Raw genomic sequence first — 50,553 nt, 5'->3', positions numbered from 1 at the left:
TAGAATCTGTATTATTATCTTTATACAATATCCTACTCTCTTGACTCTTTCCATTCAACCAGGCTCGGTTGAACTTCCTTTTAACTTAACAGTCTCCCGACCGTTTCGCTACATGATTATCTATTTCTTATAAGAACTTATTCGCCTTTCTATCACAGTCCGGCTATATGTTTTAGCGATTTACATCGCCTTAACTTTTCAATGTTTATACTGAAAATCGCTTTCAGTATTTTTCGCTTTTCAGCGCCCCTTCGTTTTGGGACTGCAAAGGTGCGAACCTTTTTTCAATTTCGCAAATTTTATTTTTTATTTTTTATTTGCGTTTTTCGCCCGCCTTATCACTTTTCTCTCCTCGTTTGCGGGCTGCAAAGATGCAACTTCTTTTAATTTCTGTCAAGTGTTATTTTCACTTATTTTTCAGATTAAATTTCTGTTGCTGAATTTCAAATAACGCCCCCTCTTTTTCTCAAGCGGGCCGCAAAGATACGCAGGTTTTTAGTTTATCCAAACGATTATCAAAAATAATAAATTGTGTACTTGTAACACTTTGCAAATGAGGAAGAAAAAATGAGTGGGCAGTCGCGAAGATAATCAGGAGGCAGCAATTGCTGCTAAAGTTTAAAGCGTAACCTGTTTACTCCTTCTTAAAAAATTGCCTTTATATTTACAGGATTATATTCAATCGCATGGAAAGTTTAGCCGAAAACTATCTCGCAAGCATCAAAAAGCAATTCTGTTACTATAAATCTGTTGGCGACAAGGCTATTGAAAGAGTTAGTGAAGAACAACTGCATTGGAGTTACAATGACGACTCGAATAGTATCGCCGTTATTATAAAGCATATTGCAGGCAATTCTATTTCGCGCTGGACAGATTTTTTAACCAGCGACGGCGAGAAGTCATCCCGTAACCGCGACGATGAGTTTGAAGATACCGCAGTATCAAAAGAAGAATTAACAGCGCTATGGGATGAAGGCTGGGATTGCTTATTCAACGCCATTAACCCGCTTACTGCTGACGACCTGTTACGCACCATATATATCCGTAACGAAGCACATACGGTAGCCGAGGCGATCAACCGGCAATTAGCCCATATCCCCTATCACATAGGGCAGATCGTTTATATTGCAAAAATGGTTTCTACTGACGGATGGCAATCGCTCACCATCCCGAAAGGAAAATCGAAGGAGTTTAACGCGATGAAAAGGTCATAGTTGATGGTTCATAGTTCATAGCCGAAAAATTGCATCCGCCATGAACTATGAACCATCATCCACATGCTATTTAAGCTTAAATACAGTATCCATATTTTCGTTATCGTAGGCGCTCACCTTCATGTCAGTTATTATGCCGGTTTTCAGGCTGTAAACCCAACCGTGCACGCCTAACTTCTGCCCGTTCTTCCACGCATTTTGAACAATCGAGGTCTTGCAGAGATTATAAACGCTTTCAATTACATTCAATTCAACAAACCTGTTCCCCCGCTCAGTAGCATCGTCAATGGAATCCAGTTCCTCCTTGTGCAAACGGTAAACGTCCTTTATATGGCGCAGCCAGTTATCAATTAAGCCGACCTGTTGGTTACCCATTGCCGCTAAAACGCCGCCGCAACCATAATGTCCGGTCACCACCACATGTTTCACCTTCAATACGTTAACAGCATAGTCAAGCACCGAAAGCATATTCATGTCTGAGTGTACTACCATGTTGGCGATATTACGATGCACGAATATTTCGCCTGGGGGCATGTTGGTGATCTGGTTTGCGGGTACGCGGCTGTCTGCACAACCTATCCATAATACCGGCGGAGATTGCCCTGCCGCCAGTTTCTCGAAATACTGAGGGTCGGAGTCTAACGTATCCTTAACAAATTGCTTGTTGCCTTCGAGTAAGCTATGATAAAGCTCATCGGTTGCTTGCTGAAAATTATCTTCTGTTGGGCACATAATGTTTTATGGGTGATGTTAATGTTATTGCAAAAGTATAAAGTTATATCCAAACCGCTGCCGGCAGTCTTATTATCCTGTTAACAGCGGCTAACCGTTCATATTAAACAGTTTTGCCAGCCTGTGCAGCGCCACTTCGGAAATATCATAATATAGTATAGTCAGCAGAATAAGCGGCACAAAGTAAAATATAGTAAAACCTATCATATCAAATGCAAGTCCGCCCAGTACAGCTCCGCCGATATAAAAACCCAAAATAGTTAACCTGATGTATATTTTATTTTTAACCATTGTTGTTTTTTCTGATTTAGGGTGAAACCACTCGGCAATGTCTCCGCCCAGGTCGGTAAACAAACCGGTGAGGTGCGAAGTTTTGATAAGTCCGCCGGATATGATGGAAACCAGGCTGTTTTGCAGGCCCATCGAAAAAATTATGGCGCCGATAACTATTTCACGCTCCAGTTGTGTCTGATCATAAAAGTGATGCCCGTAGATGGCTACAAATAATAACACCACGATTTCGATGATAACCGGCGCCGCGTGCGCTTTGTAATTGCTGGTATGTTTTAGGGATTTTACTATAAAACTCGAAAGGAACGCTCCGAAAAAGAACAGCAGTAACCAAATGAGGAATACAATGATCTCGCGGTAGTTTTGTTCCACAATGTGTTTGGCCAGGTTCGCTACGTGCCCGGTTATATTGGTGGTAAACGCCAAAAAGGCTATCATACCAGCAATATTGGTAACGCCGGACACAAATGCGGTAGATGAAGCCAGCATGAGGTTCTCTTTTAATGTGCGCTCTTCTTTAGCTTGCCTTAACATGGCGGCAAGATAATGCAAACGCGCCTACTGCCCAAATGTTAAATAATGTTATTGCTTTCCGTTAAATATAGCTTTAAGGTATATTTACACATGCTAAAAAATCTATTAGGTATTTTTTTTTGTTTTTTGGGAATAGCGGCAGCCAGTGGCCAGACACTTTTCAGCGGGCGGGTATTGGAAGACAAAACACGTATAGTCTTACGTTCGGTAAGGATTGAAAACTTAAGCAGCAAGCTTAAGACCATAACCGACGACCGAGGCCAGTTTGCGATTGTAGCCAAACCCGGAGACTTATTGGTTTTCAACTCATTTTCTTACCTGCCGGATACCGTGCTGATAACCGATATGCATTCACGCGAAATATTTATGGTGCCAAAAAGTACCATGCTGAACCAGGTAAATGTTACAGAAAGCTCGGGTGCAAAGGTAAATCCAAATGCAGTTCAGTATTACGACCCGCAATTTCATGGGCAGCCGGTAGTTTACACCCGTGATAACAAAATGAATTATACCGGCGGCATTACTATAAGGCTTCATTATTGGTCGAAAGATGAAAAGCAGAAACGAAAGGCTGCCATGTCGGCAAAAGAACGAGAGATAAGCGAACATATCAGCGCTGTGTTTACACCGGCGAACATCAGTCAATACGTCCCTTTAAAAGGTACGGATATGGATGATTTCCTGTTGTTATATACGCCCGACGTAAAAGAATATACCGATAAGCGTTTTGAACTTGTGCCCTACCTGAGCGCCTGTTACCAAAACTGGCAAAGGCTAACTCCGGAACAAAAGAAGGCCGGGAATGTACCATTTGGGAAAGAGCCGGAAAGTAACTGATGGTTTAAAAAGTTGTAATAATTGTAAGGTTGTAGATGTTGTTGAATAGCTGATTTTAAAATCACCGCAACATTTACAATTGTTACAACCAATCACTTTCTTTTGGCGCTATCTGCTTTTGCCTTTGCCCTGTTTTTAAAAAAGCCCTTTAACAAGAAATTATGCTGAGCAGCCTCCAGGTCATCATTTAGTTTAATAGAGCTTTGTTGCAGATAATTCAGCGTACTGCGGATCTGGTCAGCAGCTTTGGGGTCGTTTAGCAAAACGCCTACTGCATTATCCTTGGCATTAAGGCGGCTGCTTGCTTTATTTAAGTTTTCGGTGAGGGTTGATGCACTTGCTGCGGCCTGCTGTAATTGAATGACCGAAGCCTTGATGCGGTTGAACACCACGGTATCCGTCAGCACCTGATCAGCAAAGCCCCCTTTGGTGTTCATCTTCTGGCTGAATGCATCCAGCTGAACCGCAAGATGTGCCGCACTTGACGTAGCCGCCTGCAGGTTAGCCATGGAGCGGCGCAATTGTTCTCCCATCAGGCTATCGGCCAGCAAGGTGCCTACGGTACCTTTACCCTGTAATATTTTATGGCTTAACAGCTTAAAATCACTGGTGATGGCCAGCAGGTTTTGATTGTTGCTCTGCAGGGTTTTCATAATATCGTCAGTCGAGGTAATTTTTTCCGCCTCTAAAACAGCTCCATTTTCAATTTGCGGCGCCTGTGGGTTACCCCCATCTATTACAATGAGTTTGTTGCCTATAAACCCGTCAGACCCGATACGAACGCCTGCATTGCGGTGGATATATTGCTGAACATTTTGGTCTATCTTCATCCGCACATCAACCTGCGAAGTACCAACGAAATGAATGTTGGTTATGGTACCCACTTTAACGCCCGAGAACCAAACATCATTCCCTTTTTTTAAGCCGGCCACATCATCAAATATGGCGCTTATGGTTATGCTCCTGGCAAAACTTTTCTGTTCGCCACCAAGGGTAAATACCCCGATCATAAATATAATGAGGCCCAGCGATAAAAATATCCCAACTATTATTGCCCTTCTGTTTTCTGTTGCAGCCATGATATGTGCGTAAAATCTATTGTATAAAGTTGTAGTCGTAAAATGGTTTTACCCGTTCGTCGTTCGTATCGAACACCTCATCGAAAGTGCCTACCCGCCTGAATTGTCCGTCGAGCAGCATTGCCACCCGATCGCCCGTTTCCTTTGCACAGGTAAGGTCGTGCGTAATGATGATAGATGAGGTATGATATTGCTGCTGTACCTGGTTAATCAGCTCGTTGATGTCGGTGCAGGTAATCGGATCGAGGCCCGCTGTAGGCTCGTCATACAGCATAATTTCGGGGTTCAGTATAAGCGTGCGTGCAATGCCTATACGTTTACGCTGCCCGCCCGACAGTTCAGACGGCATCTGGTTAATGGCCTGTAACAGCCCAACAGACTCCAATACCTCGTGGACAGCTTTATCTATTTCTTTCCTCGTGATGCCTTTGCGGTTGCGCACTAACGGAAATTCCAGATTCTTCCGCACGGTCATGCTATCATACAAAGCACTGTTCTGAAATGAAAAACCAATGCGGATACGAAGTTCCTGCAACTCTTTATCGCTTATTTCAGTAACCTCTTTTCCCAGTACATTTATAGTTCCGGCATCGGGTTTTAACAAACCCGAAACCAATTTTATCAAAACCGATTTACCGGTGCCCGAGCGGCCCAGCACCACCAGGTTTTCGCCCTGGAAAAGGTCGAGGTCGATACCCCGCAACACGGCATAGTCCTCAAAGGCTTTTTTTACCCCGCGTATTTTTATCACCGGGTTATTGTAGTCGATATGTGCTTTGGGTTTCTGCATAAAAATCAACGGAAATTACCGGTTATCTGCACTATTATTACTTCTTCTATAAATACCAGGAACATGGCTGTTACTACGGCGCCATTTGCAGCTTTGCCTACGCCTTCAGTTCCTTTATTTGAATAATACCCCTGGTAGCAACCTACAATACCTATAGTAAAGCCAAATACTATAGATTTAATGAGCGATGCGGTAAAATCCAGGAACTCCAGCGGCTTAAACACCTCCTGCATAAACGCACTCCAGCTGGTACCTTCGTTTTGCGCAACATTCAGGTAGCCGCCAAAAAGGGCGATAAAACCTGTATAGGTAGCAAGAATAGGGATAGTAATAGTGGTGGCCAGCACCCTGGTGCAAACCAAAAATTTAAATGGCTTGGTACCGGATACTTCCATCGCGTCTATTTGCTCAGTAACCCGCATGGAGCTTAATTCAGCACCGATGCTCGATCCAACTTTCCCCGAGGCTATTAATGCGGTAACCAATGGGGCCAATGCGCGCATTATAGCTATGGAAACCAACTTGGGTATCCATGATTGTGCGCCAAATTCGAGCAGCGACGGACGGGATTGCTTGGTAAATATAAACCCGACAATAAAACCTGTTACCGTTATCAGCGTAAACGAACGCACCCCAACTTCGTAACATTGCCTTACAATCTCCTTAAATTCAAACGGCGCAACAAAGGCCTCCCGAAAAAAACGGAGGATAAAAAGATGGATATTGTAGACGCTTTTAAAGAAATCGGAAAGTTTCCGGCTTAACTTCGAGCGTTTTTTTGTTACGGCGGGCGATGTGCTGTTGGCTTGCTCCATTAATTGCGATAGTAATAAATACCGTTTTTTCACTGACACTACAAACAACCGTGCAGGATGTTTGGTAATCAAAAATGACGGCCGGCTTTAAGAATTTTCAATCAATTTTATAAAGCCTGGAAGTCCCCGGCAAAATGTAATAAAGTATTACAGCTATTACCGGGTAAATTATTAAGTAAGTGTAAATTAAACCATTCAAAAATATGCAAGGGTTAAACTTAAATTAAGAAATGTAAAATAACGCCATACCCTACTTCTTAATTCAAATTACTTTTGACATACATTTTTTAATAACCAATTAGTTTTGCTAATAAAACAAACAGGCGCCGGCAAAGTTAAAACATTATTTCTTGTCATGTTTGCAGGCGAACAACCATCGTTCCATAGCTGTTGAAACCATGTTTCAATTTTGGGTGCAAACCTAAGGCTTAATTACTGCAAAAAGTATATTTCAGTTTGAAATTTACATCCATAAATTGTAAATTTTGCTACCGGCGCTGTTCATACACCTGTCTGGCAGGCTTTTCAAACACCCAAAACAATCGTTTCAATCACATCCTTTGGTATGGCAACGGGTTACTTCATAACTCATAACAGTCTTTAGCGGCTTCAATAATATTATACCCGGGGTTCACATTTCAGCATTTATTTGCTACCTTGCATTAGCCTATAATTAAATTCGGAACAATGGAATTTTTAAAGACAATATGGGATGAGATCACCGGATTTTTTAGCTTCGGTGGTTTATACGATATATTGAAATCTGGCAATTACGCCGATTTGTTAACCTATCATGGCGTAACCCAGATCCTCGCTCCTTTTATACCTGTAGTGCTCGTTCTCGAGATCATCAGGGCAGCGTTTTTTAAGCGCTTCAAGGTTATCGACTATAAAATTTCATTTTTCACTTATGTTTTAAATGCGTTTGCTGGCCGCGTTATTTCAATTGGGCTGGTAGTGTTTTGCATCAAATATTTTGGCAGGTTCGCCATCATGAAAACCGACTTTACATGGTATTGGTTTATTTATAGCTATATCATCTGGGAATTTTCGCATTTTATTTATCATTACCTGGCACATAAAGTACGTATCCTGTGGTGTCTCCATTCTACCCACCACGCGCCGGCAAACATGAACCTTTCGGTAACTTACGCGCACTTTTTCCTGGAAGGACCTTATGCTGATTTTATCCGTACTACCATCTGTATTTTGCTTGGGGTTAACCCGGCAGTGCTGTTTGTAATTATGTTTGTAGATGGTACCTGGGGCGGATTTATCCATATCGGTGAAAATATTTACAAGGATGGCCGCTTCGGTTTTCTTAATAATATCCTGCTTACCCCATCGCATCATAGGGTACATCATGCGAAAAATCCGTTGTATATGGATACCAACTTTTGCAACCTGCTGAACATTTGGGATAAAGTATTTAAAACCTATCAGCCCGAGGATAAAAGTATCGCTATAGAATACGGCATTACCCGCCCGATGAAACCACATAGCTTTCTGGATGCTTATTTCGGAGAAATCGTCGCTTTAGCAAAGGACGTTTACAGAGCTCCCGGCATTGTGAACAAGTTTCTTTACATCGTTATGCCTCCGGGCTGGAGCCATACCGGTGATCATAAGACCTCTGCTGTGGTTAGAAAGAAATATTTTGAGGAAGAAAACAAAGAGCAAATAAAACCTTCGGCCCAATTGGCGGAGGCATAGTAATTAACCTGCCTGCATTTTATACAGTTTCCTTATTATGCTGATCTGCCCCCGGTGATAGATCTCATCTTCGGCCATGTGGTATAACACCCAGGCAAGGTTGCAGCCCGTTTCTTCATCATAATCTTCTATACGACGGGTAAAGTCTTCGTGATTAAGTTTAGCCAGGGCGCTTAGCATTAGCTCCCTTGATTCGGTAAGTTGGTTGATATACACTTCGAATGGCTGTTTGTTAATCAGTTTGGGCAGGTGTATGCCCATATCAAGCGCCGGCAGCAACTGAGCGTTTTCCTCATCAGTTAGTTTTCTGCCTTCAACAAACTCTATCCTGAAATAGTTCTCGATAGCTATAATGTGAGCCAGCAAAGCGCCAATGGTATTCCAGCCATCCTGGTATTGCCAGTCCAGTTCAGGTACAGACAAGTTTTTAAGTGATAGAATGGTAGTTGTACGCGTGTCCTGCAGGATGCCGCATATATAATCCAGCGAGTGGTCTGCCAGTTGGCCGAATTTGATATGCAATGTTCTTTTTAGCATATTGATTTCTCTGGAGATGTATTGCTATGGCTGTAGAAAAAAGCGGCGGCCCGTGCAATTCCCTTACTTCGTAGGGTGGATGGAGGGGTTTCGCGAACTATTCATTCCAACCATCCAAGGTCAAAACCCTTAGGAAGCTTTATAGTGCTGTTATTTTTTATGATTTTCAGGTATCAAAACTTCAACTTACCTTAACACCTCCTGCATATGAGAAACCCCACTTTCTATTCCTTATACAATTTGGTTCAACACCAAAACCCCTGCCAGGCCGATAAGCGAGACCATAGTCTCCATCATTGTCCAGGAGCGGATGGTATCTTTGATAGATAAGTTAAAATATTCCTTAAACAGCCAGAAGCCGCCGTCATTAAGGTGTGAGCAGGCCAGGCTGCCCGCGCCTACGGCAAGCACCATCAGGTTTGGGTTAATTGTCGGGTCTTTCGTCACCATAGTTGAAACAATACCTGCTGCAGTTAAACCTGCCACTGTGGCCGAACCCAGGCTTATCCGAATAATAGCGGCAATCAACCAGCCTAAGATCAGCGGCTGCATGTGGAAACTCTTTAAAACGTCGGCTATCTGATTATTCGCGCCGCTGTCGGTAAGCACAGCCTTGAACGCGCCGGAGCCGCCTACTATCAGCAAAATAAGCGACACGTCTTTTATGGCATGACTGTATATACCGCCAAGCTCTTTCATGGTTTTGCCTTGTTTTAGCCCCAGCGTAAATGTTGCCACAATAAGCGATGTAAGCATTACAATCGGCGTTTCGCCAATGAAGGCAATAAGTTTGTGAATAGTATTTTCGCTATGGTCGATGTTGAGATATAATGTGGTTCCCATTATCAGCATAACCGGTAATAGTGCGGTAAAAAAACTGGTAAATGCACTGGGCAGCTTATCATCGGGAATTTCATCAGCCATAAAGGTTTTTAGCGGCTGTGAATCAATTTTTTTAAGTGTCCGGGCGAAAACTGGACCCGCCAGCGTGATAGCAGGAATGGCCAGTATAATACCATACATTAATGTTGTCCCCATATTAGCGTTAAACTTAAGAACAAGTGCAGATGGAGACGGGTGCGGCGGTAAAAAACCGTGCGTTACCGATAAGGCCGCGAGCATAGGCAAGCCAATAAATACCGGGTGCAGCTTGTATTTATAAACAACCGAAAATATGAGAGGTACCATTAACACGAAACCTGTTTCGTAAAACAATGGTATACCTATAATAAAACCTGCAACTACCAACGCCCATTGTATGTATTTTACACCGAAGCCATTCACCAGTACTTCGGCAATTTTTTGGGCTGCACCGCTGGCAGCTACCAGTTTGCCTATCATGGCGCCAACGCATATAATAACAGATATGGCGCCAAGCGTTTCGCCCAATCCGCGCTGTACAGATTTGGTAACCGAATTAAGCGGGATACCCAGCAACAGCCCCGCTGTAATTGAAACGATAAGAAAAGCTACGAAAGGGTTTACCTTTATCCAGCTAACTAATAAAACCAGCAGGATAATGCAGAAGAGAATAGTAAGTAAAATCATGGGTTCTCGCAGGTTTACAACAGCGTTAAAAATGCAGTTGCGGCTTATGCAACTAAAGTAGCAACATTATTCGGATTTGAAATTTTTGCGCGACAAAAACTTTGTACTTTCGCAATGCCATGACCCGCAAACGTTACATCTTTCTCGTACTGATATTAGGCTCGCTTACGGCCCTCGGGCCTTTTTCTATCGATATGTACTTGCCCGGTTTCCCGGCCATTGCAAAAACACTGCATACAACCACGGCACAGGTGTCCCTCACTCTGTCGGGTTACTTTATTGGTATTTCGGTGGGTCAGCTTTTATATGGGCCGCTGCTCGACAGGTTTGGGCGCAGAAACCCATTATACTTCGGCCTGGGCTTATATATCGTGGCATCCATATGCTGTTTTTTTGTACAGTCTATCGAACAACTTATTGTACTCCGGTTTTTTCAGGCAGTGGGTAGCTGTGCAGCGTCGGTTGCCGCGATCACTACCGTCCGCGATGTTTTCCCGGTGAAAGATAATGCACGGGTGTTTGCACTGCTGATATTGGTATTAAGCGTTTCGCCCATGCTGGCGCCAACTATCGGCGGCTATGTAACCACCTACTGGGGCTGGCGGTTTATATTTTTGATATTAACCTGTATAGCTGTGTTAATGCTGCTTATGGTAATTTTCTTTTTGCCCGAAAATTACCGGCCTGATAAATCCTATTCGCTAAAGCCCCTGCCGATTATCAATAGTTTTTGGTCGGTAATGAAGCAGCCGCAATTTTATACTTACGCTTTGTGCGGCGCCACGGCATTTTCTTGTTTGTATACCTACCTGGCCTCATCGCCAATCGTATTTATGGAACTGTACCATGTAAAAAGCCAGGTTTACGGCTGGATATTTGCACTGTTGGCTGCCGGATACATTGGCTCGAGCCAGCTTAATGGGGTACTTACCCGGAAGTATCAGAGCGAGCAAATCGTAAAATTCAGCCTGCCCGCATTGGCCGTGGTAACGCTTTCTTTTTTAGCCGGTTCAGCAGCTAACGTACTTGGCCTTTACGGAACCATCATCATGGTATTTTTGCTGCTGTGCATGGTAGGCATTACCTATCCCAACACCTCGGCATTATCGCTGGCGCCGTTCGCAAAAAATACCGGCACTGCGGCCTCGCTTATGGGGGCGCTGCAAATGTCGGCGGGTACACTGGTATCTGTATTGGTAAGCCTTTATAAAAGCCACAGTACCATCCCTATGTCCGGCCTTATGGCCACGGCCGCGCTGCTTGCCCTTCTTATCTTAACAGCCGGCCGGAAAAACATTACTAAGCCTGCCGGCACCAAAGCTGACGATAGTGCGGGAGTTCATTAATTCCCCTTTTAGGGGGTTAGGGGGCTTAACTTCCCAATACCTCGTCAATTATTCCAAACTCCTTCGCTTCCGAGGCGATCATCCAAAAGTCGCGGTCGGACACTTTATGGATAGTGTCATATTCCTGACCGGTGTGTTTTACGTAGATCTGGTATAGTTCCTTTTGCACTTTTAAAACTTGTTTAGCAGTTATTTCAATGTCGGATGCCGGGCCTTGTACGCCGCCGAGAGGTTGATGCATCATAATGCGCGAATGCGTTAAGGCAGCCCGTTTGCCCGCTGCACCCGCACACAGCAAAACCGAAGCCATAGAAGCGGCCATTCCAGTACAAATTGTCGCCACATCCGGGCCGATCAGCTGCATCGTATCGTAAATACCAAACCCGGCATACACCGAGCCGCCAGGTGAGTTAATATACATCTGTATATCTTTTTTTGCGTCGATAGATTGGAGGAACAATAGCTGTGCTTGTATGATGTTAGCAACATTATCATCAACAGCGCTGCCAAGGAATATGATGCGGTCCATCATCAGGCGCGAGAATACATCCATTTGCGATACGCGCAGCTCGCGCTCTTCCATAATATAAGGCGTTTGGGCTACAAGTACGCTACTGTTCTCGACGGCAGAAATGTAGTTATCAAGCGGCTGGGTTTTTACATAGCAGTGGCCCGCCGCGAATTTGCGGAATTCATTTTTATCGGTATTCATAAGATTATTGGGTTATCGTTTGCGGAAGATTCGCATTATTCTCTCACTAAAGCTTTTATGTTTAGCGGTGTTAAATAACGTTTGATGAACAGCTTCAATTTCCTGCCTTAATTGCTTTCGGCCATAACGCTTAACCATATCATAGGCGGTCTTTTGCCAATACAGCTTGTCGGCCAGCTCATCATCAAGTAATAACCTCGCCTCGAAAACCAGCGCATCTCCAGGCGAAGTTTGCTTCAGCAGGTGCGCCTCTATTTGTTCTGTTTCAGTTAAGGAAGTCCTCATAGGTCAATAATTTTTGTTTAATGTTTTCCCTAACCTTTTCCAGGCATTTATATTTCTGTACGGTTGCTGATCGCACGCCGGAGAAGCCAAACAATTTGGCAGCCTCGCTAAGCGGCGTTTGGTCGTAATAAAAGGACCTGAGCAGCTGCATGCATTTTGCCCCGGCAGTTTCCAAAAAGTGCATCAGGCGCGATTCAGAATAGTTATCTCCCGGCACGTCATCCGTCAGGTCGACGCCATCCAATGTAGCATGTAGGGCATTTTCCTTAAACCGGTGCAGCCACAAATGTTTGCTTATGCCAAGCAGGTAAGCTTTCTCGTTCGTGTTCAGCCTGGTCGCCCCCGCTTTGGCTTTTTCATAATAGATTACCAGCGCATCCTGGAAAATATCCTTTGCTTCATCAAATGTGCCCCCCATCTTGCTTACGTGTCGGGCCACAGCTGGAAAAGTGCTTTTATATAGCGTAATAAAAAGCTTTTCTCTTGCCTCGGGCGTGCTTATTGAAGTGTTATTATCAAACATTTATCCTGCTTTTTATTATCAAGTGCAGTTTTGGGGACAACTATCACCATTTATTTATAACAATATATCGAGACACTAAATATTCTTTTGCTTTAACAAATCTCTAAGCTCATCAACTTTTGGTAATGCTTTTTCCAGGGCCTTAGGAATCTTCTTCGTTAAATTATATTCAGCTACCCCAATAGGTTTATTAACTATTCGTAATGCATACTCCACTTCTAAATTATCTTTCTCCGCACATAGTAATATTCCAATTGAAGGATTTTCATTCGGTTGTTTAACGTTATTGTCTAAAATTTCCAAATAAAAATTTAACTGCGCGGCGTGTGAAGGTTCAAATTTTCCAACCTTCAATTCTACGGCGATCATGCATTGTAAAAACCTATGATAAAATAACAGGTCTATAAAATATTCATTGTCTCCTAACCGAATTTTATATTGATTTCCCATATAAGTAAAACCGTAACCCATCATCAGTAACGTATCTCTTACATGTTCGATCATTTTATTCTCTAGTTCCTTTTCTTTAACGGGGCCATTAACACCTAGAAACTCGAGATTATATTCGCTTTTCATGGCCTCTTCGGCTTGCTCAGCTAGATGTGCCGGAAGTGCCGATTTAAAATTGTGGGTTTTGCCTGCTGCTAAACTTGCTTTATAAGTATCGGCTTTGATGAAATTTAGTAAAACATTTCTACTCCAGCCATTTATCGATGTTTGTTTAATATAATACTCCGCTTCTTCTATCTGCTCAATCTTATTAAGTATCAGTAAATGATGCCCCCAGGGAATTTCTGCGACAAGCTGTCGCAGATTTACATGCGGAGAATATCGTTCATATAACCTACGCATGTCCCAAAGGTTTCTTGCGGAAAAGCCTTTATTACCGGGGAACGTGTTTTGTAAATCTTTTGCTAACTGTTGCACTATCGCTTTTCCCCAGCCATATTGATTTTGACGTTCAATGATTTTTTCACCAACTGTATAATAAAATTTAACTAATTCACGATTAACAGCGTGGGCTACATGAATTTTACGAAGTTCAAACTCCCGTTTTATTTCTATTAATAATTTCTGATAGTTTTCCTCCACGTCAATATTATAATTGGTTAATCAGGTTGGATAATATTAATTTCATCTACTCTTTCACCGCCGTCACCCTCGAACTCTCGCTGCCCTTCGTCTCAAACGTAATCTCCGTAGTACTTGCTTTGGTAATATAAAATGCATAGCTGCGCGCAGATCCGTCCGGTAATTTCTCATTCAGCTGAATTTTATCACCATCGGCAATAAACTTACCCTGAGATAATGGCTTGCCATCCCATGAAATTACAAAAGAGCTGTCCTTCGAAAACTCTACCGACGCACGATGCTGTTTCAGCTCTTCAGCCGCCATGTCCGGGCGGTCTCCGTTGGGGTGGTCAATTTTAAAATAATCCCATTTGCCGTAAAGACCGCCAGAATTTACCGATGGTTTGCAGCTTAAAATCAGGGAAACCGGAATAAAAATAACCGGTAATTTTATCTTCATCATATTGACAACTAAGTTAAAGTATTAAATAAAATTTCGTTTATTTGTTTTAAGTGTTATTTTTACAATTATTAAACCGATTATGTCATGAAGAAAATCTTTACCCTACTTCTCGCCTGTGCGTCGTTTGCGGCATATAGCCAGCAGGAAACCGCAAGTTTGGCTGTTAGCAACAATTCAAAGCTTATTGTAAGTAAATTTATCCAGGGCCAGTTTGCCGAACATTTGGGTCATGGTATTTATGGCGGGTTTTGGGTAGATAAAGATATGCCGGTTGAAAAACAGGACCGCATTCGCCTGGATATTGTCAATGCGCTTAAAAAAATAAAGATCCCGAGCCTGCGCTGGCCCGGGGGCTGCTTTGCAGATGAATACCACTGGCGCGATGGTATCGGCCCGCGTGAGCAGCGTCCTAAAATGGTAAATACCAACTGGGGCGGCACTACTGAAGACAACAGCTTTGGCACGCATGAATTTCTGCAACTGTGCAGCCTGCTGGGCACCGAACCTTACATAGCTGCCAACGTTGGCAGTGGCACTGTTGAGGAAATGAGCAAATGGATTGAGTACACCAACTCCAACAGCAGCAGCACTATCGCCGAATTGCGCAAGAAAAACGGCCACCCCGACCCATACAAGGTTACTTTTTGGGGCATCGGCAACGAAAGCTGGGGCTGCGGCGGCAACATGACCCCCGAATTTTACTCCGACCAGTACAAACGTTATGCCGCATTCGCAAAAAATTATCCGGGCGCACCGCTTAAAAAGATAGCCAGCGGGCCTAATTCCGACGATTATAACTGGACAGAGGTTATCATGAAAAATATTCCGGATTGGGATATGTGGGGCATATCGCTGCATTATTATACCGTTCCTACCGGAAACTGGGGCCATAAAGGCTCGGCAACCAGCTTTACGGAAGATGAGTATATGGAGACCATGATGAGATGCCTGAAAATGGAAGAACTGGTTACCAAACACTCGGCCATTATGGATAAATACGATCCCAAGAAGCATGTGGCGCTGGTGGTTGACGAATGGGGCGTATGGACCGACGTAGAGCCGGGCACCAATCCGGGCTTTTTATACCAGCAAAACAGCATGCGCGATGCGTTGATTGCTGCAACCAACCTGAATATTTTCAATAATCACTGCGACAGGGTAAGGGCTGCCGCGCTGGCACAAACCATCAATGTATTGCAGTCGCTTATTTTAACTGATAAAGAAAAAATGCTGCTTACGCCTACCTATCATGTTTTCGATATGTACAAGGTTCACCAGGATGCCAAATACCTGCCGGTTCAGTTAATTACACCTGATTATGTAATCGGCGATAAAAAAATACCGGCTGTAAATGTATCTGCCTCGCAGGATGCCGCCGGCAAAGTGCATATCTCATTCGCCAATCTCGATTTGCATAACGACATCAAAACCAGCATCAGCTTAAAAGATATTAAATGGAGCAAGGTAAGCGGGCAAGTACTTACGTCAGCCAATATTACCGATATCAATACTTTTGATAAACCAAACACCGTAAGCCTTAAAGATTTTAAAGGTGCAAAAAAGGACGGCGATAATTTGGTGGTTGTACTGCCGGCAAAATCTGTAGTGACGGTAGAGTTGGATTGATACCTGCACGCTGTAATAATTTGTCAATTGCGAGCGAAGCACGGCAACCTCGTCGTCATACATGTCGCACATACATAGGCAACGAGGTTGCTTCGTCGCGCCTCCCCGCAATGACAAAATTTTACGAACGATCAGTTAGACTTGCCCCAGGATAATTTTTCCCGCCCGTAATTATCCTAACTTTGCCCCCATGAAAACCAAGCTCGACATCAACTCCTGGGCGCGTAAAGAACATTTCAATTTTTTTAAAAACTTTAACGAACCCTTTTACGGCGTTTGCGTACGGGTTGATTGTACAGCAGCCTATAACGCCGCTAAAGAAAAAGGCGTGTCGTTTTACCTGTACACTCTTTATAAAGCGTTGAAGGCAGCCCAAATAGTGGAGCCGTTACGCTACAGAATTGAGGGTGAAGATGTGATTATTTATGACCATATTCATGCGGCATCAACCATTCCGCGCAGTAATGGTACGTTCGGCTTTTCATATATCTATTATAAGGATTCTTTTGACGATTTTATTGAATCTGCCAAACAGGAGGTTGAGCGCGTGCAGAATTCAAACACTTTAGATAAAGCCACACGATGGGATTTAATAAGGTTTTCCTCGCTGCCATGGATTGACTTCACCTCTATCTCCCACGCACGTATGTTTTCATTCGAAGACAGCGCGCCAAGCATTTCCTTCGGTAAGATGACAGAAATGGAGGGAAAACGAACCATGCCGATGTCGCTCCATGTACATCACGCCCTGGTTGACGGTTTACATTTAGGGCAGTATATAGATTGTTTCCAGGAGTTGATGAATAAACGCATCTGATAAATATGCCCGATAGACCCATATATTCCTGAAAATATCGTATTTAAAGATGAGCTTTCAGCATGATCAACCAATACTTTAATCAACCTTCCCTGCCCTTTTGCGCATCTTTTCCTCTGCCTGTTTCACTTCGTCTTTCTCGCTCAAAGGTAAGTCAGTTTTGAGTTCATTACGGCGGCTGGCATTTGTCAGTGATTCTTTCTTTTCGCCAGTTTTTTTGATGGGAGTTTTCATGGCTTTGTGTATTGATATGTATTAAATCAACCTGCGCATTTCAATAATTGTTTAGGATTGTTAAAATATTTATTTGACTGTGCGCTTAAAGGGTACTGGTAATTGCAGGGGTATTTAAAAATATATCATATTTTTTGTAACAACCCGCCACTGGTATACTCTAAATATCACTTAACAGCTAAGGAACGCAAGTTAATGCTGAAAGTTCTCGTAAAAGCCCGCACCTCAAGGGCCATGTTTTTTTAAAAATCTAAATTTTAATTCAAAAAATGAACCCAATGATTGTTTCATTATGGTGGGTATTGCCCGTCATAATTATTCTTGTAATGTACAAATTTGTTTTGCGCGTATTCTTCGGTATGATCATCGTACCCGACGACCGCATAGGCCTGGTGGTTAAAAAATATGCGCTCTCCGGCAGCAAACGCCTGCCCGACGGCCGCATTATCGCCACCAATGGCGAGGCAGGTATGCAGGCCAAAGCCCTCGCTCCCGGTTTGTATTGGGGTATGTGGCCATGGCAATATGCTATCACCATGGAGCAGTTTACCATTATCGAGCAGGGCAAACTGGGCCTGGTAAAGGCTAAAGACGGCGCCTCAATGGACACCGGCCGTGTGCTGGGTAAGCCGGTAGATTGCGATAAGTTCCAGGATACCATCGCATTCCTGGATAACAAGGGCCAAAAAGGTCCGCAGGCCGCTTTCTTAACGCCGGGCAGTTACCGTATAAATACTTTTATGTTCGAGGTTGTGGCCGTGCCGGTTACACAGATACACGAAAATAAAGTTGGCATTGTTACCACGCTGGATGGAGAGCCGCTTGAAAAAGGCGAGATAGCCGGAGAATCGGTAGCCGGGCATAAAAACTACCAGGACCCAATGGCGTTCATCACTGCAGGAGGCCGCAAGGGCTTGCAGGAAGATGTTATATTGGCCGGTACCTATTACCTTAACCCCTGGTTTGTAAAGGTTGAGGAGGTAGATATGCTATACATTCCTATTGGGTATGTAGGCGTGGTCAACTCATTTGTCGGCCCTGAAGGTAAAGACACCAGCGGCGAAAACTTTAAGCATGGTAACATAGTCAACCGGGGCGAAAAAGGTGTTTGGGAAGAACCGCTTGACCCTGGTAAGCACCCGGTAAACATTTATACCCATGCGGTGGAAGTGGTGCCAACAACCAATATCGTGCTGAACTGGGCCGATAGCCGCACGGAAGCGCACGAACTGGACAAAAACCTGTGTACTATTACTGTGCGTTCATCCGACGGTTTTACCTTTAATCTTGACGTGTCGCAGATCATCCACGTTCCCCGTAACGAAGCGCCAAAGGTTATCGCCCGTTTCGGGAAGATGAAGAACCTGATCTCGCAGGTGCTGGAGCCAACCATTGCCAACTACTTCCGTAACTCGGCACAAAAAAGCGACGTTATCGGCTTCCTGGGCAACCGTGTGCAAAGGCAGAATGACGCAAAGGATCATATCAGCCATGTGCTGAATACCTATAACGTTATCGGCGTAGATACACTGATAGGCGACATTGTGCCGCCAGCCGCGCTGATGAAAACCCTTACCGACCGTAAGCTGGCTGAAGAGGAAAAGGTTACTTACGAGATACAACGCCATGCGCAGATAGAACGTAAGGAATTTGAGAGCGCCAAAGCGGGCGCCGACATGCAGCCTGAGGTTGTTAAATCAACCCGCCAGGTAGAAATTAACACGCAGACAGCCGCATCAAGGGTTGCTATGTCAAAAGGCGAGGCTGAGGCTAAAACTATCAACGCTAAAGCTGATGCTGAAGTAAGGATCACCATAGCTAAGGCAGATGCCGAGGCCAAAACTATTAACGCCAAAGCGGATGCGAATGCAACCGAACTGAACGGTAATGCTGAAGCTGCTAAGATAAAGGCGATAGGTCTTTCTGAAGCTGAAGTTACCAAGCAGAAGACGGAAGCTATGGGTACTGAGCAATACGCGATAGTCCGTGTAGCTGAAGCTTTAGCTGCACACGGTATCAAATTGGTACCTGATATCCTGGTAAGCGGAAAAGATGGCGGAAATGGCGGGATGATTGATGCCTTAATCGGCTCTGAAATGTTCAAAAAACTACAGTTGAGCAATGAGGCTGAATTAACCAAACCTGCGGATATTAGATCTGCAAAACCTGAAGAAGGCAAATAATTATCTAAACTTTCAAACTTGCGAAGTTTCCCAAACTTCGCAAGTTTATAATTTCCCGTGGTCAATTCTACGAATCAATTCCAAACAAGCCCTGCTGTTATGGTAGGGGCATTTCCAAAACCCGGCCTTATCCTCGTCTTTCATTATTCGTCCGGTTTCGCCAATACCCCAGAACCATTCGCCGTTGTGCTTATCAATGATGCCGTTCTTTATAAAACCCCAGCTTTTAAGCGCGATATTTAAATACTTGGTATCGCCGGTTACCTGCCAGCTATTAAAAAATCCCACCATTGCCTCGGCCTGTACCCACCAGTGTTTTTCCTTTACAAGATGATGATCTTGTGGTTCATACTCATACCATAAACCGCCGTCATCATCCAGGGCGGCAGTGGTCGCCTGGGCCATTATTGGGATTAGTCGTTTTATTTTTTCGATAGCTTCACTATATTCTATTACTTCTGCCGCTTCCAGCAGAAGCCAGGTAGCTTCGATATCATGTCCGTAGGAGATTAGCCCGCCTTTGGAATTCCAGTGCTCGTCAAAAAACAGGTTGAGATGATGGGTTTCTTTATTAATAAAATAATCGAAGAAGTTATTGAGCAGAATACTGATGTGCTTTCTTAACAATCCATCAGGCCAGATGCGATAAAGGTTAGTGAAACCCTCCAGCACATGCAGGTGTGTGTTCATTGTTTTCTTTTCGTTCGCATCTTTCGCGCTCAGGCGCAGGTCATCAACGGGCTGCCAGTCTTGGGTAAATGCTTCGAAATAGCCGGTCTTTACCGGGTCGTATGCTTTTTCGGCAAGTAAATTAAAAAGTTCAATTGCTGTTTGCCTGGCTTCGTCATTTTTGCTTGCTCGATAATATTCGCTCAAGCCATAAATAGTAAATGCCATAGCATAAACCTGTTTTTTGGTATCCAGCGGCTGTCCTTCATAGTCAACCGACCAATAAACACCGCCAAATGATTTATCTATAAAGTTATCGATAATATATTTATAGGCCCTGTCTGCCATCTGCCGGTACAACGATCCAGGTTGATGATTGTAAGCTGCGGAAAACGTCCAAAGTATCCGGGCATTTAATACGGAACCTTTCGGAGCATCACCGGTAACCTGGTTATTGTTATCTATTTTTCCGTAAAAGCCGCCGTTGATATCGTCAGGAGCGTTTGTGGCCCACCAGTTGAGTATGGAGGATAACTCGTTGGTAAGCTCTTGTTTAAATATGTGCAGATGTTGATACTCCATAAGATTCCTGATTTATAAAATTTGTTCATTGCGAGACGAAGTGCGAAGCAGCGCCCTCGCCCTAAATTCAGACAGATAAGTCATAAATTGCATGACGGATAAGTATAGTGACGAGGCGCCACCCTGCGCTTGCAATCACAAAACTCACTAAAGCTTTTGATTACACCTTCGCCCTTATTCTTAAATTCCTCTCAATCAATTCATAAAGTGTGCTCACGGATGCGGCAGAGCGCAACCCATCCGCCGGTGTGTTCATTACATAATCTAAAAGCTTATCAACAGTTGTAGTGGCGACGTGCATACGTGTATCCGAAGATGCGTAATAGATAAACACCCGGCCGTCATCATCCTTAATCCAGCCATTGCAAAAAACCACGTTGGATACATCGCCAATGCGCTCTTCGCCCTCGGGCGCCAGCAAATAACCTGCAGGCTTACACAGCACTTTGGTTAAATCATATAAATCAGTCATAAACATATACAATACATAGCGCAAACCAGCGGCAGTATTCCGAACACCATGCGCCAAATGCAGCCAGCCTTTTTCTGTTTTGATTGGAGCAGGCCCCTGCCCGTTTTTGGCTTCATAAACGGTATGATAGATTTTGTTGTCGATAATGAATTCTTCATCAACCCGGGCATTTTCCATTGAATCGCTTAAACCGAAGCCTATGCCACCTCCTGTACCCGCACTGATAAAGCCATCCTGCGGACGGGTGTATAACGCATATTTTCCATCAACAAATTCCGGGTGCAGCACTACATTGCGCTGCTGGGGAGAATTGGTGATCAAATCCGGCAGGCGGTACCATTTTACAAGGTCTTTAGTGCGGGCAATGCCACAAGCGGCTATGGCCATGCTTTGATCGTAGCCTGGTGCTTCAGGGTCGCGGCGCTCAGTGCAGAACAGGCCGTAAATCCAGCCGTCTTCGTGTGCGGTTAAACGCATATCGTAAACGTTTGTATCGGGTTCGGCCGTTTCGGGCATTGCTACCGGTTTGTCCCAAAAAGTAAAATTGCTGATACCGTCCGGACTTTCTGCTACTGCAAAGAATGATTTACGGTCTGCGCCCTCAACGCGTGCCACCAATAAGTACTTGTCATTCAGCTTTATTGCACCTGCATTAAAAGCCGCATTGATACCGAAGCGCTCCATCAGGTGAGGATTGGTTTCCGGGTTCAAATCATAACGCCAAAAAAGCGGAGTATGACCCGCCGTTAAAACCGGGTTAACATACCTGTCGAATACGCCATTGCCGATGCCTGCAATTTTGTTGGTTTTCTTTATTAGCTGCAGGTGTTCAATTTCCAGCAGGTTAAGTCGTTTCTCAAAGTCGGTAGTCATGTTTTTGTTTCTTTAGTAGCTTTTTTCAACATCAGTGCAATCATCATCAAACCGATGATATTCCAAATCAATATTCACTTAGTTTATTCCACCAGGTTTTCTTTAGTATCACTATGGTAACCGCAAGTATGCCCACCGTCGCCAGCAATGGCAAATGCTGCCCAAGCACCAGGTACATCGGCAAAATAGTAAGGCAACACTGGGCTGCAGTGCCTATTACCACATTGAACATATTAAGCTTAAAGTTGCGGTTCGGCTGAAACGATGGATCATCGTCCATCACAGCTTGTTTTACCGGTTCCCAGAACCCCCATGGGCGCACGTTGGCGTAAAATGATTTTAAAACATCAATGTCAGTCGGCGATGTTGCGCAGGCGCCAATGATAGAGCCAGCCAGTGATAACGCAAATAAAACGGGGAACCAGTACAACAGCTCTCCATCCGGTATTACAACGGATGACACCATCGCCGCGGCTATCCCGGTAAGCATTCCCCAAAAAAAACCGCTGGCATTAAAGCGCCACCAATGCCATTTCAGCACGTTCGAGGCAATATAGCCTCCATACAGTGCCGAGACTATCCATTGCAGCATACTGTTAATATCTTTCACAAAAAAGCCAAGCATCACGCCGACCGCTACCACTGTAACGCCCACGGCATAATTCATAGTGATTATTTTTCGCGGCGATGCATCCGGGCGGATGTATTTGAGATAGATATCATTTACAATGTAGGCCTGCGCCGCATTCATGGTCCCGCTAAATGTACTCATAAACGCCCCCAGCAATCCCGCCAGCAACAATCCGACTAATCCAACAGGCAAAAAATTATTGATCACCGCCGGTAATATTCGTTCGAAGTCAATTGTCCCGCTGCCATCGTTTAAATTCATCTGGTGATAAAAAATCAATCCCAGGATAGTCAGGCTGATGATGAGCGTGTAGCGAATGGGCAGCAGAATGATGTTTACAAAACCGCTCATTTTGCTGGCCTCCTCGGGTGAGCGGGTAGAAAGGATTTTCTGCATATCGTAATTTGGCGCGGGTCCGGCTAAAGCAGCAAAAAAGCCCTTAAAGGTCATCATCATAAAAAATAAGCCAAACAACGAATATCCATCGCTTTTAATTTTGGCGTTAACCTCAGTAATAATGCCTGACCAGTTTAATCCCAAATGCGAACCGAAAAAAGGGCTGAACCAGCCATGCGGGACGTTTAAATGGTGATTGGCTAATTGCGCGGAAGCAATAAATCCTATCCATATACAGGCAACCGTCATTACCCCGTATTTTACCATATCGCCAACTACAATGCTGTGCATGCCGCCCAGTATGGAATAAAACATGGCGAACAGCGTAAAGATGATGCCATAAACATGCGGCACATATTGAGGCGCGACGTTGAAAGGGATATACCCTTTTATCATATCCCAGGGGACAAAAATCTCGATAAACTTACCCAAACCGATAAATCCGTAGGCCATAAATGCCAGGCAGCTTAATAAAGCAAAGCAAATAACCACAATTTGCGAAGCAGTTACGCCCCGGCCTCTTTGCCCAAAGCGTGACGCGAGCCATTCCGCACCCGTAGCAGCATTGGAACGTCTTAACCACCGTGACAGGTACATCATCAAAAAAACCTGGTTAAAAACCGGCCACAGCCAAGGTATCCAGATGCTCTTCATACCGTACACAAAGCACAGGCTCACCATCCACATGGTGCCGCTGATATCGAACATATCCGAAGCATCACTTAACCCCAGCTTGTACCACGGCAACGATTTGCCGCCCAGCATATAACTTTCCTTGTTCTGGCGCGCCTTTTTGCGATACCATAGCCCGATAAATATTGTGCTCAGCAGGTAAACCGCTATTATGGCAATATCTATGGGATTAAGCTTCATTTTGTGCTAACAGACAGATGGGTGGGTATGCGTTGTGCGGATGAAAATTATGTTCAATTGGTTTAGCCTAAAATAGATTTATCAATAGCTATTTTGTAATACTATTTTATCCTTATGTATTAAATTTTTTAACTCGAAAACATAATCCTGCAAATTTTCCGTTAGAAATCTGCACATCAGATAAACACCCGGTTTCCGGTGTACGTTTCGCGGAATTCTTTAGGAATACAGAGTTTTTTGCGTTTAAATATCCTGTTAAAGTTGGAAATATTATTGAATCCGCATTTATAAGCTATTTCGGCAATGGTGGTGGTTGAGTCTATAAGCATCCTTGAGGCATGGCCCAGGCGTATTTCGTTTAAACTATCGATGAAAGTTTTACCGGTGCGCTTTTTGATAAACCTGCTAAAGGATGCTTCGGGCATGTTGGCGATGCGTGCGACTTCGGCAAGAGTTACCTGCTTATGATAATTAAGGTTCATGTGCTCAAATACTTTCTCGATGCGACGGCTATTGTAATAAAACTTTTCGTTGGTAAAGCTTGGATCTGACAAGGTCTTCATGTTCCGGGAAATAGAAAGATCATGCAGGATAGAAAACAACTCCAGTACTGAATCAAAACCGTTTTTTTTATCCAGCGACAGCAACCGGTCTTTTAGCGCGGTTACGGTTTCCGGGGCAAAGGCAATACCCCGCTGCGAACGCTCCAGCATGCTTTTTAAAAAACTTAGCTGATTGCGCTTCAGCAACTTTTCATCAAACAGGTCTTTGTGAAACTGTATGGTTATCTCGGTGATGGCCTCGCTTTGGCACTGGTGAGTAAACCAGGCGTGATAAAGGTTCGGACCGATCAGGGCCAGTTCAAGGTCTTCAATTACTTCAATATTTCCGCCAACCACGCGTTTCGCACCCTTGGCATTCAGTATCAGGTTCAATTCATACTCGTCGTGATAATGGAGCGGAAAATCGAACTTGCTTTTTACTCTCGAAAAAATGGTAAAGCAATCGCTGGGCGTCAGCGGGGTAATCTCGCGCATTACATTGCTCATCACAAATTATTTTGGTTATACAAATTGGTTATATAGATAATACGAATTTAACAATTTAGTTGAATTAATTGCAGGAGCAGAAGGAAACAATAATGTATTAGCATCAGTAATGTCAGTTTTACAAGGTAAAATGATCACAATAAACAAATACTACCGCGCTTTTCGGCGGACATAAGGCAGAAATTGACAAAATCGCGCCGGTACACTACGGGGTTTGATAGCGAAGAAACGACAGAGCTATCGCTGGTGAGGTAAAGCAACGGTCGTTTTAACATAACAGTTTTTGGAATGTCGGTAATTGTACTTTTTAGAAATAATTTGATGCCGGACTATTTATTTAAAACCGGGAAAAACAGCGCTTTTGACATCAGTCAAAATCAAGGTTAAACTTATTCTTCAGTTCGGCCAGCGCCGGGTTCTTCTGCGCCATATATTGGAATTTTTCAGAAGCGGTGTAAGGCCGCTTTACTACGGCAACCTCATCTACACGCGCATTCACTTCAATATCGAAATTGCGCAGCGTGAGCCGCAGGTAATTGAGCAGGTTGGGCCGCTCCTCACGGAAAAGGTTCTCCTGCACTTTATTTTCTAAAACAACCTCATACACATTGTCGCCCAGCTTTTTGGGTGGATAGGAGATAAATATGGTAAGCGCGTTTTTCTTCCCTTCAGATTTAATCTTTGCCGCATAATCGCTCCAGCATTTCGAGAACTGGTCATCGGTAAAAGCATCTTTGGCATCGCCTTTTATGTAAGGGTCTTCTTCTTCGGCGGCTGCTTCAACCATTTTACCTACATCTCTTAACGATGGTATCTTAACCGATGCAGAGGCCAGGCTTGAATTAGGTATAAATACTTTGGGTTTTTCTGCCGCCACCTCTTCCTTTATTACGGCAGCAGCTGGTTTTTCCGGCGCCGGAGGCCGCAACGGTTGGACAGCGCCTACGGCCGGTGCAGGTGGCTGTGCAGCCTGTTTCTGCTCCCTTTCGGGCGTTATTGCTGCGGAATCAGGTTTTTTTTTTAATTGCCCCTCTTGCGCGGGCATTGCAGCGAGCGGCGTAACCGCGAGATTGAACACCGATTGAAGATTACACATCTTCAGCAATGCCAGTTCAACCTGTAAGCGTTGGTTCTTGCTCAGCTTATAGTTCAGGTCGCACTGGTTGGCTATGTTCAGAGCCGACATCAGGAACGATACACTTGAAGACTGCGCCTGCTGCAGATACTTATTACGTATGCCTTCGCTTACTTCCAGCAGCTTCAGCGTAGCCTGGTCTTTACCTACTAACAAATTGCGAAAGTGTTCCGACAGGCCCGAAATAAAATGCGCACCATCAAATCCACGTGACAATATCTCATCGAACAATAAAAGCGTTTGGGCATTATCCTGGTTTAGCAGCCGGTCGGTTATATTGAAATAGTAGTCGTAATCAAGGATATTCAGATTGTCGATAACTGCCCTGTAAGTAACATCGCCACCGGAAAAACTAACGATCTGGTCGAACATCGAAAGGGCATCACGCAACCCGCCATCGGCTTTTTGAGCGATAACATGCAGGCCATCCGGCTCATATTCAATATTTTCTTTTTGAGCGATAGATGCCAGGTGCGAAGCCATATCTTCTACACGAATACGATTAAAATCGAATATCTGGCAGCGGGAAAGTATAGTTGGTAATATCTTATGCTTCTCGGTAGTAGCTAATATAAATATGGCATAATGCGGCGGCTCCTCAAGCGTTTTCAGGAAGGCGTTAAAAGCTGCCTGCGAGAGCATGTGTACCTCATCGATGATATATATTTTATACCTCACTGCCTGTGGCGGTATGCGCACCTGCTCAATCAAACTGCGGATGTCGTCGACTGAGTTATTGGATGCAGCATCAAGCTCGTGGATATTGAATGAATTACCATTTTGGAACGACTGGCACGAATTACATACGCCGCAAGCCTCGCCATTTGGTTGTAAGTTTTCGCAGTTAATGGTTTTTGCGAGGATACGCGCACAGGTAGTTTTGCCCACACCACGCGGACCGCAGAACAAAAATGCCTGCGCCAGCTGATTATTTTTAATGGCGTTTTTTAACGTGTTGGTGATATGTTGCTGTCCAACAACGCTTTCAAAAGTAGCCGGGCGGTACTTACGGGCCGAAACGATGAAATTATCCACAGCTACTAAGGTAATAATAATCTGCTTATGTTAAAAGCGGTGTGAGGAAACAGCAGGACGAAGAATTGGGCTGATTTTAAATTTGTAGATTGTGATAAATGAGTTGAATCTATGCAGCTATCAGATCTGGACTTCAACAAAACCTATACTTACGCCGACTACTTAAAGTGGACGTTCGACGAACGCCTGGAATTGATTAAAGGTAAAATCTTTAAGATGAGTCCTGCACCTGGTTCGGTGCATCAGATAGTTTCAGGAGCTATTTTTAATGAATTGTATAATTTCTTAAGGAAGCGAAAGCCATGCCGTGTTTTATTGGCGATGAGGTAACTACTCCTATTCTACCCGGATTGGTTATTGACCTTGAAGACCTTTTTTCAGACCAGCTCTAATAAATCACATTTACCAATTTTTATATAATCTTCCACAGATAGTGCAGGATGCCGGATACCGTTTTAATGGTTAAGTTTGTGTTACCAATTTAACTATCGATTGCCTGTAAATGATTTCTTCAGCTTTTAAGTCACTGCTTTCAACCAGAATATTTTTTATCTTCTTCCTAACAGCTGCATTTACGAACGCCCTTCCTGCGCAAAATGCAAAAGTCATCAACCTTAAATGCGAATACCTTAATAATCCACTGGGTATTGATTCCCCGCATCCGCGCTTAACATGGGCAATGAGCGATAGTCGCCAGGGGGCGAGGCAAACGGCCTGGCAGCTATCGGTGAATACCGATTCGATAAAGTTAACTAAAGGAATAACTAACAGCTGGCAATCGATGAAAACTACAAGCGATGCTTCCCGGATAACATACAATGGAAAACCGTTACAACCATTTACCAAATACTATTGGAGGGTGCAGGTGTGGGATAAAAATGGAAAATCAGTTGTGTCGCCTGTCGCGGCTTTTGAAACAGGTTTAATGAAAACAAACTGGCACGGCGCCTGGATAAGCGATAATCATGACCCCGATATGAAGCCCGCTCCCTATTTCCGTAAAACATTCGGCTTAACAAAAAAGGTAGTGTCAGCGAGGGCATATATTGCAGTGGCGGGTTTATACGAGCTATATATCAATGGCGAAAAGATAGGCGACCATCGTCTCGACCCAATGTATACCCGTTTTGACCGTCGGACACTCTACGTTACTTATGATGTTACCAAACAACTGCAAAGCGGTAAAAATGCGGTTGGCGTTTTGCTGGGCAACGGCTGGTACAATCACCAGAGCACGGCAGTATGGTATTTCCATAAGGCGCCATGGCGCAACCGGCCCGCCTTTTGTCTCGACCTGCGCATAACTTATGATGACGGCTCGGTTGAAACCGTAACCTCAAATACTTCATGGAAAACCTCGCATAGTCCCATCATTTTCAACAGTATTTATACCGCCGAACACTACGATGCCCGCCTGGAGCAACCCGGATGGAGCACGCCAAACTTCATCGATACAGCATGGAAAGGGGTATTCGCCCGTCAGGCCCCTTCAATGAACATCGTTTCGCAGGCCATGCAGCCAATACGGGCTATCGAAAAAATTCCGGCACAGAGCATCAAAAAGCTGGACGACAAAACATACCTGTTCGATATTGGCCGGAACATTTCCGGCGTGAGCAGCATAACGGTTAAAGGCGAAGCCGGTACGGTTATCCGCCTGAAGCATGCCGAGAAACTTGGTAAAAACGGCTACGCAGATCAATCCAACATCGACATCCACTACCGCCCTACCGATGACAAAGACCCTTTCCAAACCGATATATTTATTTTAAGCGGCAAAGGCGAAGAAACATTTATGCCGCGCTTTAACTACAAGGGTTTTCAATATGTTGAAGTTAGCAGTGACAGGCCGATCGAGCTGGCAAAAGAAAGTCTTTACGGCTATTTTATGCATAGCGATGTAGAGCAGGTGGGCACTATCACGTCGTCAAGCACTATGCTTGATAAAATATGGCAGGCTACCAACGCCTCTTATCTGTCAAACTTCTTTGGTTACCCTACCGATTGCCCGCAACGCGAAAAAAACGGCTGGACAGGCGACGCCCACATCGCCAGCGAAACCGGATTGTATAATTTCGATGGCATCACCATTTACGAAAAATGGATGGCAGATCATCGTGACGAGCAGCAGCCTAATGGTGTTTTGCCATCTATTATTCCCTCAAATGGCTGGGGTTATGAATGGGGCAACGGACCAGACTGGACCAGCACCGTTGCCATTATTCCCTGGAACCTTTACCTTTTTTATGGAGACAGTAAAGCTCTCGCGGATAATTATGAGGCCATTAAGAAATATGCAGACCACATTGATGAGCTTTACCCTACCGGCCTGACTACCTGGGGCCTTGGCGACTGGGTACCCGTAAAATCGGTTACGCCTGTTGAATTTACTTCAACCGCCTATTATTTCGCTGATGTTACCATTCTTGCTAAAGCGGCCAGATTATTTAAGCGCTCTGACGATCAGAAGCATTATGAACAACTTGCCCTGAAGATAAAAAACGCATTCAACGCCAAATACCTGGACAAAGCTTCGGGCATTTACGACAAAGGTTTCCAGACTGAGCAAAGCGTGCCACTGTTTTGGGGACTAGCGCCTGATACCTTGAAGCATAAAATCGCTTCCGCGCTGGCTGATGCAGTTAAACATGCCGATAATCACCTGGACGTTGGTATTTTAGGAACCAAGGCTATATTGAGTGCATTAAGTGATAATGGCTACGCCGATGTCGCCTATGCTATAGCCTCACAGGAAACATTTCCTTCATGGGGATGGTGGATAAAGAAAGGAGCAACTACGTTATACGAAAATTGGAATATCGATGCCGACGATGCCTTATCGCTCAACCACATTATGTTTGGCGAAATTGGCGCCTGGTATTTCAAAGGCTTGGGTGGCATAAAACCCGACCCTGAACTACCCGGCTTTAAACGCGTTATATTAACTCCAAATTTTGTAGACAAACTCGGCCATTTTGAAGCGGAGCACACCGGCCCCTATGGAAAAATTGTTTCGTCGTGGAAAAGGACTAATGGTGTGATAATATATTCAGTGGTGATACCGGCAAATTCTGCAGCCCGGATTTATTTCCCGGCGGGAAAACAAGCGATTTTAAACGGTAAATGGTTAAATACGGTCAAAGGACTTGATATTGAAGCGGGGAGCTATGTGTTTGAACTAAGGTAGAAAATAACATGCCGGCTTGCCGGTATCAAAACTATCAATCCCCCTCTTCTGCCACAATAATATTACACAACCTCTCAAATTTGTGAAATCTATTTATTTGCTGTAGCTTGGTTTGCTAATAACTGACCGACTTAACAAAATGAACAAATTATTACTCACGGTAATACCTTGCGCGCTGGTATTATCTGCTCACGCCCAGCAGGGACAGGCCTTAACTGCTAAAGATTATGAGCGCGCTGAAAGCTTTTTAAGCTATGGCACCGAACCTTTGATAGACAACGCAAGCGTTCGCCCCGACTGGTTGCCCGACGGCCGGTTCTGGTACCGTAATCTTACCGCTAATGGCAGCGAATTTATTATTGTAAACCCTGCAAAGGGCACACGCTCTGCTGCATTCGACCAGGCAAAACTGGCTGCGTCGTTATCCGCGGCTACCGGTAAGCAATATACCGCATCTATGTTGCCTTTTGTCAGCATCAATTTTGCGCCGGATGGTAAATCCATAACATTTTCGGCTGATGGCAAACGATGGAAAGCCGATCTCGGCTCTTATGCCATAACTGCTGACAGTTCCCCGGCTGGTGAAATGAGAGGCGGCGGCAGGCGCGGCGGTCGTGGAGGCCGCGGTGGCTTTGGAGGACTGAATATATCGCCCGACGGTAAAAAAGGCGTCTTCATCCGCGACTGGAACCTTTGGGTACGCGATATGGAAACACAAAAGGAAACACAGCTTACTACCGATGGTATAAAGGATTATGGCTACGCAACCGATAACGCAGGCTGGAAACACAGCGATAATGCCATCCTGGTTTGGTCGGCTGACTCAAAAAAGATTGTAACATTTAAAGATGACCAGCGCAAAGTGAGCGACATGTACCTGGTTACTACTAATGTGGGTAAGCCAACCCTTAAAGAATGGAAATACCCATTACCGGGCGGCGAAATACCTATGATACAGCGCTGTATTATTGATGTGGAAAATCCGAAAGTCGTAATGACTAAAGTTGCGCCAGACCCGCATCGTGCTACGCTGAGCGACGATATTGCCAGCAGCGGCCAGATGGACGATGTTGATTTCAGCTCAGACAACAGCAAACTTGCGTTCGTATCAACCTCACGCGATCATAAAATAGAGAAATTCCGCATAGCCGACTGCAATACCGGCGATGTTCGGGAAGTGTTCGAAGAAACTGTGCCAACCCAGTTCGAGTCAGGTCGCGGCGCTATCAACTGGCGTTACCTCGATAAATCCAACGAAATTATATGGTACTCGGAACGCGATAACTGGGGACACCTTTACTTATATGATGCTACGACCGGTAAGCTAAAAAACCAGATAACCAAAGGCGACTTTGTAGTTGGCCGCCTGCTAAAGGTTGATGAAAAGAACCGGATGCTGTATTTTACGACAACATGCCGGCAGGCTGAAAATCCTTATTTTCAACAGCTTTGTAAAGTAGGTTTTGATGGAAAGCATTTTGCCACACTTACCCCGGAAGCAGGCAATCACAGCGTTAGCTTATCGCCAGACGGAAAATATTTTGTGGATAGCTATTCAAAACCTGATGTGCCGCCGGTTACTGTACTACGCGATTTAAATGGCAAAATGATCGCTACTTTAGAAAAGGCCGATATTTCAAGATTGCAAGCCACCGGCTGGAAACCATTGACTACTTTTTCGGTTAAAGCGCATGATGGCAAAACGGATATCTACGGTTTGTTAATAACCCCATCAAAACTCGACCCAAACAAAAAATATCCGATTATCGATTATATCTACCCTGGTCCGCAGGGCGGCAGTGTAGGCAGCTGGTCTTTTGCAGCCTCGCGCGGAGATGGGCAGGCGCTTGCTGAACTCGGCTTTATTGTGGTCGAAATTGAAGGCACCAGCAATCCTAACCGCTCAAAAAGGTATCATGATATGAGCTATGGCAACATGGGCGAGAATACCTTACCCGACCAGATCACCGGAATCCGCCAGCTTGCCGCAAAATATCCTTATATGGACACTACCCGCGTAGGTATCTGGGGTCACTCAGGCGGTGGTTTCGCTACCGCATGCGCTATGTTCCGTTATCCGGATTTCTTTAAAGTCGGCATATCAGAATCAGGCAACCACGAAAACCTGAACTACGAAGATGATTGGGGCGAACGTTATAACGGCCTGGTAACCAATTCTGACTATCCAGCCCAGGGCAACGAGAACATCGCTAAAAACTTAAAAGGAAAGCTGATGCTTGCTCATGGCCTTTTAGATGATAACGTACCTCCATACAATACTATGCTGGTTATTGAGGCGCTTGAAAAAGCAGGAAAAGATTATGACCTGGTAGTATTCCCTAACATGCCGCATGGCTATGGCCAATATTCGCTATATATGATGCGCCGCCGGTGGGATTATTTTGTAAAAAACCTTTTGGGCGCCGAGCCTCCGAAAGAATACCAGCTAAAGGGAAAACCAGATCCCCGCAACCCAAGTGGCGGAAGGTAACTTCAAAACTAACTAAACTTTATAAAGCCTGCTTCAAATTTGGGAGCAGGCTTTTTTTCTTCCAACCTTTTCCGTCTCGTCATTTCAATGCAGGAACGAGCGATAAAGGTTTATTCAGCGACATTATTGGCGGACAAGTAAACGTTCACTCAGATCAGGACAATCTTTCGCCGGGTTAAAATTCCCTGCTACGCAAAGCCAGGTGGATAAGCTCTTACATAAAACACCCCGGCCACTTTCATAACCGGGGTGTAAGACTTGAAGCTTTAGAAACTTAGTAGTCCTGGCGAGTGTATTATATTACTTGGTATCAAAAAACAGCCTGGTGGTAACTTTATCACCACCTATAGCAGCCGCTGCTTTCTCGTAATTTGGCTGGTTAACGTTTTGCTCGCTGATAGGATAAGTAAAACGAACCGGGAAATCGCTGAATGCATTTGGCGGAGGTACCAGTTTTGGATAGTCGAGCCTGCGGTTTACTGTCCAGGCATCCCATCCCCTGTTGTAAAGGGCAATGTATTCCTGGCCTGCAATTTTCTGAAGTGGGGTAGCGCCTAAAGCTGTGGCATATTTAACATTCGCGAAGGTTAGATATGTTGCGGCTGCAGCGGCATCGCCGGTCCAATACTCAACAGAAGCAGTTACGGCAGCATTGTAATGCGATTCAACAGTACCGCTTACACCGGCAAATCCGCGTGCAACGGCTTCAGCCAGATTAAACTCCGTCTCGGAATAATCGAGCAGATCGCCTGGAAAATCAGGATTGGTAAGACTGCCTTCCGCGCCCGGTGTTAACAACGGACCGCCGGGCAATGAGTATTGCGCAAAAGCAAGGCTTCCGTTGCCTGATCCGTTGGGTGCGCCCACATACTGATCATGCGCCAGGCTTGGGGCAAAGTAGTAAGGCAACCTTGGGTCCTGATTAACTTTGCCGGGATTCAGCATATTCATAAATTCGCTGGTGGCTATAAAGTCATGCCGGCCGCTCTGCACCAGATTAACCCAAACCGGGTTAGTGTTTGGAGGTGTTGCTACATACTGAAACAGTGCGTTATCGTCGTTGGAGGTAAATACGCCTGCCGACACTGCCGACTGGACGGTAGCCTGCGCGGTGGCAGGGTCCGAATCAGCTATCGTAATACCCATCTTCAGCTTAAACGAATTTGCAAACTTTTGCCACTTGGCTATGTCGCCGCCATAAATTATATCGGCAGACCCGATGGTACCGGCACCCGGATCCAATGCTGCAATATCAGCATCCAAACGGGTGAGCAACTGGCTGTAAACGGTTTTTGCATCATCATATTTTGGGAACGGTTTGTTAATATCCAATGCTTCTGAGTAAGGGATATTTCCAAAAGTTGTAACCAGGTAATAATAAGTATAAACCTGCAGGATATCAGCCATTGCGGTCTCATTTTTGAGGGTTGCCGCATCCTTCACGTCAATAGACATGGCCTGTTTAGATTTTTCGAAGTTTATCAAAACGCTTGAATAGAATGATGCCCATAATCCGTCTGGTTGTTTACGATAGGTGAGCTGGTATTGTGTTTCATTCAGGTATTGCGTTTCCGTCCACTGCTGCTCAATCAGGCGGAATATGTTTGAATTTACGCTTGGAGTAGTCATTGTGTTTGCCAATAACCTTTCCGCTTCGGTAAATAGCGCGTATGATGGCACCACTGGCGGATTTTTGGGATCTTTGTTTAAACTCGTTAGATCCTTTTTGCAGGCCGACAATGTCAGCAACGCTGCAAAAATCAATGTAGTTTTTTTCATATCTAATTAAAATTAGAAGGTAAGTTTTAAGTTGAATGCGATAGTTCTAACTGTTGGATAAACGCCCTCCTGGACACCCTGCAGGTTACCTGATGACAGGCCGTCTTCAGGATCGGCATAGGGAAGGTTTTTATGGATCATCCATAAGTTACGGCCGATAAGCTGGAAGGTAACACCTTTAACGGGACCAAGCTTGCTTAAAGCGCTGCCCGGCAAATCATAACCTATAATTGCCTCGCGCAGCTTAATAAAACCTGCATCGTAAACAAATTCTTTTAATGGCAGTAATCCTGAACCGTCGCCAAAATCGCCATAGTTATTACCCGATACACGAACGGTATTAGGTTTACCATCGGCGGTAACGCCGGGACGGATAAAGCCACCGCCGTTTGCCAGCGTGTTACGAACCGGGTTGCCTAAATCGTTGGTATAAGCGGTTAATGGATAAATACCATCGGCTAAACCATAAGCAAGGTCATTTGAGAATACCGAACCACCTTTACGAATATCGATGAGGAAGCTCAGCGATAGGTTTTTATACCTGAAGCTGTTATTGATACCGCCTGTCCAGTCGGGATTAGTGTTACCGATATTTTGGTTCGATGTATTCGAAATCAGGTATTGGCCGTCAGGACCAACCGTTCTTTGACCGTTTGTATAAATAAAATCGGTTCCACGGATGGTACCCAATGAGCCGCCCAGCGGAGCGTTCAACGTTTCGCCGTTCTGGAAGCCTGCCAGTTGCAGGTTCTGTGCTTCCTGTCCTGAGGCGTCTTTGTACAGTGCGGTAACTTTGTTGCGGTTGCGGGTAAAGTTTACGTTAATTTTCCAATTGAAATTGCGGCTTTTAATCGGCGTTCCGTTTAACGACAACTCAAAACCTTTATTCTGGATATTACCCGCGTTTAAATATTTATAAGTATAACCGGTAGCATTTGATACATTAACCGGCATGATTTCATCAAATGTGTTAGTTATATAATAGCTTCCGTCAAATCCCAAACGGTTGTTGAAGAATGATAATTCAAGGCCGACTTCTTTGCTCTTTGTCTGTTCAGGCTTAAGGTCACCATTATTTTTGGTGGCCGATAGCACAGCCTGTGGATTTGAACCGAATGGAGGAACTATGATGTATGTATCGAATACACTGTAGATCGGTGCATCACTACCAACCTGTGCATAGCTCGCTCTTAATTTACCATATGACAACCACTTCCATTGCTTAAGCAATTCTGAAAAAACAAAGCCTGCTGATACGGATGGGTAATAGTACGCATTGTTCGATTCCGGCAATGTAGATGACTGATCTCTTCTAATGGTAGCATCCAAAGTCAGCATGTTTTTCCAAGTGAGAGTGGCACCGGCAAAAACGCCGTTTATCTGCCTGTTATAATCTGCTTCAACAGGAGATAATGGTGAATTTAAAGTATTGGACAGCGAGTACAAGCCTGGGATGATTAAACCGCCGTTGGTGCTAGCTGAAATGCTGTTCTCGTTGTTTTTCCTGATGTTTGTTCCCAGTAAGGCTTTCAGGTTAAAGCTATTGCTAAGGTTTTTGTCCATATTGGCCAACAAATCGAAGTTGGTTTCGGAGTAGTTATGGTTAAACCTTGAATAATAAGGTAACCCGATGCTACCGACGTCGTAGCGCTCTTCCTGGAGTTCAGAGTAGGTATCCAATGAAACGCGGCCCAAAATGTTGATCCATGGCACAGGTTTATAGTTCAGGCTAACATTACCCAGGTACCTGTTGCGGCTATCTGTTTCGTAGTTATGGTCAACCACCCAGTAAGGGTTATTCCAGTATGCCGGGAACGTATTGCCATCGATTGGATCTGCCATATTCCAGGTAACGTTCGATTTGGTGCGCTCATAAGCCTGTTTCAGTTCCTGCACATCTACGTTAGTTTCCCACCACTGGCGGAAACCCGACATTACGTTACGGTTGTCGGAGTTTGAACCGTCATACCCCGTACCGCCCCTGCCTGTACCGTTGGTATTGTAATAATTGATGCTGGCGCCTGCAGTCAGGTTTTTGGTGATGTTGTAGGTTCCGGCAAAATCAACCAGATTTTTATCCAGCTTGCTATTTGGGATTACACCGTTTTCGATGTTTTTAGTGTAGCCCAGCTTGAAAGTACCGTTCTCGCCGCCATTGGTAATCATGATACTTTGGTCAGTAGATATCGGCTTTCTGAAAAAAGTGCTTGGATCATTTTTAGCAGCCACCCATGGCGTAGCTTTACCATAGTTTGGCGAGCTTGGATCGAAAGCATCCCACTGGTAAACCATCAGGTTAGGATCGAATTTAGAACCATTTGAAGCATCGGCGTCGGTTTGTACAACTTTCGCATTAGGGTTGCCAAAGATATCTGCGCTATAAAAACCAGGGCCATAACCTGCACCATACTGTGTCTGGTATTTAGGGAAGGTGGATTTATCGATCTCACCCATGCTTACCGTTGAATTAATAGTGATACCAAGGCCTTTTTTAGGATGTTTGGTGGTAATCAGGATTACACCGTTGCTGCCCCGCGAACCATAAAGCGCTGTTGCTCCTGCCCCTTTTAACACCGTAACGTCCTGTATATCGTCAGGGTTGATATCTGATGCAGGGCTGCCGTAATCATAACCACCGCCACCGGACTGCTGATTGCTGCCGTTGGTATTTTCATTACCAATAGGCACGCCATCGATAACGAAAAGCGCCTGGTTGTTGCCATAGATTGATTTTGTGCCGCGTAAAACCACGTTTGTTGAACCGCCAAGGGTATTATTCTGGCGGATTTCCAAACCGGCCACCTTGCCCGATAATCCATCTATAAAGTTGTTTGAGCGCTGTTTGCTTACTTCATCACCCGCAACTTGCTGAGCTGCGTAGCTTTGCTGGTTACGCGTACGGGTCAAACCCAACGCGCCGGTAACTACAACCTCGCCCAGTTGCTGCGCAGTGGCAGTCATCACAACGTCCAGTCTGTCGCCGCTTGGTGTTAACAATTGCGATGCATAGCCCAAAAAGCTAAATGACAGCTGTGCGTTGTTGGGCACATTAAGTGAATAATGACCATTAACGTCGGTTTGCGTACCGGTAGTGGTCCCCTTTACAGTTACCGATACCCCTGGCAGCGGTAAACCGTCCTCCTTAGCCGTAACCTTCCCGGTAACGGTATGAGTTTGTGCAAATAGCTGGTTGACAGCTAAAAGGAGTAAGCACAAATTCAGAAGTAGAATTTTTTTCATGAATAAATAGATAAGTTTGATAGTTAATCTTAGCGTTTTCATATAAACGCCTTTTAAGGGGACAAACGTATGTTCATTTTTCGTCTAAGTAAAATATTTGACTGTAACTTGTTCTTTACAATATATTTTTTAACTGTAACGAATTATTTACAGAAATTATTTGCAACAAAGGGATACTTTCGCCGTTTCAAAAGGACACTACCTATATTATCAGAGCAAAAAAATAACGATAATAATATGGCAGTTATTAGTTAATTGTAGCCGGAAGATACGCGAGGTATGTTCCGGCTTCTTTGCTTACGGTGTTATGAGTGAGGTTTTTAATCAGCGGATATTATTCTTTATGAATAAATATAAAATAAGCTTTTTAAACTATATTATTAGTAGATACTAATCGTGCCAGGCAGCACTTATTTTTTAAGGTTGGAATCAACAGGACGTCTTGATCGCTTTGACGTTACACTAATGTTACCGGAGCCGTTGCTTTATTAGTTTGCAAGGCGTTTTATTTGCAATCATTCAGTCGCAAAAAAATTCTGAAATTTGTGATGATCAAATAAATTCCCACGCGCTTTTATACCCGCCGGCCTCTTCCGCATACCTGATCAAATCAGCATAGAACGGGAAATTACAGAGGGTTGAGCTATCGCCGATCATCACCAACTTTTTTTTGGCGCGTGTTATGGCTACATTCATTCGGCGAATATCTGAAAGGAAACCAATGTCACCGCCTGTATTGCTGCGAACCATGCTGATGTAGACCACATCCCGCTCCTGCCCCTGGAAACTGTCGATGGTATTGACTGATATTTTGTTGCCGAACGACTTTAAAGTTTCAGATTCTGCAACCAACTCCTGCAGGATGCGGATCTGTTCTTTGTAGGGCGATATTACGGCAACGGCCGGAAAAGTATTCCCAACTAATTTATCTGCCAATTGCGTTAAATGCTTTACTAGAAATGCGGCTTCCTCAGGGTTTACTGAACTGGTTCCTTCCAGTTTTTCATCAAAACCACAGCCCGCCGTATCGATAAAAGTAAAAGGTAAATCACCTGGAAATAATAGCTGATTTGCCACGGATGTATGCGCCTTCAATCGCCCATCATAAAACTCCTTGGACGAAAAGCCCATAATAGTTTCATTCATACGGTATTGTTCATCCAATAAAGTGACTGCTTCAGGATAAAGAGCGGCACATTTTTCAAGTAAGGTTGCGTTTAATCCTCCCCTTGCCGCTTCGTTGGATTTGATGGTTGGCGGCAACTGCATGTGGTCGCCGGCCATGATGAGCTTTTGCGCTTTCAGTATCGGTATCCAGCAGGCGGGCTCGAGCGCCTGGCCGGCTTCGTCGATAATCACCGTATTGAATTTTACATCCCTGACAGTATAATGATTAGCGCCGATGAGCGTCGCAGCAATTACCTGTGCTTTAGCAACCAGGTCATCGGTAATGAATTGCTCGGTTTTATCCACCTCCCTCATTATTTTATGCGCTTCGTCAAACAAGGCTTTGCGCTGGTCGCGCTCCGCCTTGCCGAAATTACGCTTGTATTTATGTGCCATGTTCTTGTATTCCGATGCCTGCTTCTTCAGTTTTTTTACATCTTTCTCATAGCTGTGCTCCGCCATTTTGCTATCCAGCGTAAGCGACATCAGCCTCTCCGATACTCTTGCCGGGTTACCGATGCGCAAAACGTTCAAGCCCTCATTACTCAGCTTTTCACTCAATAAGTCGACGGCTGTATTGCTTGGGGCGACAACCAATACCTGTTGCTTGTCCTGTGCGACTAGTGCCTTGATCGCTTGTACTAACGTTGTCGTCTTCCCCGTGCCCGGCGGGCCGTGAACGATAGCCAAATCCTGCGCCGAAAGTATTTGATGAACCGCCGCTTGCTGTGATTGATTCAGCCCCGGCAGTGCAGGTGAAGTAATTTTAGAGAAAAATTGCGGCGATGCCTCGCCAGTGAGTATCCTGATCAGCGTTCCTTCAGGCTTTTCCTTACTGGCCGTTGCCTGTTTAAGTGCGTTCTGCATTTCGTCGTAGCTGTTATTATCAAACAGCAACTCAACGCCCAGCTTGCCATCGCGGCTCCAGTCAGGTAATTCTTCAGTAAATAAAGTAATTTTAAGACGGTTGCCGCTTTGATAAGTAATAGTTCCCTCCACGCGGTCTTTTTGGGGATCGTGATTAGAAAACAGTGCGGCGGGCACTCCAAACCTGAATTGATGCGCAACATCCTGGTGGGAAGGACGCTCTACCTCAACCGTTAAATAGTCTCCGCGACCTGGCTCAGAACCGCGGATAGCTACCGGGTACCACGTAAGTCCGTTTGCACGGCGGTCGGCTATGGAAGTGCTTTCAGTAAGTTTAAGGTAATTATTGCGGTCTTCCTCACGCTCGATCTTTAGCAGATCAAGCAGCTTTTTAAAATAGGGCATGCACAAAGATGAGAATTGTCTGAACCGGAAATGATAGAATTAAAGAATTTATCATGACATGCATGATTTAAAATTCTGCTAATAACTCAATTCTATCAATTCCGGTTCAGAATTACTTTACACCCCCAAATCCTTCATCACGTTATTCACCTTTTCGTCCAGCTGTTTATCTGTTTGGGCATAAGCCTCCTTACTGGCTAATTTGGTGTTAACACTGCAATAGAATTTTATCTTAGGCTCGGTACCCGAGGGGCGTGCTGAAACGATGGTGCCGTCTTCTGTAATAAATTGCAGTACGTCACTCTTTGGAAGTTCGATTTTTTTGGTGGTGTTATTCAGTAAATCAGTTTCTATTCCTTTTTCATAATCCTTTAGCGTTGCCACTTTTGAGCCGCCAAGACTTACAGGTGGATTGCTGCGGAATTTCTCCATCATTTCCTTTATCTCCTCTGCACCGGTCTTTCCTTTTTTGGTAAGCGAAATCAGCTTTTCTTTATAAAAGCCATATTGCACGTAAGTATCTATCAGCGCCTCAAACAGGCTGCTGCCTTTGTCTTTGTAGTAAGCTGTCATTTCTGCAATAAATGCACTTGATACAATGGCATCCTTGTCGCGTACCAATTCTCCGATTAGGTAGCCATAGCTTTCCTCACCACCGCCAATAAAGGTTTGCTTGCCTTCAAAATGCGTCATCAGTTCGCCAATGTATTTAAAGCCGGTAAGCGTGTTGTAATAAGTAACATTTTTGGCTTTGGCAATTTCCTCAATCAGGTTGGTGGTAACAATAGTTTTTACAATATACTCCTTGCCGGTTAGCTTGCCCTTCTCTTCCCAGGCGGTCAGCAGGTAGTTAATCAGCATGGCGCCGGTTTGGTTACCATTCAGCAGGATAAACTCGTTATCAGTATTTTTAACGGCTATGCCCACGCGGTCGGCGTCAGGGTCAGTGGCCAGTACCAGGTCAGCATCAACTTCCTGGGCTTTTTTAAGGGCAAGGGTCAACGCTTCCTTTTCTTCAGGGTTGGGGTATACAACGGTTGGAAAGTTACCGTCAGGCGTAATCTGCTCGTCAACCAATATCACATTCTCAAACCCGAAACGCTTTAAAGCCTGCGGTGCGAGCGTGATACCAGTCCCGTGGATCGGCGAATAAACTATTTTTAAATCTTTTTGCCTTTTTATAGCTTCCGGCGAGACGGACAATTTGGCAATAGCGCTCAGATATTGCTCGTCGAGCTCCTCTCCTATTTCTTCTATATTGGCGTCAACGCGATTGAACTTAATATCGTTGATACTCTTAATAGCTGCTACTTCATCCATAACGGCCTTGTCGTGCGGAGCAACAAACTGGCCACCGTCTGCACCATAAGCTTTATAACCGTTATATTCTTTTGGGTTATGCGACGCGGTAAGCATTACCCCGCTTTTGCAACCCAGCACACGCACCGCAAACGACAGCTCAGGTGTAGGCCTTAAAGCTTTGAAGAAATAAACATGGATATCATTAGCTGAAAACACCTCCGCAGTAATGCGAGAAAAGAAGTCCGCATTGTTACGGCTGTCATGTGCTATAGCAACCTTTACTTTTTCGCCGGGATAAGTTTTTTTCAGGTAATTAGCTAACCCCTGTGTCGCTGCGCCAATAGTGTACTTATTCATGCGGTTGGTGCCCGGCCCCATTATGCCGCGCAAGCCGCCTGTACCAAATTCAAGGTCGCGGTAAAAAGAGTCGGTAAGTTCGGTGTAAGCTTTATTATCCAGCAGCGACTGTATTTGTTTCTTAATATCATCATCATAGCCGCCTTGTAGCCAAGCGTTGGCCTTTTGCAAAATGGCCGGGTCTAATTCCTGCATAAGTAGTATTTAGTTATCGGTTAATCGGTAATGGTTATCACTCAAATATGATAATAAAAAAGTATTTTAAATAGTTATTGTTTGCGGATTTGTCTTTTTTGAGGAGAGATGCATTGTTACATCACTATCGGGTTCTTTTTAACCCAAAACATTTAATTTACCAGCCTTCCCTTCCAAACATACTTGCCTTTATTACCTAACACACCTATGTAAACAAAGTAGACGAAATACAGCGGAATAAATATCGGCAGTACCCACATCAATAGTTTTCGCCTGAAAAAAACAGTTACCGGTAACAGCAAGGCAACGCCTGCCAAAATAACTATCAGATATTGCAGCGCCGAAATTTTTAAAAAATGAATATCGTAAATGCCAAGTAATAAATTAACTAATACTGACAAGTTGAACAGCCATAAACCTATCACCAGGGCTACCACCTTCTTATCCTTATACTTTACCGATTTAGAAGCCCAGCGACGACGCTGCTGCATAAAACTTTGCAGGTTATGCTTGGCATGCGTGTACACAATAGCGTCGTACCACTTTAAAAAACCGATTCGGCCGGGATACTTTGCCGCTACCTTTTGCAATAAAAGCTCATCATCGCCAGAGGCCAGGTCATCGATGCCCTTAAAGCCACCCACTTCGTAAAAAACATCTTTCCGGTAAGCCAGGTTCGCCCCGTTACAGGTTGACGCATGACCATTCCCGATAAACGCGGCTCCGGTAGCAATAAGCGAAAGAAATTCCAGCGACTGCATGCGCTCAAATACCGATTTTTCTTCGAAATAACTCACCGGCGATGATATCATCAGCGGATGTTCTTCCTCATAATAACCCACTACAGACGATAACCATTTACTCCCCATACGGCAATCCGCATCGGTGGCTACCATCAGTTCCCCGTTTGACAGTTTTATGGCTTCCGCTATCGCCTTTTTTTTATAAGAATTTAGCGGCTTATCTTCGTTCAGCTGTAAAAGCTTAACCCCGCGATCGGCATAACCGGCTATTATTTCGGATGTCCGGTCAGTAGAGTGGTCATCAACAATTATTATTTCGGTAAGATGCCTGGGGTAATCCTGGGCCAGTATATCATTGATGGTTAAATGGATGCTTTCTTCTTCGTTCCGCGCGGCAATCATTACCGTAACCCTGGTAGTAAAACCCGAAAATTTAATGCGCGGACGCCTGATGGCATTCCAGCCGATAATAATAAAAGCTAACACGCAAATGAACAAGCCGGTTAGCAGGAGTGAAACAGTACTAAGAATTACGGTCAAAAAATTTCAGTTTAAAAACAAATATAGAACCTAAAGCAGCAGGAATAATCATATTGGTGATATAGATAATCGAAACTGCCACAATAATAGCCAGATGCTGATCTGTGACATAGCTGAAAAGCTTATCTGCAGTGATGCTTCGCACACCGATGTCCACCACATCAAGCGAAGGTATGGCTGATTGAATAAAAAAGAAAACAAACATCATCAACGAAAGCTCATATAAAGGTATCTGTGGGATAAGCAGGTGTATCACCAGGTAATATTGAAAGGTAAACGTACAAAAGCGCGCCAGGCAAAACCACATAATCTTAAGCAGTTGCCTGGTTTTGTAGGTGCCCATAATATCGAAGAACCGGTGATATTTATGCAGAAATTTTATACGGTTCAGCAGCCGTACCATCCACCTGATATTAAAGTAAAACGTTAGCATGATCGCCATAAACCCGGCGGCTATTAATGTTGAGCCTATCATGATCCAGTCTTTCGGATGTATAAATGTATAGAGGAACCAGATAGATGCACCGGCCCCCAAAACGTTGGTGATAACGTTTTGCCCGAACGCCCCCACTGCCATAGCAAACACCCCGTGAATACGCTTGCGGTTAGGTAAAAACATTACACGACCGCCATATTCGCCGATACGGTTTGGGGTAAATACGGCCCAGGTGAGTCCGCAGAAAACCGCCTCAATGGCTTTCCAAACCGGCATTGGTGCAAGCCTTCGGGTAAGATGCCACCATTTTAAAGATTCCAATACCCAGTTAACTACCATTAACAGCACCACGCCAATCATGGTAAAAAGCACTTTATTATAAGTTACATGTGCAACCAGTCGCTCAAAATTGGCAATGTTATCATGATTTTTTAAGATGCGGTAATAGATAAACCACGCCGCAAGTACCAGGATACCGAATTTGAGGAGATAAGAGAGTAGTTTTTTACCGCGGGCAGTCAAAGGCAGAATGTTTTTGCAATGTTAGGGAAATATGTCCATAGTCCATGGGCCATAGACCATAGTTTTTGTGGTTTTACCATTGTCAAACGTCTGAAAGTTATTTTGTGTCTTTATGCTGGTTTTATAAGCAGTTAAATAAGTGTATCAAAAAACCAAAGTTGGGTGAATTTGTTTGCGCAAGGCTCAAAATGTATTTGATATGGAACTAATTTATAAATTGCGTGATAACTATATGTCAACAGCATGGAACCTGAATTTATCACCTATAAAAAATTTAACGATATAGCGTTGGCAAACGATCTTGCTGAGTTGCTGGATGAAAATAATGTTGCTTATTTTTTACAAGAAGAGGATTTGGTTTTTAACCCGGCGTTTTCATATACCGACACAAAAGAATACGCAGTAAAAGTAAGGCCCGAAGATTTTGAAAAGATAAATGATTTACTAAAACGGGATATAGAAAAAAGTCTTGAGGAGGTGAATGCCGGCTATTACCTGTTAGCCTTTACCAATGAAGAATTGATGGATGTTATTGCTAAGGCCGATGAATGGAATGTATTTGATGTTCAGCTTGCCCGAAAGTTGCTTGCTGAACGGGGAAGAGAATTAAGCGATAAACAATTAAAGGAGATTGAAGAAAAAAGGATTGAGCAATTAAAGCAGCCTGATAAACCGCAGACAAACTGGATCATAATAGGTTACCTGGCTGCGGTTTTAGGAGGAATTTTTGGGGTTTTTATTGGCTGGATTTAAAAAATTACAAAAAGACGCTCCCCGATGGTAACAGGGTGTACGAATATTCGGAACGAGACAGGTTGCATGGCTCAATTATTTTTTACCTGTCTATCTTGTTTAATTTCCTGGATAATATTTCGAGTTAAAACAGAAGTTCCGGGTTTATAAAAAGTTTAAGCCTCAAGATGTATAGGTTTTGGAACATCACCCCAAAATCTCTTTAATATCCTCCACCGAAAGCGATTTGATAAAGCTTTCCTCTGTGGTGATCAGCGAGCGGGCCACACTTAGCTTGCGCTGTTGCAGGGCAAGAATTTTTTCTTCGACGGTATCTTTTGTAATGAATTTGTAAATAAACACGTTTTTAGTTTGGCCAATGCGGTGGGTACGGTCTATAGCCTGTTGCTCGACTGCAGGATTCCACCATGGGTCGAGGATAAAAACATAATCTGCTTCAGTAAGATTAAGACCTACCCCGCCTGCTTTTATCGAAATCAGGAATACCCGTGTTTTTTCATCTTCCTGGAATTGTTTCACTACATCGCCGCGATTTTGCGTACTGCCATCCAAATAGGCATAAGTAATTTTTCCACGGTCGAAATATTGACGGTAAATATTCAGCTGTTTTACGAATTGAGAAAAGATGAGCACTTTATGTTTACCCTCCAGCACATTGGCAAGGGTATGCACTACGTTCTCAAATTTACCAGAGTCACCCTCGTAATCATCGTCTATCATTACCGGGTGATTGGCAATCTGCCTTAGTTTAATAAGACCCTGCAAAACGTGAATCTGCGTTTTGGCGAAGGTACCTTCTTCCAGGCTTTTTAAAAGCTCGTTTCGATATTCAGACTTGATGTTTTCATAAACCTCGGCCTGCTCTTCGCTCATCTGGCAATAGAAAAGATTTTCAGTTTTAGGCGGCAGCTCGGTTGCCACCTGCTCCTTGGTGCGGCGTAAAACAAATGGCTTGATCAGGGCCTGCAGCTTACGGGCTTTATCTTCATCCTTTTTCTTTTCAATCGGCGTTACAAACTCATTCAGGAAAAATTGCTGCGCACCAAGCAAACCCGGATTGATGAACGACATTTGTGTCCATAAATCATTTACCGAGTTTTCAACCGGCGTTCCGCTCAATATCAGCTTAAAACGTGATTTTAATTGCCGTACCGCCTGGAACGATTTTGAGGAAGGGTTTTTGATGTTTTGGCTCTCATCCAGGATGACATAATCGAAAAAGTAGTTACTGAACAGATCGATATCTATACGTATAATACCATAAGTGGTTATTACTACATCATAATTGACAAACACCTCCGGCGACTTATACCGAAATGTACCGGTATGCACCATCAGCCTTAATTGCGGACTGAACTTTTTAGCCTCGTTAAGCCAGTTATAGATAAGCGATGTGGGCATAATCACCAGCGAAGTAGCTTTGCCACCCGCGGCCTCCGTATCTTCTTTATGCTTTTGCAGCAATGCCAGGGTTTGTATAGTTTTACCCAGGCCCATATCATCTGCCAGGCAGCCGCCAAAATGGTAATCTTTTAAAAAGTGAAACCAGTTATAGCCAGCTTTCTGGTAAGGACGCAAATCGCCCGCGAAATTTTGAGGCATAGCCACATCCTCCAGTTCGTCAAAGTCAAGCAGCTTCTGCAGCTTCCTGTTCATCGTAACGCTGGCCATTTCGCCTTCCTCAAGGGCATTTACCAGGCCGATGTGCTGTCTGCGCAATTTGATAGCGGTATCACCATCAGAAAAGTGCAGCAGGTTACCGTATTGGGAGAACCATTTCTCAGGAATAATGGCAATCTCTCCCGAGGGCAGCAAAAATTCTTTCTTGCGGTTAAGGATATGATTTTTTAGCTGGATAAAAGGTATGCTATAGGAACCGAAATATACGATGGCCTCAATGTCGAACCAGTCGTTATTCTCCGAAACAGTAAGGTCAATCTTGCTGGCGCCGAATACATAGCGTTTCTGATCGCGGGAATCCGGTTGCTCAATTTCAAAATCTTCGGCTACCAGCTTATCATAATGCTGGTTAATCCATTCGAACACCGAAAATGAGTTATTGTCCTCATCGTCGTTAACAGCTACTTCCAGGTTTTTAAACATGGCAGATGCCGTTTTCAATCCAAGCGCCTCCAGCTGCGCGAACTTATTTTTCTCCCACGTAACCGATCGTTTGATACGGTGGAAAGTATAATCATCGCCATTTTTTTCCATTCGCACCGAAATCAGGCGTTCATCACCGTAAGGGAAAACGTAACCCGCATATTTAAAATAAAGCTGGATCTGCGACGTGCCGCCTTCTATGTAAATCGGTTTAATTACCGGCCGGGCATCATATTTTTCAGTGTTGATGGTAAAGCCTTCGGCATACACGTGGTGTTTTTCGATAAGCGGCGCTACAAACTTTTCAAAATACGAGTGCTCGGAAGTTTTGGGAATAGCTATATACCGCTTGTTTAAAAATGGCACCAACTTTTTACCTTCAATCTCTTTCTCAAAATAGTAAAGGGTGTCATCAAGCAGCATCCATGCCGGGTGGTTACAGACAACCTCGGCATTTTTAAACATAAACTCAATACGCATACCCTGGTATTTAATGGTAGGGAAATAGCGTATTTCCTCTTCATTGCGCCTGAAATGAAACAGTACCGAAGCCGGCTCCGCAGCCATTTGCAGCTTGCGCTCGGCAGGATAGCCCTCTTTGCTCATCAGGTACAGGGGTTTGTCCTTCAGCAACGCCAGCGCTTCGGCCATTCGTTTTTCTATTTTCGGACGCAGCATATCAAAAAGCTGGTCGTTAAATACTTTGGTAAAAAACTCAAACGGACGGATAGGCTTTTTGTAAAACTTTTTAATCAGGTTTCCCTGCTCCATTTCCTCAAGTACTTTAATTAGTTTAATATCCAGCTCGTCGGCATAGTGGGCAAACTCTTTAGCGGTATTTGAAAAAAGGCGCTGGTAGGTAAGCGAAAATTCGCCATTGGGGTTCAATTGAACTACGTGGGGTTCAATTACGTACGATAAATATTCATGTTTGGCAATGGCATAAATAATCTGGCAAGGCTTGCTGCTATCGACACGTAACATAACTTCTGATAAAAAAATTTATAGAAGCTACATCAAGAAAAAATTCAAACGTAAACAGAATTTGGGTGAAGTAGAAATATTTTTTTCGAAATAGTTGCTAACAAATCCGCCATGGATCGCTGTTGATAGCTCATTGGCATGATTAACGTTCTATGGCTATTGACTATGGTCTTTAGACTAAACCTCCACTTCACCTTCAAACACCTTTTTTGCAGGTCCCTCTAAAAATATATTTGTAAACTTAAGGCCGTCATAATCAAAGCGGATGTTCAAGTCTCCGCCCAGTACTTTTACCGGCGTAGTGATGTGGCCTGACTGATTATTGTGTTTGGCCATAGCCAGCGCTACTGCAGTAACGCCGGTACCGCATGCATAGGTCTCGTCTTCAACGCCGCGTTCAAATGTGCGCACAAAGTAGCCTTCTGCTGTTGGTTCTACAAAGTTGATGTTGATGCCCTCTTTGCGGTAAGTATCATTATTGCGGATGGCGTACCCTTCCTCGTAAACATTTTTGTCTCTAAGGTTTTCTGCAAAGGCGATGTAATGCGGTGAGCCAGTATTGATCACATAAGCGTCCTGATCACGATTGACGGTATCTACATCAATCATCTGCAGGCTTACCCAATCTCCTTCTGCTGAAATTTTGGCATAGTGCGGGCCATCTACTGCCAAAAAGTTTGTTTCACTGTCAAAAACTCCAAGGTGTTTGGCAAAAGCTACAATGCAGCGTCCTCCGTTACCGCACATGCTGCTTGGCTGGCCGTCGGAGTTGTAATAAACCATCTCGAAATCGTAGCCGGCAATGTTTTGCAGAAACATCATCCCATCGCCGCCAATGCCGAAACGCCGGTCGCATAACCTGGCAATTAATTCTGGATTATGGTGATTGACGGCATTATTGCGGTTATCGACTAAAATAAAGTCGTTCCCGGCGCCCTGGTATTTATAGAAATGTATTTTCACGGCTATTAATTAATATACGAATGTGCAGGTGTGCAAATGTGCGCACGATTGTCGCTTTTTTTAATCATTTGCATGTCAATACATTCGTTAATGGTTAAGCTAATTTTCCCTGGTTTTATTGATTTAACAAAATTTAACAAAAATACACATAACTTAATATAGGTTATGACGTCTATATGGTATTAAATTTGTTTTGTAAAACAATATAAAAGAAAAGTGAGAAACAATATGAAAAAGTTTGGTTTAACATTATTGACTGCCTTTGTTGGCGGGGCCATGGCTTTGGGAGCATACAAGATTATTGAAAACAAGTATGCCGACAACATGAGCTTCGAGGATAAACAAAAGGTGTACTACGCTACAAGTAATCATTTAACCCCAACCCCAAACACAACCACTTTGTCATCGGCCGGGCAGGTCGATCTTACCCAGGCAGCGGCGGCGGTAACGCCTGCGGTTGTCTATATCCGCACTACTTACTCCAATCAAACGGGTAACGACCAGCAAAGCCAGCTACAGCAATGGTTTGGCGATATGTTCGGTCAGCGCGTACGCCCTTCTGGCCCGCAAATGGCCTCGGGTTCCGGCGTAATTATTTCGCCTGACGGCTATATCGTTACGAATAACCACGTTGTGGAGAAGGCTGATAAAATTGATATCGTAACTAACGACCATCGTACTTATCAGGCAAAAATAATAGGTACCGACCCTAATACCGACCTTGCCCTCATCAAGATCAATGGTCATGACCTGCCAATAGTTAAGCTCGGTAACTCTGATGCCGTTAAAGTTGGCGAATGGGTGTTGGCTGTAGGTAACCCCTTTAAGCTTACATCAACCGTTACAGCCGGTATCGTGAGCGCAAAAGGCCGTGGCATTGGTATTATCGGAACGGAGAATCAAGAGGATGAAAATCCTTTTGGCCGTACCCAGTACCAGTCAAACCAGCCTAAGCTTAACCGGGCCATCGAGTCGTTTATTCAGACAGACGCAGCCATTAATCCTGGTAACAGCGGTGGCGCATTGGTAAATACTAACGGCGAATTGATCGGTATTAACTCTGCTATCGCTTCACATACCGGCTCGTATGAAGGTTATGGTTTTGCTATCCCTATCAACCTTGCGAAAAAAGTATTAGATGATATTGAAAAATACGGCGCTGTAAAACGTGGTTATGTAGGCGTAAGCTTTGCCGAACTTAATCCGGACAATGCCAAAGAACTAAAAGTTAACAGAACCTACGGCTTATATGTAAGCCAGGTTGTACCGGGCAGCGGCGCCGAACAGGCAGGTCTGAAAGAAGGCGACATTATTACCAAAGTTGAAGGCAATACTGTTTATGAGTCTTCAGACTTGCAGGAACGTGTCGGCCGCATGGGCCCTGGTGATAAAATTCACCTGACCGTTTTACGCGGCGGCGATGAAAAGAACTTTACAGTTACGCTGAAAGCTGA

Annotated in this window: 38 protein-coding genes (1 of these 38 cut by a window edge); 12 read left to right on the top strand and 26 right to left on the bottom strand. The window is 44.3% G+C overall.

Annotation, left to right across the window (positions count from 1 at the left end; genetic code table 11):
• The first annotated feature begins 686 nt into the window (after positions 1–686).
• Positions 687–1,214, top strand: coding sequence for a DUF1572 family protein (locus Q3W13_RS20205; RefSeq protein WP_302866941.1), 528 nt, complete (start codon positions 687–689; stop codon positions 1,212–1,214).
• A gap of 66 nt (positions 1,215–1,280) precedes the next feature.
• Here Q3W13_RS20205 and can read toward each other — a convergent pair whose 3' ends face one another.
• Positions 1,281–1,946 carry a carbonate dehydratase gene (gene can, locus Q3W13_RS20200; RefSeq protein WP_302866939.1) on the bottom strand — a complete coding sequence of 222 codons (666 nt, stop codon included), beginning with the start codon at positions 1,944–1,946 and terminating at the stop codon, positions 1,281–1,283.
• A 90-nt stretch (positions 1,947–2,036) separates the two neighbouring features.
• Entirely contained in the window at positions 2,037–2,771 is a 735-nt protein-coding gene (locus Q3W13_RS20195; protein WP_302866937.1) for a YoaK family protein, read from the bottom strand.
• A 90-nt stretch (positions 2,772–2,861) separates the two neighbouring features.
• On the opposite strand from Q3W13_RS20195, the gene Q3W13_RS20190 reads away from it, so the two are divergent.
• A complete protein-coding gene (locus Q3W13_RS20190) occupies positions 2,862–3,608 on the top strand; it encodes a hypothetical protein (protein WP_302866935.1) in 747 nt (248 codons plus the stop codon).
• A gap of 92 nt (positions 3,609–3,700) precedes the next feature.
• On the opposite strand, the gene Q3W13_RS20185 is transcribed toward Q3W13_RS20190, so the two are convergent.
• Genes Q3W13_RS20185 through Q3W13_RS20175 form a run of 3 tightly spaced genes read right to left on the bottom strand, consistent with a single transcriptional unit; the run spans position 3,701 to position 6,292 of the window.
• Complete coding sequence (locus Q3W13_RS20185) at positions 3,701–4,687, bottom strand: MlaD family protein (protein ID WP_302866933.1); 987 nt, start codon at positions 4,685–4,687, stop codon at positions 3,701–3,703.
• A 16-nt stretch (positions 4,688–4,703) separates the two neighbouring features.
• The gene (locus tag Q3W13_RS20180; protein WP_302866931.1) at positions 4,704–5,477 is read right to left on the bottom strand and encodes an ABC transporter ATP-binding protein; all 774 of its coding nucleotides are present in this window, start codon (positions 5,475–5,477) and stop codon (positions 4,704–4,706) included.
• Between the two features lie 5 nt (positions 5,478–5,482).
• Positions 5,483–6,292 carry an ABC transporter permease gene (locus Q3W13_RS20175; protein WP_302866929.1) on the bottom strand — a complete coding sequence of 270 codons (810 nt, stop codon included), beginning with the start codon at positions 6,290–6,292 and terminating at the stop codon, positions 5,483–5,485.
• A gap of 687 nt (positions 6,293–6,979) precedes the next feature.
• Here Q3W13_RS20175 and Q3W13_RS20170 point away from each other — a divergent pair.
• Positions 6,980–8,005 carry a sterol desaturase family protein gene (locus tag Q3W13_RS20170; RefSeq protein WP_302866927.1) on the top strand — a complete coding sequence of 342 codons (1,026 nt, stop codon included), beginning with the start codon at positions 6,980–6,982 and terminating at the stop codon, positions 8,003–8,005.
• Between the two features lie 3 nt (positions 8,006–8,008).
• On the opposite strand, the gene Q3W13_RS20165 is transcribed toward Q3W13_RS20170, so the two are convergent.
• Positions 8,009–8,542, bottom strand: coding sequence for a DinB family protein (locus Q3W13_RS20165; protein WP_302866925.1), 534 nt, complete (start codon positions 8,540–8,542; stop codon positions 8,009–8,011).
• A gap of 231 nt (positions 8,543–8,773) precedes the next feature.
• Positions 8,774–10,090, bottom strand: coding sequence for a gluconate:H+ symporter (locus Q3W13_RS20160; protein WP_302866924.1), 1,317 nt, complete (start codon positions 10,088–10,090; stop codon positions 8,774–8,776).
• Positions 10,091–10,209: 119 nt separating this feature from the next.
• Between Q3W13_RS20160 and Q3W13_RS20155 the strand changes: the two genes are divergently transcribed.
• A complete protein-coding gene (locus Q3W13_RS20155; protein ID WP_302866921.1) occupies positions 10,210–11,436 on the top strand; it encodes a multidrug effflux MFS transporter in 1,227 nt (408 codons plus the stop codon).
• A 25-nt stretch (positions 11,437–11,461) separates the two neighbouring features.
• Here the strand turns inward: Q3W13_RS20155 and Q3W13_RS20150 are convergent, their stop codons facing one another.
• The 5 genes from Q3W13_RS20150 to Q3W13_RS20130 form a co-directional block, all read right to left on the bottom strand.
• Complete coding sequence (locus Q3W13_RS20150; protein ID WP_302866920.1) at positions 11,462–12,148, bottom strand: ClpP family protease; 687 nt, start codon at positions 12,146–12,148, stop codon at positions 11,462–11,464.
• Positions 12,149–12,160: 12 nt separating this feature from the next.
• Positions 12,161–12,433 carry a hypothetical protein gene (locus Q3W13_RS20145; protein WP_302866918.1) on the bottom strand — a complete coding sequence of 91 codons (273 nt, stop codon included), beginning with the start codon at positions 12,431–12,433 and terminating at the stop codon, positions 12,161–12,163.
• A complete protein-coding gene (locus tag Q3W13_RS20140; protein ID WP_302866916.1) occupies positions 12,414–12,956 on the bottom strand; it encodes an RNA polymerase sigma factor in 543 nt (180 codons plus the stop codon). The genes Q3W13_RS20145 and Q3W13_RS20140 overlap by 20 nt, the downstream gene beginning before the upstream one ends.
• A 75-nt stretch (positions 12,957–13,031) precedes the next feature.
• Entirely contained in the window at positions 13,032–14,048 is a 1,017-nt protein-coding gene (locus Q3W13_RS20135; RefSeq protein WP_302866913.1) for a YhcG family protein, read from the bottom strand.
• Between the two features lie 46 nt (positions 14,049–14,094).
• Complete coding sequence (locus Q3W13_RS20130) at positions 14,095–14,490, bottom strand: hypothetical protein (RefSeq protein ID WP_302866911.1); 396 nt, start codon at positions 14,488–14,490, stop codon at positions 14,095–14,097.
• 84 nt (positions 14,491–14,574) lie between these two features.
• On the opposite strand from Q3W13_RS20130, the gene Q3W13_RS20125 reads away from it, so the two are divergent.
• Both Q3W13_RS20125 and Q3W13_RS20120 read left to right on the top strand, forming a co-directional pair.
• Positions 14,575–16,116, top strand: coding sequence for an alpha-N-arabinofuranosidase (locus tag Q3W13_RS20125; protein ID WP_302866910.1), 1,542 nt, complete (start codon positions 14,575–14,577; stop codon positions 16,114–16,116).
• Between the two features lie 190 nt (positions 16,117–16,306).
• Positions 16,307–16,933 (top strand): chloramphenicol acetyltransferase, encoded by a 627-nt coding sequence (locus Q3W13_RS20120; RefSeq protein WP_302866908.1) that lies wholly within the window; start codon positions 16,307–16,309, stop codon positions 16,931–16,933.
• A gap of 78 nt (positions 16,934–17,011) precedes the next feature.
• Here Q3W13_RS20120 and Q3W13_RS20115 read toward each other — a convergent pair whose 3' ends face one another.
• Entirely contained in the window at positions 17,012–17,167 is a 156-nt protein-coding gene (locus Q3W13_RS20115) for a hypothetical protein (protein ID WP_302866907.1), read from the bottom strand.
• Positions 17,168–17,445: 278 nt separating this feature from the next.
• On the opposite strand from Q3W13_RS20115, the gene Q3W13_RS20110 reads away from it, so the two are divergent.
• Positions 17,446–19,350 (top strand): SPFH domain-containing protein, encoded by a 1,905-nt coding sequence (locus Q3W13_RS20110; RefSeq protein WP_302866904.1) that lies wholly within the window; start codon positions 17,446–17,448, stop codon positions 19,348–19,350.
• 45 nt (positions 19,351–19,395) lie between these two features.
• Here the strand turns inward: Q3W13_RS20110 and Q3W13_RS20105 are convergent, their stop codons facing one another.
• From Q3W13_RS20105 to Q3W13_RS20085, 5 genes are all read right to left on the bottom strand, one after another.
• Positions 19,396–20,601: an AGE family epimerase/isomerase gene (locus Q3W13_RS20105; RefSeq protein ID WP_302866902.1), complete on the bottom strand. Its 1,206-nt coding sequence runs from the start codon at positions 20,599–20,601 to the stop codon at positions 19,396–19,398.
• Positions 20,602–20,761: 160 nt separating this feature from the next.
• Entirely contained in the window at positions 20,762–21,946 is a 1,185-nt protein-coding gene (locus tag Q3W13_RS20100; RefSeq protein ID WP_302866900.1) for a glycosidase, read from the bottom strand.
• A gap of 67 nt (positions 21,947–22,013) precedes the next feature.
• Complete coding sequence (locus tag Q3W13_RS20095) at positions 22,014–23,846, bottom strand: sodium:solute symporter family protein (RefSeq protein WP_302866896.1); 1,833 nt, start codon at positions 23,844–23,846, stop codon at positions 22,014–22,016.
• A 176-nt stretch (positions 23,847–24,022) separates the two neighbouring features.
• Positions 24,023–24,895, bottom strand: coding sequence for an AraC family transcriptional regulator (locus Q3W13_RS20090; RefSeq protein WP_302866894.1), 873 nt, complete (start codon positions 24,893–24,895; stop codon positions 24,023–24,025).
• Positions 24,896–25,262: 367 nt separating this feature from the next.
• Entirely contained in the window at positions 25,263–27,065 is a 1,803-nt protein-coding gene (locus tag Q3W13_RS20085; RefSeq protein WP_302866893.1) for a DNA polymerase III subunit gamma/tau, read from the bottom strand.
• A gap of 111 nt (positions 27,066–27,176) precedes the next feature.
• On the opposite strand from Q3W13_RS20085, the gene Q3W13_RS20080 reads away from it, so the two are divergent.
• From Q3W13_RS20080 to Q3W13_RS20070, 3 genes are all read left to right on the top strand, one after another.
• A complete protein-coding gene (locus Q3W13_RS20080) occupies positions 27,177–27,395 on the top strand; it encodes a Uma2 family endonuclease (RefSeq protein WP_302866890.1) in 219 nt (72 codons plus the stop codon).
• 349 nt (positions 27,396–27,744) lie between these two features.
• Positions 27,745–30,252, top strand: a complete 2,508-nt coding sequence (locus Q3W13_RS20075) for an alpha-L-rhamnosidase (protein WP_302866888.1) — start codon at positions 27,745–27,747, stop codon at positions 30,250–30,252.
• A gap of 139 nt (positions 30,253–30,391) precedes the next feature.
• Positions 30,392–32,743, top strand: coding sequence for a DPP IV N-terminal domain-containing protein (locus Q3W13_RS20070; RefSeq protein WP_302866885.1), 2,352 nt, complete (start codon positions 30,392–30,394; stop codon positions 32,741–32,743).
• A 300-nt stretch (positions 32,744–33,043) separates the two neighbouring features.
• Here the strand turns inward: Q3W13_RS20070 and Q3W13_RS20065 are convergent, their stop codons facing one another.
• The 6 genes from Q3W13_RS20065 to Q3W13_RS20040 all read right to left on the bottom strand — a co-directional run bounded on the left by Q3W13_RS20065 (position 33,044) and on the right by Q3W13_RS20040 (position 44,296).
• Complete coding sequence (locus Q3W13_RS20065) at positions 33,044–34,522, bottom strand: SusD/RagB family nutrient-binding outer membrane lipoprotein (RefSeq protein WP_302866858.1); 1,479 nt, start codon at positions 34,520–34,522, stop codon at positions 33,044–33,046.
• Between the two features lie 12 nt (positions 34,523–34,534).
• Complete coding sequence (locus tag Q3W13_RS20060) at positions 34,535–37,762, bottom strand: SusC/RagA family TonB-linked outer membrane protein (RefSeq protein WP_302866856.1); 3,228 nt, start codon at positions 37,760–37,762, stop codon at positions 34,535–34,537.
• Positions 37,763–38,314: 552 nt separating this feature from the next.
• Positions 38,315–40,201 carry an AAA domain-containing protein gene (locus Q3W13_RS20055; protein ID WP_302866854.1) on the bottom strand — a complete coding sequence of 629 codons (1,887 nt, stop codon included), beginning with the start codon at positions 40,199–40,201 and terminating at the stop codon, positions 38,315–38,317.
• Positions 40,202–40,318: 117 nt separating this feature from the next.
• Positions 40,319–42,055 (bottom strand): phospho-sugar mutase, encoded by a 1,737-nt coding sequence (locus tag Q3W13_RS20050; protein ID WP_302866853.1) that lies wholly within the window; start codon positions 42,053–42,055, stop codon positions 40,319–40,321.
• Positions 42,056–42,207: 152 nt separating this feature from the next.
• Positions 42,208–43,338 (bottom strand): glycosyltransferase, encoded by a 1,131-nt coding sequence (locus Q3W13_RS20045; protein ID WP_302866851.1) that lies wholly within the window; start codon positions 43,336–43,338, stop codon positions 42,208–42,210.
• Positions 43,322–44,296 carry a lysylphosphatidylglycerol synthase domain-containing protein gene (locus Q3W13_RS20040; protein WP_302866849.1) on the bottom strand — a complete coding sequence of 325 codons (975 nt, stop codon included), beginning with the start codon at positions 44,294–44,296 and terminating at the stop codon, positions 43,322–43,324. The genes Q3W13_RS20045 and Q3W13_RS20040 overlap by 17 nt, the downstream gene beginning before the upstream one ends.
• Before the next feature lie 243 nt (positions 44,297–44,539).
• On the opposite strand from Q3W13_RS20040, the gene Q3W13_RS20035 reads away from it, so the two are divergent.
• The gene (locus tag Q3W13_RS20035) at positions 44,540–45,049 is read left to right on the top strand and encodes a hypothetical protein (RefSeq protein ID WP_302866847.1); all 510 of its coding nucleotides are present in this window, start codon (positions 44,540–44,542) and stop codon (positions 45,047–45,049) included.
• A 186-nt stretch (positions 45,050–45,235) separates the two neighbouring features.
• Here Q3W13_RS20035 and Q3W13_RS20030 read toward each other — a convergent pair whose 3' ends face one another.
• Together Q3W13_RS20030 and dapF are read right to left on the bottom strand one after the other, a co-directional pair.
• Entirely contained in the window at positions 45,236–48,136 is a 2,901-nt protein-coding gene (locus tag Q3W13_RS20030) for a DEAD/DEAH box helicase (protein ID WP_302866845.1), read from the bottom strand.
• Positions 48,137–48,313: 177 nt separating this feature from the next.
• A complete protein-coding gene (dapF, locus tag Q3W13_RS20025; protein ID WP_302866843.1) occupies positions 48,314–49,099 on the bottom strand; it encodes a diaminopimelate epimerase in 786 nt (261 codons plus the stop codon).
• A gap of 228 nt (positions 49,100–49,327) precedes the next feature.
• On the opposite strand from dapF, the gene Q3W13_RS20020 reads away from it, so the two are divergent.
• A protein-coding gene (locus Q3W13_RS20020; protein WP_302866841.1) for a Do family serine endopeptidase crosses the window boundary here: on the top strand, positions 49,328–50,553 show its 5' portion. Its footprint extends 325 nt past the window's final position; the window shows 1,226 of its 1,551 coding nt (coding positions 1–1,226); it begins with the start codon at positions 49,328–49,330; its stop codon lies beyond the right edge, outside the window.

The sequence above is a fragment of the Mucilaginibacter sp. L3T2-6 genome (assembly GCF_030519355.1).
Classification (GTDB): domain Bacteria; phylum Bacteroidota; class Bacteroidia; order Sphingobacteriales; family Sphingobacteriaceae; genus Mucilaginibacter.
Note: the sequence above shows the minus strand (reverse complement) of the source record. Positions and strands in the feature narration are given on the sequence as shown.

Bases quoted from the DNA above. Each gene is read 5' to 3' on its own strand.
- Q3W13_RS20030 (WP_302866845.1), bottom strand. From the start codon at position 48,136: ATGTTACGTGTCGATAGCAGCAAGCCTTGCCAGATTATTTATGCCATT.
- Q3W13_RS20205 (WP_302866941.1), top strand. From the start codon at position 687: ATGGAAAGTTTAGCCGAAAACTATCTCGCAAGCATCAAAAAGCAATTC.
- Q3W13_RS20095 (WP_302866896.1), bottom strand. From the start codon at position 23,846: ATGAAGCTTAATCCCATAGATATTGCCATAATAGCGGTTTACCTGCTG.
- Q3W13_RS20090 (WP_302866894.1), bottom strand. From the start codon at position 24,895: ATGAGCAATGTAATGCGCGAGATTACCCCGCTGACGCCCAGCGATTGC.
- Q3W13_RS20070 (WP_302866885.1), top strand. From the start codon at position 30,392: ATGAACAAATTATTACTCACGGTAATACCTTGCGCGCTGGTATTATCT.
- Q3W13_RS20055 (WP_302866854.1), bottom strand. From the start codon at position 40,201: ATGCCCTATTTTAAAAAGCTGCTTGATCTGCTAAAGATCGAGCGTGAG.
- Q3W13_RS20170 (WP_302866927.1), top strand. From the start codon at position 6,980: ATGGAATTTTTAAAGACAATATGGGATGAGATCACCGGATTTTTTAGC.
- Q3W13_RS20165 (WP_302866925.1), bottom strand. From the start codon at position 8,542: ATGCTAAAAAGAACATTGCATATCAAATTCGGCCAACTGGCAGACCAC.
- Q3W13_RS20140 (WP_302866916.1), bottom strand. From the start codon at position 12,956: ATGTTTGATAATAACACTTCAATAAGCACGCCCGAGGCAAGAGAAAAG.
- Q3W13_RS20050 (WP_302866853.1), bottom strand. From the start codon at position 42,055: ATGCAGGAATTAGACCCGGCCATTTTGCAAAAGGCCAACGCTTGGCTA.
- Q3W13_RS20035 (WP_302866847.1), top strand. From the start codon at position 44,540: ATGGAACCTGAATTTATCACCTATAAAAAATTTAACGATATAGCGTTG.
- Q3W13_RS20145 (WP_302866918.1), bottom strand. From the start codon at position 12,433: ATGAGGACTTCCTTAACTGAAACAGAACAAATAGAGGCGCACCTGCTG.
- Q3W13_RS20060 (WP_302866856.1), bottom strand. From the start codon at position 37,762: ATGAAAAAAATTCTACTTCTGAATTTGTGCTTACTCCTTTTAGCTGTC.
- can (WP_302866939.1), bottom strand. From the start codon at position 1,946: ATGTGCCCAACAGAAGATAATTTTCAGCAAGCAACCGATGAGCTTTAT.
- Q3W13_RS20195 (WP_302866937.1), bottom strand. From the start codon at position 2,771: ATGTTAAGGCAAGCTAAAGAAGAGCGCACATTAAAAGAGAACCTCATG.
- Q3W13_RS20115 (WP_302866907.1), bottom strand. From the start codon at position 17,167: ATGAAAACTCCCATCAAAAAAACTGGCGAAAAGAAAGAATCACTGACA.
- Q3W13_RS20130 (WP_302866911.1), bottom strand. From the start codon at position 14,490: ATGATGAAGATAAAATTACCGGTTATTTTTATTCCGGTTTCCCTGATT.
- Q3W13_RS20175 (WP_302866929.1), bottom strand. From the start codon at position 6,292: ATGGAGCAAGCCAACAGCACATCGCCCGCCGTAACAAAAAAACGCTCG.
- Q3W13_RS20080 (WP_302866890.1), top strand. From the start codon at position 27,177: ATGCAGCTATCAGATCTGGACTTCAACAAAACCTATACTTACGCCGAC.
- Q3W13_RS20185 (WP_302866933.1), bottom strand. From the start codon at position 4,687: ATGGCTGCAACAGAAAACAGAAGGGCAATAATAGTTGGGATATTTTTA.
- Q3W13_RS20120 (WP_302866908.1), top strand. From the start codon at position 16,307: ATGAAAACCAAGCTCGACATCAACTCCTGGGCGCGTAAAGAACATTTC.
- Q3W13_RS20105 (WP_302866902.1), bottom strand. From the start codon at position 20,601: ATGGAGTATCAACATCTGCACATATTTAAACAAGAGCTTACCAACGAG.
- Q3W13_RS20125 (WP_302866910.1), top strand. From the start codon at position 14,575: ATGAAGAAAATCTTTACCCTACTTCTCGCCTGTGCGTCGTTTGCGGCA.
- Q3W13_RS20180 (WP_302866931.1), bottom strand. From the start codon at position 5,477: ATGCAGAAACCCAAAGCACATATCGACTACAATAACCCGGTGATAAAA.
- Q3W13_RS20190 (WP_302866935.1), top strand. From the start codon at position 2,862: ATGCTAAAAAATCTATTAGGTATTTTTTTTTGTTTTTTGGGAATAGCG.
- Q3W13_RS20075 (WP_302866888.1), top strand. From the start codon at position 27,745: ATGAGCGATAGTCGCCAGGGGGCGAGGCAAACGGCCTGGCAGCTATCG.
- Q3W13_RS20155 (WP_302866921.1), top strand. From the start codon at position 10,210: ATGACCCGCAAACGTTACATCTTTCTCGTACTGATATTAGGCTCGCTT.
- Q3W13_RS20150 (WP_302866920.1), bottom strand. From the start codon at position 12,148: ATGAATACCGATAAAAATGAATTCCGCAAATTCGCGGCGGGCCACTGC.
- Q3W13_RS20065 (WP_302866858.1), bottom strand. From the start codon at position 34,522: ATGAAAAAAACTACATTGATTTTTGCAGCGTTGCTGACATTGTCGGCC.
- Q3W13_RS20110 (WP_302866904.1), top strand. From the start codon at position 17,446: ATGATTGTTTCATTATGGTGGGTATTGCCCGTCATAATTATTCTTGTA.
- Q3W13_RS20100 (WP_302866900.1), bottom strand. From the start codon at position 21,946: ATGACTACCGACTTTGAGAAACGACTTAACCTGCTGGAAATTGAACAC.
- Q3W13_RS20160 (WP_302866924.1), bottom strand. From the start codon at position 10,090: ATGATTTTACTTACTATTCTCTTCTGCATTATCCTGCTGGTTTTATTA.